This is a genomic window from Microbacterium aerolatum, assembly GCF_007988825.1.
GTDB lineage: Bacteria > Actinomycetota > Actinomycetes > Actinomycetales > Microbacteriaceae > Microbacterium > Microbacterium aerolatum.
Genome location: NZ_BJUW01000012.1, coordinates 1 through 54,206, shown reverse-complemented (window position 1 = coordinate 54,206; position 54,206 = coordinate 1). Strand labels below are relative to the sequence as shown.

Annotated in this window: 60 protein-coding genes, 1 pseudogene and 2 riboswitches (1 of these 63 running past the window's edge); of the genes and pseudogenes, 34 read left to right on the top strand and 27 right to left on the bottom strand. The window is 67.9% G+C overall.

Features of this window, described 5'->3' with window-relative positions; translation table 11 throughout:
• Window positions 1–1,834: the 5' portion of a translational GTPase TypA gene (gene typA, locus MAE01_RS12570; RefSeq protein ID WP_147039905.1), read on the bottom strand. The gene continues 77 nt to the left of window position 1, outside the view; 1,834 of the gene's 1,911 nt are visible here — the first part of the coding sequence; the start codon lies at window positions 1,832–1,834; its stop codon lies off the left edge, out of view.
• 114 nt (window positions 1,835–1,948) lie between these two features.
• Between typA and MAE01_RS12565 the strand changes: the two genes are divergently transcribed.
• Entirely contained in the window at window positions 1,949–2,734 is a 786-nt protein-coding gene (locus MAE01_RS12565) for a CPBP family intramembrane glutamic endopeptidase (protein WP_147039904.1), read from the top strand.
• Window positions 2,735–2,846: 112 nt separating this feature from the next.
• Here the strand turns inward: MAE01_RS12565 and MAE01_RS12560 are convergent, their stop codons facing one another.
• The 8 genes from MAE01_RS12560 to gcvT all read right to left on the bottom strand — a co-directional run bounded on the left by MAE01_RS12560 (window position 2,847) and on the right by gcvT (window position 13,189).
• Window positions 2,847–3,398: a PH domain-containing protein gene (locus MAE01_RS12560; RefSeq protein WP_147039903.1), complete on the bottom strand. Its 552-nt coding sequence runs from the start codon at window positions 3,396–3,398 to the stop codon at window positions 2,847–2,849.
• Window positions 3,398–5,044 carry an ABC transporter ATP-binding protein gene (locus MAE01_RS12555; protein ID WP_147039902.1) on the bottom strand — a complete coding sequence of 549 codons (1,647 nt, stop codon included), beginning with the start codon at window positions 5,042–5,044 and terminating at the stop codon, window positions 3,398–3,400. Before MAE01_RS12555 ends, MAE01_RS12560 begins: the two co-directional genes overlap by 1 nt.
• Window positions 5,041–5,985 carry an ABC transporter permease gene (locus MAE01_RS12550; RefSeq protein ID WP_147039901.1) on the bottom strand — a complete coding sequence of 315 codons (945 nt, stop codon included), beginning with the start codon at window positions 5,983–5,985 and terminating at the stop codon, window positions 5,041–5,043. The genes MAE01_RS12555 and MAE01_RS12550 overlap by 4 nt, the downstream gene beginning before the upstream one ends.
• A complete protein-coding gene (locus MAE01_RS12545; protein ID WP_147039900.1) occupies window positions 5,972–6,904 on the bottom strand; it encodes an ABC transporter permease in 933 nt (310 codons plus the stop codon). The genes MAE01_RS12550 and MAE01_RS12545 overlap by 14 nt, the downstream gene beginning before the upstream one ends.
• Window positions 6,905–6,982: 78 nt before the next feature.
• On the bottom strand, window positions 6,983–8,608 hold the full coding sequence (locus MAE01_RS12540) for a peptide ABC transporter substrate-binding protein (protein ID WP_147039899.1): 1,626 nt from the start codon (window positions 8,606–8,608) through the stop codon (window positions 6,983–6,985).
• Window positions 8,609–8,817: 209 nt separating this feature from the next.
• The gene (gene gcvP, locus MAE01_RS12535) at window positions 8,818–11,646 is read right to left on the bottom strand and encodes an aminomethyl-transferring glycine dehydrogenase (RefSeq protein ID WP_229718124.1); all 2,829 of its coding nucleotides are present in this window, start codon (window positions 11,644–11,646) and stop codon (window positions 8,818–8,820) included.
• A gap of 62 nt (window positions 11,647–11,708) precedes the next feature.
• Window positions 11,709–12,086 (bottom strand): glycine cleavage system protein GcvH, encoded by a 378-nt coding sequence (gene gcvH, locus MAE01_RS12530; RefSeq protein WP_147039897.1) that lies wholly within the window; start codon window positions 12,084–12,086, stop codon window positions 11,709–11,711.
• Window positions 12,083–13,189, bottom strand: coding sequence for a glycine cleavage system aminomethyltransferase GcvT (gcvT, locus tag MAE01_RS12525; RefSeq protein ID WP_147039896.1), 1,107 nt, complete (start codon window positions 13,187–13,189; stop codon window positions 12,083–12,085). Before gcvT ends, gcvH begins: the two co-directional genes overlap by 4 nt.
• A 53-nt stretch (window positions 13,190–13,242) precedes the next feature.
• Window positions 13,243–13,350, bottom strand: a riboswitch (glycine riboswitch).
• Window positions 13,351–13,447, bottom strand: a riboswitch (glycine riboswitch).
• Between the two features lie 143 nt (window positions 13,448–13,590).
• On the opposite strand from gcvT, the gene MAE01_RS12520 reads away from it, so the two are divergent.
• The 7 genes from MAE01_RS12520 to MAE01_RS12485 all read left to right on the top strand — a co-directional run bounded on the left by MAE01_RS12520 (window position 13,591) and on the right by MAE01_RS12485 (window position 21,535).
• The gene (locus MAE01_RS12520; RefSeq protein ID WP_147039895.1) at window positions 13,591–14,259 is read left to right on the top strand and encodes an NUDIX hydrolase; all 669 of its coding nucleotides are present in this window, start codon (window positions 13,591–13,593) and stop codon (window positions 14,257–14,259) included.
• 324 nt (window positions 14,260–14,583) lie between these two features.
• Window positions 14,584–15,876 carry a quinolinate synthase NadA gene (gene nadA / locus MAE01_RS12515; RefSeq protein ID WP_147039894.1) on the top strand — a complete coding sequence of 431 codons (1,293 nt, stop codon included), beginning with the start codon at window positions 14,584–14,586 and terminating at the stop codon, window positions 15,874–15,876.
• Window positions 15,873–17,540 carry an L-aspartate oxidase gene (gene nadB, locus MAE01_RS12510; RefSeq protein WP_229718054.1) on the top strand — a complete coding sequence of 556 codons (1,668 nt, stop codon included), beginning with the start codon at window positions 15,873–15,875 and terminating at the stop codon, window positions 17,538–17,540. The genes nadA and nadB overlap by 4 nt, the downstream gene beginning before the upstream one ends.
• Entirely contained in the window at window positions 17,540–18,394 is an 855-nt protein-coding gene (gene nadC, locus MAE01_RS12500; RefSeq protein ID WP_147039893.1) for a carboxylating nicotinate-nucleotide diphosphorylase, read from the top strand. Before nadB ends, nadC begins: the two co-directional genes overlap by 1 nt.
• Entirely contained in the window at window positions 18,391–19,527 is a 1,137-nt protein-coding gene (locus MAE01_RS12495; protein ID WP_147039892.1) for a cysteine desulfurase family protein, read from the top strand. Before nadC ends, MAE01_RS12495 begins: the two co-directional genes overlap by 4 nt.
• A gap of 267 nt (window positions 19,528–19,794) precedes the next feature.
• Window positions 19,795–20,736, top strand: coding sequence for a glycosyltransferase family 2 protein (locus MAE01_RS12490; protein WP_147039891.1), 942 nt, complete (start codon window positions 19,795–19,797; stop codon window positions 20,734–20,736).
• A gap of 25 nt (window positions 20,737–20,761) precedes the next feature.
• Entirely contained in the window at window positions 20,762–21,535 is a 774-nt protein-coding gene (locus tag MAE01_RS12485) for an SDR family NAD(P)-dependent oxidoreductase (RefSeq protein ID WP_147039890.1), read from the top strand.
• 11 nt (window positions 21,536–21,546) lie between these two features.
• Here MAE01_RS12485 and MAE01_RS12480 read toward each other — a convergent pair whose 3' ends face one another.
• Window positions 21,547–23,604 (bottom strand): ABC transporter ATP-binding protein, encoded by a 2,058-nt coding sequence (locus MAE01_RS12480; RefSeq protein ID WP_147039945.1) that lies wholly within the window; start codon window positions 23,602–23,604, stop codon window positions 21,547–21,549.
• Window positions 23,605–23,825: 221 nt separating this feature from the next.
• Here MAE01_RS12480 and MAE01_RS12475 point away from each other — a divergent pair, with 221 nt between their 5' ends.
• Window positions 23,826–25,235 carry an MDR family MFS transporter gene (locus tag MAE01_RS12475; RefSeq protein WP_147039944.1) on the top strand — a complete coding sequence of 470 codons (1,410 nt, stop codon included), beginning with the start codon at window positions 23,826–23,828 and terminating at the stop codon, window positions 25,233–25,235.
• 26 nt (window positions 25,236–25,261) lie between these two features.
• On the opposite strand, the gene MAE01_RS16015 is transcribed toward MAE01_RS12475, so the two are convergent.
• A complete protein-coding gene (locus MAE01_RS16015) occupies window positions 25,262–25,408 on the bottom strand; it encodes a hypothetical protein (protein WP_186806238.1) in 147 nt (48 codons plus the stop codon).
• A 98-nt stretch (window positions 25,409–25,506) separates the two neighbouring features.
• On the opposite strand from MAE01_RS16015, the gene MAE01_RS12470 reads away from it, so the two are divergent.
• The 3 genes and pseudogenes from MAE01_RS12470 to MAE01_RS16200 all read left to right on the top strand — a co-directional run bounded on the left by MAE01_RS12470 (window position 25,507) and on the right by MAE01_RS16200 (window position 27,092).
• A complete protein-coding gene (locus MAE01_RS12470; protein WP_147039889.1) occupies window positions 25,507–26,007 on the top strand; it encodes a DUF6328 family protein in 501 nt (166 codons plus the stop codon).
• Window positions 26,008–26,057: 50 nt separating this feature from the next.
• Window positions 26,058–26,618 (top strand): annotated as a pseudogene (locus MAE01_RS12465) (1-acyl-sn-glycerol-3-phosphate acyltransferase); the annotation flags it as partial.
• 117 nt (window positions 26,619–26,735) lie between these two features.
• Window positions 26,736–27,092 carry a GNAT family N-acetyltransferase gene (locus tag MAE01_RS16200; RefSeq protein WP_307723768.1) on the top strand — a complete coding sequence of 119 codons (357 nt, stop codon included), beginning with the start codon at window positions 26,736–26,738 and terminating at the stop codon, window positions 27,090–27,092.
• A gap of 67 nt (window positions 27,093–27,159) precedes the next feature.
• On the opposite strand, the gene MAE01_RS12460 is transcribed toward MAE01_RS16200, so the two are convergent.
• Entirely contained in the window at window positions 27,160–27,615 is a 456-nt protein-coding gene (locus MAE01_RS12460; RefSeq protein WP_147039888.1) for an SRPBCC family protein, read from the bottom strand.
• A gap of 221 nt (window positions 27,616–27,836) precedes the next feature.
• Between MAE01_RS12460 and MAE01_RS12455 the strand changes: the two genes are divergently transcribed.
• From MAE01_RS12455 to MAE01_RS12445, 4 genes are all read left to right on the top strand, one after another.
• Window positions 27,837–28,136 (top strand): Fe-S cluster assembly protein HesB, encoded by a 300-nt coding sequence (locus MAE01_RS12455; protein WP_147039887.1) that lies wholly within the window; start codon window positions 27,837–27,839, stop codon window positions 28,134–28,136.
• Between the two features lie 127 nt (window positions 28,137–28,263).
• Entirely contained in the window at window positions 28,264–28,434 is a 171-nt protein-coding gene (locus MAE01_RS16010) for a hypothetical protein (protein ID WP_186806237.1), read from the top strand.
• Window positions 28,435–28,478: 44 nt separating this feature from the next.
• On the top strand, window positions 28,479–29,027 hold the full coding sequence (locus tag MAE01_RS12450) for a type 1 glutamine amidotransferase domain-containing protein (RefSeq protein WP_147039886.1): 549 nt from the start codon (window positions 28,479–28,481) through the stop codon (window positions 29,025–29,027).
• Window positions 29,027–29,416 (top strand): barstar family protein, encoded by a 390-nt coding sequence (locus MAE01_RS12445; protein ID WP_147039885.1) that lies wholly within the window; start codon window positions 29,027–29,029, stop codon window positions 29,414–29,416. Before MAE01_RS12450 ends, MAE01_RS12445 begins: the two co-directional genes overlap by 1 nt.
• 8 nt (window positions 29,417–29,424) lie before the next feature.
• Here the strand turns inward: MAE01_RS12445 and MAE01_RS12440 are convergent, their stop codons facing one another.
• Complete coding sequence (locus MAE01_RS12440) at window positions 29,425–29,997, bottom strand: alpha/beta fold hydrolase (protein ID WP_229718055.1); 573 nt, start codon at window positions 29,995–29,997, stop codon at window positions 29,425–29,427.
• 136 nt (window positions 29,998–30,133) lie between these two features.
• Here MAE01_RS12440 and MAE01_RS12435 point away from each other — a divergent pair, with 136 nt between their 5' ends.
• Together MAE01_RS12435 and arfB are read left to right on the top strand one after the other, a co-directional pair.
• A complete protein-coding gene (locus tag MAE01_RS12435) occupies window positions 30,134–31,030 on the top strand; it encodes a macrolide 2'-phosphotransferase (protein WP_147039883.1) in 897 nt (298 codons plus the stop codon).
• A 21-nt stretch (window positions 31,031–31,051) separates the two neighbouring features.
• Window positions 31,052–31,492, top strand: a complete 441-nt coding sequence (gene arfB, locus MAE01_RS12430) for an alternative ribosome rescue aminoacyl-tRNA hydrolase ArfB (RefSeq protein ID WP_147039882.1) — start codon at window positions 31,052–31,054, stop codon at window positions 31,490–31,492.
• A 26-nt stretch (window positions 31,493–31,518) separates the two neighbouring features.
• Here arfB and MAE01_RS12425 read toward each other — a convergent pair whose 3' ends face one another.
• Both MAE01_RS12425 and MAE01_RS12420 read right to left on the bottom strand, forming a co-directional pair.
• The gene (locus MAE01_RS12425) at window positions 31,519–32,073 is read right to left on the bottom strand and encodes a pyridoxine/pyridoxamine 5'-phosphate oxidase (protein WP_147039881.1); all 555 of its coding nucleotides are present in this window, start codon (window positions 32,071–32,073) and stop codon (window positions 31,519–31,521) included.
• Window positions 32,070–33,089, bottom strand: coding sequence for a helix-turn-helix transcriptional regulator (locus MAE01_RS12420; protein ID WP_147039880.1), 1,020 nt, complete (start codon window positions 33,087–33,089; stop codon window positions 32,070–32,072). The genes MAE01_RS12425 and MAE01_RS12420 overlap by 4 nt, the downstream gene beginning before the upstream one ends.
• Window positions 33,090–33,196: 107 nt before the next feature.
• Here MAE01_RS12420 and MAE01_RS12415 point away from each other — a divergent pair, with 107 nt between their 5' ends.
• Window positions 33,197–33,589 carry a VOC family protein gene (locus tag MAE01_RS12415; protein WP_147039879.1) on the top strand — a complete coding sequence of 131 codons (393 nt, stop codon included), beginning with the start codon at window positions 33,197–33,199 and terminating at the stop codon, window positions 33,587–33,589.
• Here MAE01_RS12415 and MAE01_RS12410 read toward each other — a convergent pair.
• Window positions 33,552–34,529, bottom strand: coding sequence for a DMT family transporter (locus tag MAE01_RS12410; protein WP_186806236.1), 978 nt, complete (start codon window positions 34,527–34,529; stop codon window positions 33,552–33,554). The genes MAE01_RS12415 and MAE01_RS12410 overlap by 38 nt on opposite strands.
• Before the next feature lie 19 nt (window positions 34,530–34,548).
• Between MAE01_RS12410 and MAE01_RS12405 the strand changes: the two genes are divergently transcribed.
• The 3 genes from MAE01_RS12405 (at window position 34,549) to MAE01_RS12395 (ending at window position 36,979) form a co-directional block, all read left to right on the top strand.
• Window positions 34,549–34,923 (top strand): Lrp/AsnC family transcriptional regulator, encoded by a 375-nt coding sequence (locus MAE01_RS12405; RefSeq protein WP_147039877.1) that lies wholly within the window; start codon window positions 34,549–34,551, stop codon window positions 34,921–34,923.
• 25 nt (window positions 34,924–34,948) lie between these two features.
• Window positions 34,949–35,290 (top strand): YciI family protein, encoded by a 342-nt coding sequence (locus tag MAE01_RS12400; protein ID WP_147039876.1) that lies wholly within the window; start codon window positions 34,949–34,951, stop codon window positions 35,288–35,290.
• A gap of 186 nt (window positions 35,291–35,476) precedes the next feature.
• Window positions 35,477–36,979, top strand: a complete 1,503-nt coding sequence (locus tag MAE01_RS12395) for a catalase (RefSeq protein ID WP_147039875.1) — start codon at window positions 35,477–35,479, stop codon at window positions 36,977–36,979.
• A 151-nt stretch (window positions 36,980–37,130) separates the two neighbouring features.
• On the opposite strand, the gene MAE01_RS12390 is transcribed toward MAE01_RS12395, so the two are convergent.
• Complete coding sequence (locus MAE01_RS12390) at window positions 37,131–37,430, bottom strand: HigA family addiction module antitoxin (RefSeq protein ID WP_147039874.1); 300 nt, start codon at window positions 37,428–37,430, stop codon at window positions 37,131–37,133.
• 9 nt (window positions 37,431–37,439) lie between these two features.
• The gene (locus tag MAE01_RS12385; RefSeq protein WP_147039873.1) at window positions 37,440–37,721 is read right to left on the bottom strand and encodes a type II toxin-antitoxin system RelE/ParE family toxin; all 282 of its coding nucleotides are present in this window, start codon (window positions 37,719–37,721) and stop codon (window positions 37,440–37,442) included.
• A gap of 164 nt (window positions 37,722–37,885) precedes the next feature.
• Here MAE01_RS12385 and MAE01_RS12380 point away from each other — a divergent pair, with 164 nt between their 5' ends.
• Complete coding sequence (locus MAE01_RS12380) at window positions 37,886–38,275, top strand: VOC family protein (protein WP_147039872.1); 390 nt, start codon at window positions 37,886–37,888, stop codon at window positions 38,273–38,275.
• A gap of 23 nt (window positions 38,276–38,298) precedes the next feature.
• Here the strand turns inward: MAE01_RS12380 and ychF are convergent, their stop codons facing one another.
• Window positions 38,299–39,372, bottom strand: a complete 1,074-nt coding sequence (ychF, locus tag MAE01_RS12375) for a redox-regulated ATPase YchF (protein WP_147039871.1) — start codon at window positions 39,370–39,372, stop codon at window positions 38,299–38,301.
• Window positions 39,373–39,406: 34 nt separating this feature from the next.
• On the bottom strand, window positions 39,407–40,147 hold the full coding sequence (locus MAE01_RS12370) for a class I SAM-dependent methyltransferase (protein ID WP_147039870.1): 741 nt from the start codon (window positions 40,145–40,147) through the stop codon (window positions 39,407–39,409).
• Between the two features lie 59 nt (window positions 40,148–40,206).
• On the opposite strand from MAE01_RS12370, the gene MAE01_RS12365 reads away from it, so the two are divergent.
• The 3 genes from MAE01_RS12365 to MAE01_RS12355 all read left to right on the top strand — a co-directional run bounded on the left by MAE01_RS12365 (window position 40,207) and on the right by MAE01_RS12355 (window position 42,579).
• Window positions 40,207–40,800 carry a 3'-5' exonuclease gene (locus MAE01_RS12365; protein ID WP_147039869.1) on the top strand — a complete coding sequence of 198 codons (594 nt, stop codon included), beginning with the start codon at window positions 40,207–40,209 and terminating at the stop codon, window positions 40,798–40,800.
• A gap of 35 nt (window positions 40,801–40,835) precedes the next feature.
• Window positions 40,836–41,243, top strand: a complete 408-nt coding sequence (locus tag MAE01_RS12360; protein ID WP_186806235.1) for an ankyrin repeat domain-containing protein — start codon at window positions 40,836–40,838, stop codon at window positions 41,241–41,243.
• A gap of 67 nt (window positions 41,244–41,310) precedes the next feature.
• A complete protein-coding gene (locus MAE01_RS12355; RefSeq protein WP_147039868.1) occupies window positions 41,311–42,579 on the top strand; it encodes a DNA recombination protein RmuC in 1,269 nt (422 codons plus the stop codon).
• Here the strand turns inward: MAE01_RS12355 and MAE01_RS12350 are convergent.
• Both MAE01_RS12350 and glpX read right to left on the bottom strand, forming a co-directional pair.
• A complete protein-coding gene (locus MAE01_RS12350) occupies window positions 42,567–42,860 on the bottom strand; it encodes a hypothetical protein (RefSeq protein WP_147039867.1) in 294 nt (97 codons plus the stop codon). The two genes, MAE01_RS12355 and MAE01_RS12350, sit on opposite strands and share 13 nt — an antisense overlap.
• 120 nt (window positions 42,861–42,980) lie before the next feature.
• On the bottom strand, window positions 42,981–43,967 hold the full coding sequence (gene glpX / locus MAE01_RS12345) for a class II fructose-bisphosphatase (RefSeq protein WP_147039866.1): 987 nt from the start codon (window positions 43,965–43,967) through the stop codon (window positions 42,981–42,983).
• Window positions 43,968–44,153: 186 nt separating this feature from the next.
• Here glpX and fbaA point away from each other — a divergent pair, with 186 nt between their 5' ends.
• Complete coding sequence (fbaA, locus tag MAE01_RS12340; RefSeq protein ID WP_147039865.1) at window positions 44,154–45,182, top strand: class II fructose-bisphosphate aldolase; 1,029 nt, start codon at window positions 44,154–44,156, stop codon at window positions 45,180–45,182.
• Window positions 45,183–45,255: 73 nt separating this feature from the next.
• Here fbaA and MAE01_RS12335 read toward each other — a convergent pair whose 3' ends face one another.
• From MAE01_RS12335 to MAE01_RS12325, 3 genes are all read right to left on the bottom strand, one after another.
• Complete coding sequence (locus tag MAE01_RS12335) at window positions 45,256–45,762, bottom strand: COG4315 family predicted lipoprotein (RefSeq protein WP_147039864.1); 507 nt, start codon at window positions 45,760–45,762, stop codon at window positions 45,256–45,258.
• Window positions 45,763–45,851: 89 nt separating this feature from the next.
• A complete protein-coding gene (locus MAE01_RS12330; RefSeq protein ID WP_147039863.1) occupies window positions 45,852–46,529 on the bottom strand; it encodes a zf-HC2 domain-containing protein in 678 nt (225 codons plus the stop codon).
• Window positions 46,526–47,032 (bottom strand): sigma-70 family RNA polymerase sigma factor, encoded by a 507-nt coding sequence (locus MAE01_RS12325; RefSeq protein WP_147039862.1) that lies wholly within the window; start codon window positions 47,030–47,032, stop codon window positions 46,526–46,528. The genes MAE01_RS12330 and MAE01_RS12325 overlap by 4 nt, the downstream gene beginning before the upstream one ends.
• A 96-nt stretch (window positions 47,033–47,128) precedes the next feature.
• Here MAE01_RS12325 and MAE01_RS12320 point away from each other — a divergent pair, with 96 nt between their 5' ends.
• Window positions 47,129–47,653, top strand: a complete 525-nt coding sequence (locus MAE01_RS12320; protein ID WP_147039861.1) for a DUF2231 domain-containing protein — start codon at window positions 47,129–47,131, stop codon at window positions 47,651–47,653.
• A gap of 6 nt (window positions 47,654–47,659) precedes the next feature.
• Here MAE01_RS12320 and MAE01_RS12315 read toward each other — a convergent pair whose 3' ends face one another.
• Window positions 47,660–48,202 (bottom strand): DUF6264 family protein, encoded by a 543-nt coding sequence (locus tag MAE01_RS12315; protein ID WP_147039860.1) that lies wholly within the window; start codon window positions 48,200–48,202, stop codon window positions 47,660–47,662.
• Window positions 48,199–49,272, bottom strand: coding sequence for a 4-hydroxy-3-methylbut-2-enyl diphosphate reductase (locus tag MAE01_RS12310; protein ID WP_186806234.1), 1,074 nt, complete (start codon window positions 49,270–49,272; stop codon window positions 48,199–48,201). The genes MAE01_RS12315 and MAE01_RS12310 overlap by 4 nt, the downstream gene beginning before the upstream one ends.
• 74 nt (window positions 49,273–49,346) lie before the next feature.
• Between MAE01_RS12310 and xseA the strand changes: the two genes are divergently transcribed.
• The 6 genes from xseA to MAE01_RS12280 form a co-directional block, all read left to right on the top strand.
• The gene (xseA, locus tag MAE01_RS12305) at window positions 49,347–50,624 is read left to right on the top strand and encodes an exodeoxyribonuclease VII large subunit (protein WP_147039859.1); all 1,278 of its coding nucleotides are present in this window, start codon (window positions 49,347–49,349) and stop codon (window positions 50,622–50,624) included.
• A gap of 121 nt (window positions 50,625–50,745) precedes the next feature.
• Complete coding sequence (locus MAE01_RS12300) at window positions 50,746–50,985, top strand: exodeoxyribonuclease VII small subunit (protein WP_147039942.1); 240 nt, start codon at window positions 50,746–50,748, stop codon at window positions 50,983–50,985.
• On the top strand, window positions 50,982–51,623 hold the full coding sequence (locus MAE01_RS12295; RefSeq protein WP_229718057.1) for a DUF4245 family protein: 642 nt from the start codon (window positions 50,982–50,984) through the stop codon (window positions 51,621–51,623). Before MAE01_RS12300 ends, MAE01_RS12295 begins: the two co-directional genes overlap by 4 nt.
• Window positions 51,620–52,294 (top strand): carbonic anhydrase, encoded by a 675-nt coding sequence (locus MAE01_RS12290; RefSeq protein ID WP_147039857.1) that lies wholly within the window; start codon window positions 51,620–51,622, stop codon window positions 52,292–52,294. The genes MAE01_RS12295 and MAE01_RS12290 overlap by 4 nt, the downstream gene beginning before the upstream one ends.
• Window positions 52,291–53,685 (top strand): class II fumarate hydratase, encoded by a 1,395-nt coding sequence (locus tag MAE01_RS12285; protein WP_147039856.1) that lies wholly within the window; start codon window positions 52,291–52,293, stop codon window positions 53,683–53,685. Before MAE01_RS12290 ends, MAE01_RS12285 begins: the two co-directional genes overlap by 4 nt.
• 247 nt (window positions 53,686–53,932) lie before the next feature.
• Window positions 53,933–54,206 (top strand): type IV toxin-antitoxin system AbiEi family antitoxin domain-containing protein (locus tag MAE01_RS12280; protein ID WP_147039855.1); only part of this gene is annotated, 274 nt, incomplete at its 3' end.

Here is a 54,206-nt window from a genome sequence, read left to right as displayed (position 1 = left end):
TGCGCACGACTTCAGGCGTCACCTCGACGCATTCGTCATCACGAGCGAACTCGAGGCTCTCCTCGAGGGTGAGCTGGCGCGGCGGCGTCATCGACTCGAAGGAGTCCGAGCTCGCCGCACGCATGTTCGTGAGCTTCTTCTCCTTGGTGATGTTCACGTCCATGTCGTCGGCACGAGAGTTCTCGCCGATGACCATGCCTTCGTAGACCTCCTGCGTCGGCTGCACGAAGAACGACATGCGCTCCTGCAGCGCGATCATCGCGAACGGAGTGACGACCCCCGAGCGGTCCGCCACGATCGAGCCGTTCTGGCGGGTGGTGATGTGACCGGCCCAGGCGTCGTAGCCGTGCGAGATCGCGTTGGCGATTCCGGTGCCGCGCGTCGTGGTCATGAACTCGCTGCGGAACCCGATGAGGCCGCGCGAGGGGACGATGAACTCCATGCGCACCCAGCCGGTGCCGTGGTTGATCATGTTGTCCATGCGCCCCTTGCGGTTCGCCAGGAGCTGTGTGATGGCGCCGAGGTGCTCTTCCGGAGTGTCGATCGTCAGGTGCTCGAACGGCTCGTGAACCTTGCCGTCGACCTTCTTCGTGACCACCTGGGGCTTGCCGACCGTGAGCTCGAAGCCCTCACGGCGCATGTTCTCGACGAGGATGGCGAGAGCGAGCTCACCACGGCCCTGGACCTCCCAGGCGTCCGGGCGTCCGATGTCGACGACCTTGAGCGAGACGTTTCCGATGAGCTCGCGGTCGAGGCGGTCCTTCACCATGCGTGCGGTGAGCTTGTGTCCCTTGACCTTGCCCATCAGCGGCGACGTGTTGGTGCCGATCGTCATCGAGATGGCGGGGTCGTCGACGTGGATCTGCGGCAGCGGGCGCACGTCGTCGGGGTCGGCGATCGTCTCGCCGATCGTGATGTCCTCGAAGCCGGCGATCGCGACGATGTCGCCGGGTGCTGCGGACTCGGCCGGGTAGCGCTCCAGCGCTCGGGTCTTCAGCAGCTCGGTGATCCGGGCGTTGCTGGTGGTGCCGTCTGCACGGACCCAGGCGACGGTCTGGCCCTTCTTCAGCGTGCCGTTGAAGACGCGCAGCAGCGCGAGGCGACCGAGGAACGGGCTGGAGTCGAGGTTCGTGACCCAGGCCTGAAGCGGAGCCTCGTCATCGTAGGACGGCGCCGGGATGTGCTCGAGGATCGCCTCGAACAGCGGCTCGAGGTCGTCGTTGTCGGGCAGTGAGCCGTTCTCGGGACGGTTGCGGCTGGCCGCTCCCGCCCGGCCGGAGGCGTAGACGACGGGCACGTCGAGGAGGGCGTCGACATCGAGGTCGGGCACGTCGTCGACGAGGTCGGATGCGAGTCCGAGCAGGAGGTCCTGCGCCTCGGCCTCGACCTCGACGATACGCGCGTCGGGGCGGTCGGTCTTGTTGACCAGCAGGATGACGGGCAGCTTGGCCTCGAGTGCCTTGCGCAGCACGAAGCGGGTCTGCGGCAGCGGTCCCTCGGAGGAGTCGACGAGCAGCACGACGCCGTCGACCATCGACAGGCCGCGCTCGACCTCGCCGCCGAAGTCGGCGTGGCCGGGGGTGTCGATCACATTGATCGTGACCGGGACGTCGGTGTGGGCGCCGTTGTACGTGATCGCGGTGTTCTTCGCGAGGATCGTGATGCCCTTTTCGCGCTCGAGATCGTTCGAGTCCATGGCGCGTTCATCGACGTGCGCGTGCTCGCCGAACGACCCCGTCTGACGGAGCATGGCGTCGACGAGAGTGGTCTTGCCGTGGTCGACGTGCGCGACGATAGCGACATTGCGGAGGTCAGAGCGGAGGGCGTGCGCCATGCAGGTTTCCTAAAAGGGATGTTGGGATGAGCCGGGATGCCGACGGTACAGGATATCGCACGCACGCTGCCCAGCCGCCGAGCAGGTATATGAACGCTCCCGTAACATCGGGCTGTGACCCTTCGACGAGCTCAGGGACCGACGGTTTCCTCCACCTCCGCACCGTCCCGCGGGCGGATCTGGTGGGAGATCGCGATCGTGCTCGCTCTGGGGCTCGGTGAATCGGCGATCTACTCGATCGTCCAGCTCGCCTACCGGCTGACCGACGTCACGCCTCTCGCCGATCAGACGACGACCCTCAACCCGTCGCGCAGCGACCGCGAGGTGTTCGATCTCATCTATCAGGTGCTCGGGATCGGCTTCTCGATCGTGCCGGTGCTGCTGGTCTGCTTCCTGCTGTGGCAGAACGCCCGCCCGCACCTGGGCCGGCTCGGGCTGGACGGCACGCGCGTCGGCCGGGACGTCGGCCACGGCATCCTGCTCGTCCTCGCCATCGGCATCCCTGGGCTCGCGCTCTACGTCGGCGGCCGGATGCTGGGGCTCTTCGTCGCCGTCGATCCCGGTGGACTCGATGCGCACTGGTGGACGGTGCCGATCCTGCTTCTCTCGGCCGCACGCGCCTCGATCATGGAGGAGTTCGTCGTCCTCGGCTATCTGTTCTTCCGACTGCGCCAGCTCGGCTGGGGAATGTGGCCGATCATCATCGCGACCTCCGTGCTGCGCGCGAGCTACCACCTGTACCAGGGACCGGGCGCGTTCATCGGCAACCTCGCGATGGGACTGCTGTTCGGCTGGCTGTTCGCCCGCGGCGGGCGCTTGCTGCCCTTCCTGGTGGCGCACTTCCTCATCGACGCCGCGGCCTTCGTGGGGTACCCGCTGGTCGCCCCGCTTCTCCCCTAGCGCCCTCCCCTGACTCCGAGATTGCATTCCGCGGCTGAGATCGCGCGCAATTCCGGCGGTTTCGGCCGCGGAATGCAATCTCGCAGGGTTGGTTGGCGGGGCGGGGCCGGGGTCAGAGCGTGAGGAGGATCGCGGTGGCGGCCCATACGGCGAGCACGCCGAGAGCCGCGAGCGACGCCCAGTCCCAGGACCTGGTCACGACGGCATCCGGGGCGGACTCCGCCTCCAGACGCAGACGCTGCAGTTTCGCGATGCCGTCCGCAGCGTCACCGTTGCCGTCCTCGCGGGTCCGGTCGGGGCCGATCCGGCGCGGCCGGGAGCGGCCGGGGCCGCCGAAGCAGCGCACGACGCGCCCGTCATCGAGGGCCAACTCGATCTGCCAGCGCATCGTGATGCGCTTCACCCGCGACCATGGCACCCAGGTGCGACGCAGCAGGTTCTGCACCTGCACGCCGGTGACATCGGCGCGGATGTCCGAGGCGATGCCCACGACGTAGACCGCCCACAGCACGAGCAGCGGCCAGGGCGCCAGCAACAGCATGTTGCCGACGCCCGAGCGCACCGCCGCCTCGATCAGCAGCGCGACCGTGCCGATGGCGCAGATGACCAGCAGCCCCGCCGCCCCGGTGATCCGGAAGATCCGCGGCGGCCGGGCTCCTGCCATCAGCCGACGCCGCCCGTCGGCAGCGACGCTCCGGGGATCGCCTCCAGCAGTCGCCGGGTGTACTCCTCCTGCGGGTTGCTGAAGATGTCGTCCACCGTGCCCTGCTCGACGATCCGGCCCTTCTCCATCACGCACACGAGATCCGCGGCGACGCGGACGACCGCGAGGTCGTGCGTGATGAACAGGTACGTCAGGCCGAGGTCGCGCTGCAGGTCGGCGAGCAGGTTGAGGATCTGATCCTGAACCAGCACGTCGAGGGCGGAGACCGCCTCGTCCAGCACCACGATGTCGGGCTTCAGCGCGAGAGCGCGCGCGATCGCGACACGCTGACGCTGTCCGCCGGACAGCTCGTTCGGGTACCGCCACGCGAGCTCCTGCGGCAGCGCCACCTGCTCGAGCAGCTCGAGCGAGCGCTTGTGCTGCTCGTCCTTGCTGCCGATGCCGTGCACGTGCAGCGGCTCCGAGATGAGGCTGCCGATGCTGCGCAGCGGGTCGAGCGAACCGTACGGGTCCTGGAACACCGGCTGCATGCGCCGACGCAGCTTGAACACGTCCGCGCGCGACATCGTGCTGGTCGGCATCCCGTCGATGAGGATCTCACCGTCGGTGGGCTTCTCCAGCTGCAGCAGCATCTTCGCGACGGTCGACTTGCCCGAACCGGACTCGCCGACCAGCGCCAGAGTCTTGCCGCGCGGGATCGTGAACGAGACGTCGTCGACCGCGCGGAACTGCTCGTGACGGAGCCCTCCGGTGCGGATCGAGAAGTCCTTCACGAGCTCGCGCACCTCGACCACCGCAGGTGCCGTCTCCGCCGGCGTCTCGCCGGCTGCTGCCGTGATTCCGATGCGCTTGGAAGCCAGGCTCGGGGCGGCCGCGACGAGACGCTGCGTGTACGGATGCCGGGGATTGGTGAGGATCTCGGCACTGGCTCCCGCCTCGACGATCTCGCCCTGGTTCATCACCAGGATGCGGTCGGCGCGCTCAGCCGCGAGGCCGAGGTCGTGCGTGATCAGCAGAACCGAGGTGCCCCGCTCGCTGGTCAGCGTCGCGAGGTGATCGAGGATCACGCGCTGCACCGTGACGTCCAGCGCGCTGGTGGGCTCGTCCGCGATCAGCAGCTTCGGATCCGCGGCCAGACCGATTCCAATCAGCGCGCGCTGGCGCATCCCGCCGGAGAACTGGTGCGGGAACTGGTGCATGCGCCGGGCCGCGTCACTGAGACCGGCCTGGACGAGAACCTCGACGGCACGGTCGTGGATCTCCTTGCGCCCCTGCGCGAGCCCATTCGCCCGCACGGCCTCCTTGACCTGGAAGCCGATCGACCAGACCGGGTTGAGGTTCGACATCGGATCCTGCGGCACGTAGCCGATCTCGCGGCCGCGGATCCGCTCCATCTCTCGGCGGCTGGCCTTGGTGAGCTCCTTGCCGCCGAGAGTGATGCTTCCGTCCGTCACGGTTCCGGTTCCGGGGAGCAGGTCGATGATCGCCGCAGCGGTCGTCGACTTTCCCGACCCCGATTCGCCGACGATGGCCAGCGTCTCACCCTCGAGGATGTCGAAGCTCACGCCGTGCAGAACCTCGCGGGACTTCTTGCCGCTGCGGAAGGCGACCTTGAGGTCGCGGATGCTGAGGAGCGGTTCGCTCATCGCTGTGCCCTCGCCTTCGGATCGACGGCGTCGCGCAGAAGCTCGCCGAGAGTGATGAATGCCAGCACGGTGAGCGTGAGCGCCAGTGACGGCCAGAACAGCGCCATCGGCGCCGTGCGGATGCTGGTCTGCGCCTGGCTGATGTCATTGCCCCACGACATGGTGCTGCCGCCGAGCCCGACGCCGAGGAACGACAGCACCGACTCCGCGACGATCGCAGCCGCGAGGCTGAGGGTCGCGACGACGATAACGGGCGCCATTGCGTTCGGCAGGACGTGCGAGATCAGCGTGCGGAACCGCGAGAGGCCGACGGCCTCCGCCCCCATCACGAAGTCCGCCTGTTTGACGCGCAGTACCTCGGCGCGCATGATCCTCGCCGTCGATGCCCAGGCGAACCCGCCGATGGCGAAGGCCAGGACGATCTCGTTGCGCACCGGCATCACCGACATCACGACGATGGCGGCGATGATGTACGGAATGGTGAAGAAGATGTCACCGACGCGCGACAGCAGCGAGTCGAGCCATCCGCCGTAGAAGCCCGCGAAGGCGCCCATGACCATACCGATGATCGTGCTGATGAGCGTGGCGAGCACGCCCACGATGACCGAGGTGCGAGTGCCCCAGATGATGCGCGAGTACACATCGCAGCCCTGGCGGGTGAATCCGAGCGGATGACCGCCCTCGGGTCCGCCGTTGCTGTTCGCGAGCGAGCAGCCGTTGTTCGGGGCCACGTTCGTGAACAGACCCGGCCACAGCGACACGATGACCACGAGCAGCACGAACGCCGTCGAGATCCAGAACAGCGGACGGTGACGCAGGTCGCGCCAGGCATCCAGCCAGAGGTTACTGCGCTTGGCATCGATGCGAACGACGTCGACCGGCACCGAAGTGGTGTCGACGGGGGCGACATAGTGCTCCACGTGCGCGTCAGGACGAGACATAACGGATCCTCGGGTCGAGCAGGCCGTAGAACAGGTCCACGACGATGTTGATGAACACGTAGACGACGACGAACACTGTCACGAACGACACGACGGTGGGGTTCTCACCGCGGATGATCGCCTGATACAAGGTGTTGCCGACGCCGGGAACGTTGAAGATTCCCTCGGTGACGGTCGCACCCACCATCAGGATGCCGAACACGGTACCGAGGTCGGTGACCATCGGGATCAGCGAGTTGCGCAGCACGTGCACGGGGATGACCCGCTCGCGCGGCAGCCCCTTGCTGTAGGCGGTGCGAACCCAGTCCTGATTGAGCGTCTCGATCGTGGAGCTGCGGGTGAGGCGCATGCTCGTCGCGTACACGCTGAACCCGAGCACTATGGCGGGCAGCCAGAGATCACCCCAGTCATTGCGCGCACCGACTGTCGGTCTGAACCAGCCCAGTTGCACGGCGAGGAAGTACTGCGCGAGGAACGCGAGCACGAAGATCGGCACGGCTACGAAGATGAGCGCGATGACGAGCATCGAGTTGTCGAAGATGCCGCCCTTACCGAGTGCCGAGAACAGACCGATGACGATGGCGAGGATGAACGCGATGCCGATCGCCATCACTGCCAGACGCAGGGTGACGGGGAACGTACGGGCCAGGATCTCGATCACGGGCTGACCGGAGAAGCTGATACCGAAGTCGAGCCGGAAGATGCCGGCGATGTAGTAGAAGTACTGCACGATGAACGGCTGATCGAGATGATACTGCTCACGCAGTCGCTCGAGCAGAGCCGGGTTCGGCGTGCGGTCGCCGAAAAGCGCGGCGATCGGATCGCCGGGCATCGCAAAGACCATGAAATAGATCAGCAGGGTGGCGCCGAAAAACACCGGAATCGCCTGCAAGATCCGCTTGAGGATGTAAAGAGCCACCCTCGACCTCCCTTCGGGTAGGGGACGCACAGGGCGACGAGGCGGTGGTCTTCACCACCGCCTCGTCGCCTGTCAGTGTCAGCCGATCTTGGTGATCTGTTCGTACAGCGGCACCGAGTTCCAGCCGAACTCCACGTTCTCGACCGTCTCGCCGAAACCGCCGACGACGTTCGAGTACCACAGCGGCGTCGCCGGGAGGTCCCGCAGCAGCACCTCCTGAGCCTGCTGGAACAGGCCGTTGGCCTCTTCCGCGTCAGTGGCGGAGATGCCCTGCGAGAGCAGCTCGTCGAACTCGGGGTTGGAGTAGTCACCGTCGTTGGAGCCGGCGTTGGTCGCGTAGAGCGGGCCGAGGAAGTTGTACAGGCCCGGGTAGTCGGCCTGCCAGCCGGTGCGGAACGCGGTCTCGATCACGCGGTCGGTGACCTCGCCGCGGAGCTCTGCGAACGTCGGGTACGGTGCGCCCGATGCGTCGATGCCCAGCGTGTTCTTGATCGAGTTCACGGTCGCGTCGACCCAGGCCTGGTGGCCGCCGTCGGCGTTGTAAGCGATCTGGAACTCGCCGCTCCACGGGCTGATCGCGTCAGCCTCTGCCCACAGCTCCTTGGCCTTCTCGGGGTCGTACGCCAGAACCTCGGCGCCCTCGAGCGAGTCGGACCAGCCGTCGATGACCGGCGAGGTGAAGTCGCTGGCCGGGGTACGGGTGCCCTGGAAGATCACGTCGGTGATCTCCTCACGGTTGATCGACATGGACAGGGCCTGACGACGCAGGTTTCCCTCTTCGCCGCCGAAGTGCTCGAGGCGCTCCGGGATCGTGAACGACTGGAAGACGGCTGACGGCTGGTTCACCGCGCGGTCGCCCAGGTCGGACTCGAAGGTCTCGAACGCGGAGTCCGGGATGGCGTCGAGAACATCGAGCTCGCCGGCCTGCAGGTCTGCGTACGCGGCATCCTGCGAGGCATAGAACTTGATGTCCAGGCCGCCGTTCGCGGGAGTGCGCGGGCCGTCGTAGTCGGGGTTCGTGACGAGGTTGATCCCGACATCGTGCTGCCAGGCTCCCTCGCCCTCGAGCATGTAGGGACCGTTGCCGATCGGGCTCTCGCCGAAGGCCGCGATGTCCTCGAAGGCGACGTCAGGCAGCGGGTAGTACGCCGAGTAGCCCAGGCGCTGGGCGAAGTCCGACGCCGGCTTGTTCAGCGCGATCGTGAAGGTGTACTCGTCGACCTCTTCGAGGCCGGAGAGTTCGGAGTCCTCGTCGTAGCTGAAGCCCTCGATGTCCTCGAAGAAGTAGCTGGAGAGCTGCTCGTTCGAGGCGAGTGCACCGTAGTTCCACGCCTTGATGAAGTTGTCTGCGGTGACCTCTTCACCGTCCGTGAAGGTCAGGCCTTCGCGGATCTTCACCGTGAGGTTCTGCGGGTCGTCGACCGTGATCTCCTCGGCGACGTCGTTGAACACCGAGCCGTCTGCGGCGTAGCCGATGAGCCCTGCGAACATGGCGTCGAGGATCTTGCCGCCGCCGACCTCGTTGGTATTGGTCGGGATCAGCGGGTTCTGCGGCTCCGAGCCGTTCACCGAGATGATCGCTGTGGCGTCACCCTCGGTCTCGCCGGTACCGGCGTCGTCGTTACCGCTGGCGCAACCGGCCAGCATGAGTGCGCTGGCCGAGAGCAGGCCCACCCCGGCGAGGGTGATCTTGTTTCGCTTCATTGTTGTGTCCTCCTGTGGACAGGTCCAGGGCGCGTCGGCTTCGGACGCACCGGATACACCAGAGGCTACGTGACGTTACAACGTGGCGACAGCTCCGTTAATGAACCGTTACTGACTCGCCATATTTGCGAAACCGCCGCGAGATCCCGCCGAAACGACGAGGTCCCCTGCTGCAGCGGGCAGCAGGGGACCTCGGAACGGGCAGTCTCCTAGGCGAAAGCCTCGATCGGCGGGCAGGCGCAGACGAGGTTGCGGTCGCCGTAGGCCTGGTCGATCCGGCGCACCGGCGGCCAGTACTTCGTCGCGACCAGCGACTTCACGGGATACGCGGCATCCTCGCGCGTGTACGCGTGGCCCCACTCCCCCGAGATGAGCGAGACGGCCGTGTGCGGGGCGTTCACCAGCGGGTTGTCGTCGTCGGGCCATTCGCCCGACGCGACCCGATCCGCCTCGGCCTTGATCATGACCATCGCCTCGACGAACCGGTCGATCTCGCCCAGGTCCTCCGACTCGGTCGGCTCCACCATCAGCGTCCCGGGAACCGGGAACGACATGGTCGGCGCGTGGAAGCCGTAGTCGATCAGCCGCTTGGCGACGTCGTCGACGGTGATGCCGGTGGCTTCCTTGAGCGGCCGCAGGTCGAGGATGCACTCGTGCGCGACCCGGCCGTTCTCCCCCGCGTACAGCACCGGGTAGTGCTCCCCCAGGCGGGCTGCGATGTAGTTCGCCGACAGGACGGCTGCGGCCGTGGCATCCCGCAGCCCCTCCGCGCCCATCATGCGGACGTACGACCACGAGATCGGCAGGATGCCGGCCGACCCGTACGGCGCAGCCGACACCGGTCCACCGGCGAACTCGAACCCGCCGGCGTGCGTCGCACGCTGCGCGAGCGGGTGCGAGGGCAGATGCTCCGCGAGGTGGGCCTTCGCCGCGACAGGGCCGACGCCAGGCCCGCCGCCGCCGTGCGGGATCGCGAACGTCTTGTGCAGGTTCAGATGCGAGACGTCGCCGCCGAGGTCGCCGAAGCGGGCGAAGCCCAGCAGCGCGTTGAGATTCGCGCCGTCGACGTACACCTGACCGCCGGCCTCGTGCACGGCGGAGGTGATCTCGACGACATCCTGCTCGTACACGCCGTGCGTGGACGGGTAGGTGATCATCAGCGCCGCGATCTCGTCGGCGTGCGCGGCGATCTTCGCCCGCAGGTCGTCGAGGTCGACGTTGCCGAGTTCGTCGCATGCGACGACGACGACCTTCATTCCGGCGAGGACAGCGGATGCCGCGTTGGTGCCGTGCGCGGACGACGGGATCAGGCACACGGTGCGGTGCTCGTCGCCGTTCGCGAGGTGATAGCCGCGGATCGCGAGGAGCCCGGCGAGCTCGCCCTGCGAACCGGCGTTCGGCTGCAGCGAGACCGCGTCGTATCCGGTGACCTCGGCCAGCCAGCCCTCGAGCTGGTCGATCATCTCGAGGTATCCGGCGACGTCGGACTCCGGCGCGAACGGGTGGATCTGCGCGAACTCCGGCCAGGTGATGGATGCCATCTCGGTGGCCGCGTTGAGCTTCATGGTGCACGAGCCCAGCGGGATCATGCCGCGATCGAGCGCGTAGTCACGGTCGGCGAGGCCCTTCAGGTACCGCATCATGGCGGTCTCCGAACGGTGCACGTGGAACACCGGGTGCGTGAGGTACTCGTCCTTACGGATGAGGGATGCCGGAAGGGCACCGTGGGAGCCGCCGCCGAGGAATCCGAACGAACGCTCCTCCTTGCCGCCGAACAGCAGCGCGACGCGGTGCAAGGCGGTGAAATCCGTCGTCTCGTCCACCGAGATGCCGACCGTGCCGTCGTCCGTCAGGCGCAGCAGGATGCCGAACTCGTCGTGCGCGCGGGCGACGATGCCGGCGGCATCCGCTGCGTGCACCTCGACGGTGTCGAAGAACGCCTCGTGCACGACGTCCGCACCCGCCTCCACCAGCCAGTCGCGCAGCATCGACGCGCGCAACGCCACGTTCCGAGCGATGCCCGCGAGCCCGTCCGGGCCGTGATAGACCGCGTACATCGACGCCATGACGGCCAGCAGCACCTGCGCGGTACAGATGTTCGACGTGGCCTTCTCGCGACGGATGTGCTGTTCACGCGTCTGCAGTGACAGTCGGTACGCCGGCTTGCCGTCGGCATCCACCGAGACGCCGACCAGGCGGCCGGGCAGCTGGCGCTCGAGCCCCTGACGCACGGCCATGTAGCCGGCGTGCGGGCCACCGAACGCCATCGGAACGCCGAAGCGCTGAGTCGTGCCCACCGCGACGTCGGCGCCGAGCGAGCCCGGCGAGGCGATCAGGGTGAGCGCGAGCAGGTCGGCGGCGACGACCGCGAGGCCGCCGGCGACGTGGGCTGCGTCGATGACGGCGCTGGGATCCCAGACGAGACCGGATGCCGCGGGGTACTGCACGAACACGCCGAACAGTTCGTCGGGCAGCTGCTCACCGCCGGACAGGTTGCGCTCGACGAGCTCGATGCCCAGCGCCTCCGCGCGGGTGGCGAGCAGCGCCTTGGTCTGCGCGAAGGCGTCGGCATCCACCACGAAGACCGGAGACTTCGACTTCGAGGCGCGGCGCGCCAGCAGCATCCCTTCGGCGACCGCGGTGGACTCGTCGAGCATCGACGCGTTCGCGGTCGTGAGGCCGGTGAGGTCGGCGACCATGGTCTGGAAGTTGATCAGCGCCTCCAGGCGCCCCTGCGAGATCTCCGGCTGGTACGGCGTGTAGGCCGTGTACCAGGACGGATTCTCGAGCACGTTCCGCTGGATCACGCTCGGGGTGATCGTGCCGTAGTAGCCCAGGCCGATCATCGGCGTGTTCACCGTGTTGCGGGACGCGAAGCCGCGCAGCTCGGCGAGCGCCTCAGCCTCGGTGGCGGCATGCGGGATACGCGTATCCGACGTCGGGTCGGTGTAGATGGAGCCCGGAACCGCCTGGCGCATCAGCGTCTCGATTGCACTGATGTCATCGGCGTCGGGGGCGAGCCCGAGCGCCTCGAGCATGATGCGCTGGGTCTCGGCGGTGGTTCCGATGTGGCGATCGGCGAAGGCGGTCACGACGGCGATCAACCCTCCGTCAGCGCGGTGTACGCGTCACGGTCGAGCAGCTCGTCGGCGGCGCCGTCGGCGATCGTCAACTTGATGAGCCAGCCGCCCTCGAAGGGCTCGGCGTTCACGAGCGAAGGGTCGTCCACGACCGCGTCGTTGACCTCGACGACCGTGCCGGCCAGCGGGGCGTAGAGCTCGCCGACCGACTTGGTCGACTCGATCTCTCCGACGACGGAGCCCGCCGTGATCTCGGTGCCGACGGCCGGCAGTTCGACGAAGACGACGTCGCCGAGCTTGTCAGCGGCGTAGTCGGTGATGCCGACAGTCGCGGTGGTGCCGTCGACGGCGAGCCATTCGTGCTCGTCGGTGTACTTGAGAGCGCTGAGATCGGTCATTTCTTCCTCCGGTAGAAAGGCAGGGCGGTCACGGTCGCGGGGATCTTCGTCCCGCGCACATCCAGGTTGACGGTGGTTCCCGCTTCGGCGAATGCGGGGTCGAGGTAGGCCATCGCGATCGGGTGGCCGAGCGTGGGGCTGAGCGCCCCGCTGGTGATCTCGCCGAGCACTGTGCCGTCATCGGCGACGACCCCGTACCCGGCACGGCCGGCGCGCTTGCCCTCGGCGGTGAGCCCCACGAGTACGCGGGCGTCATCGGCGGCAGCCGCGCCGGGCTTGCCGACGAAGTCGTCCTTGTCGGATGCCACGACACGGCCCAGTCCCGCCTGCGCAGGCTTCGTGTCGAGGGAGAGCTCATGGCCGTACAGCGGCATGCCCGCCTCGAGGCGCAGCGTGTCACGGGCGGCGAGACCGGCCGGGACGAGTCCGTGCGGCGTGCCCGCGGCGAGCGCGGCATCCCACAGAGCTGCGGCGTCGTCGCTGCGGACGAGCAGCTCGAACCCGTCTTCGCCGGTGTACCCGGTGCGGGCGATGAGCAGGGGCTGGCCTGAGAAGAGCGCGTCGGTCCAGGCGTAGTACTTCTGCTCCGCCCATGGGGTGCCGACCTGAGTGATGCCGTCGATCGTCGAGACGATCGCCTCGGATGCAGGCCCCTGCACCGCGATCAGCGCATAGGAGTCCGACACGTCCTCGACCGCGACGTCGAATGCACCGACGCGCTGCGGGAGAGCCGCGGCGACGGCATCCCGATTCCCGGCGTTCGAGATGATCAGGAAGCGATCCTCGGCGAGCCGGTACACGATGACGTCGTCGATGATGCCGCCCGTTTCGGCGAGCAGGAGCGAGTACTTCGCCTTGCCGACCGACATCGTCGAGAGGCGCCCGGCGAGCGCATAGTCGAGGTAGGTGGCGGCATCCGCGCCGTCGACGGTGAACTCGGCCATGTGCGAGATGTCGAAGAGACCTGCGGCCTGACGCACGGCGTGGTGCTCGGCGAGGTCGGAGGTGTAGCGCACCGGCATCTGCCAGCCGCCGAAATCCGTGAAGGACGCCCCCAGCGACTCATGTCGCTCTCGGAGCGGGGTGAAGCGTGGCTCGGCCATGGAGTTCTCCCGTGTCGTCGGAAGGATGCCGTACGGAATGCACGGTATCCGAGAACTCCCCCTCTGTCATCGGGCCTGAGAGTTTCGCCCTCGTTCCCGAGCAGAAGTCGGGTTGGTGGGCTTTCACCGTCGGCGGATCGAAGATCGCTTTTCAGAGTGGCCGGAGGCGAGCGGTACTCGGTACCTGAGAGATTGGCGGGGAGTGCTTGCTCCTTCGGTGCCCGGCTGTGTTCGCCGGGGCTCTCCCGCACACCTCGTGCGGCCGTCTTCAGTTATGCGAACACTCTATCGGTCTCGTGGCTCGATCGAGGCGATCGCGCACATGACGGCCACGAGGCTGGCGGCGCGCCTGAACGGGTGACGGCCGGGCTCCGCCTGCGGCTCCTCATAGACTCGATGGCGTGACCTCATCGACCGGTGCCAGTGACGCGATCCGTGTCGCTGTCTCGACCGTCATCTTCTCGCTGCGCACCGGAGCGCACGGAGATCGGCTGATGCTTCCGCTCGTGCGGCGCACGCGCGAACCGCACCTCGACTCCTGGGCGCTGCCCGGCGGATGGCTCGATCCCGCCGAGGATCTGGATGCCGCGGCATCCCGCACCCTCGCAGAGACGACCGCCCTGAAGCCGAGCTATCTGGAGCAGCTGTACACGTTCGGAGACGTCGACCGCTCCCCCACCCGCGTCGTCTCGATCGTCTACTGGGCGCTGCTGCGCTCGGACCTCGTCGATGCGCAGCGTGCGGCAGCGGGCGCCCCCGAGAACGTGGAGTGGTTCGACGTGGATGACATGCCGCCCCTCGCCTTCGACCACAACCAGATCGTGGAGTACGCGCTGTGGCGGCTGCGGAACAAGGTCGGCTACAGCTCGATCGGGGCGGGGCTCCTGCCGGACGAGTTCACGCTCACCGAGCTGCGCGAGGTGTACGAGGCCGTTCTCGGGCGGCGTCTGGATCCGTCGAACTTCCGGCGGCTGCTGGAGGGGTCGGACGAGCTCGTGCCGACCGAATCGTTCCGCACCGGCAAGCACCGTCCTGCGCGGCTCTTCCGCCGCGCCGCTGCCGACGGCTGAGTCGGCTTCGACTCCGTCGCCCGCGGGCGTCGGCACATCCCGCCTTCCCGGCGAGTGTCACTGCTGGTGCGGGTCGTTGAGCGGAGCGGCCGGGAGGCCGCGCAGACGAAACGGGCTGAGTGCAGTCGCGCAGCGACGGAGTCGAAGCCTCGCTCGTCCCGTGGAGGTTTCGACTCGCTCCGCTCGCTCAACCCGTTTCGTCTTCGGCGCTGGCGCGCCTCCGCTCAACGACCCGCGGAGACCCCCGCATTTTGCCCTTATGGTCAGTTCGACATAATCTGGAATCGCACACTAAGTGTCGAGATGACCAGAAGGCGATGCCCGATGCCCACGTCAACCATCAGCAGCACTGATCCCTCCGTCGACCACCTGATCCAGGCGGCGCCCACGGAATCCTGCAGCACCGATCTCGCCGCCGGCCCCTGGACCTTCGACGCCGTTGCCGGCTACGGCCCCGGGTCCTCCATGGGCGACGTCATCCCGACCGGCGCTCCGCGTCAGGGCGAGCTCCCCGCCGAGTACCGCGAGGCGAGCGAAGAGGATCTCGATCGTCGCATCCGCGCAGCGAAGACCACCCTCGGCGATCGCGTCGTCGTACTCGGGCACTTCTATCAGCGCGAGGAGGTCGTGGCGCACGCCGACTACGTGGGCGATTCCTTCCAGCTCGCGAACGCCGCGCTCGAGCATCCTGATGCCGAGGCGATCGTGTTCTGCGGCGTGCACTTCATGGCCGAGACGGCCGATCTGCTCTCGACGCCCGACCAGGCCGTGATCCTGCCGAATCTCGCGGCCGGTTGCTCGATGGCCGACATGGCCGACATCGACCAGGTCGAGGACTGCTGGGAACAGCTCGCCGATGTCCTCGGCCCACTGGATGCCACAGACGACAGCGGTCGCGTACCGGTGATCCCCGTCACGTACATGAACTCGTCCGCCGCGATCAAGGGGTTCGTGGGACGCCACGGCGGCATCGTCTGCACATCGTCGAACGCCGAGACGGTTCTGGAGTGGGCGTTCGAGCGTGGACAGCGTGTGCTGTTCTTCCCCGACCAGCACCTCGGCCGCAACACCGCCAAGGCGATGGGGGTGCCGCTCCACCGGATGCCGATGTGGAATCCGCGTCGTCCGCTCGGCGGGTCGTCGGCGGCACAGCTCGCCGATTCGAAGGTCATCCTGTGGCACGGCTTCTGCTCCGTGCACCGCCGCTTCACCGTCGCGCAGATCGACCAGGCGCGCGCCGAGCATCCCGGCGTGCGCGTCATCGTGCACCCCGAGTGCCCGATGGAGGTCGTGGACGCCGCCGACGAGGCGGGCTCGACCGACTACATCCGCCGCGCGATCGACGGCGCCGCGGAGCCCACCACGTTCGCGATCGGCACCGAGATCAACCTCGTGCGGCGGCTGGCCGCCCAGTACCCGCAGCACGAGATCTTCTGCCTCGACCCGGTCGTCTGCCCCTGCTCGACCATGTACCGCATCCACCCCGGATACCTCGCCTGGGTGCTCGAGGAGCTGGTCGCGGGCCGCGTCGTCAACCGGATCTCGGTGACGGCCGACGTCGCCGACCCCGCGCGCGCGGCGCTGGAGCGGATGCTGGCCGCGAAGCCGCGCGCATGAACATCGTCGTCGTCGGCTCCGGCATCGCCGGGCTCACGGCGGCGCTGCACGCCGCGGATGCCGGGCACCGCACAACTCTGGTGGCCAAGGAGTCCCTCGGCGGCGGATGCACCGCGCTCGCGCAGGGTGGCGTCGCCGGCGTATACGGGCCTGGCGACTCCCCCGCCGCGCATGCCTCCGACACGATGGTCGCCGGCGCGGGACTCTCGGATGCTGGAGCCGTCGAGGTGCTGGTGCGGGACGGCTCCGCCCGGATCGCGGAACTGATCGCCCGCGGCGTCGCGTTCGATCGGGATGCCGATGGACAGCTGCTGCTCGGGCGCGAGGCCGCTCATGCGCACGCGCGCATCGTCCACGCCGGTGGCGACGCGACAGGTGCGGCGATCTCGCGGGCGCTGGTGCAGCGGGTGCACGAAGCGGACGTCGAAGTGATCGAGCACGCGTTGCTGGTCGATCTGCTGGTGGGCGAGGGCGTCGTGCACGGCATCCGGATGCTGCGCGACGATCTGCTCGTCGGCATCCACGCGGATGCCGTGATCCTCGCCACGGGTGGTGCCGGACGGCTTTACGCGCACACGACGAACCCGGACGGCGCGACGGGCGATGGCATCGCTGCGGCGGTCCGGGCGGGCGCCGCGGTCGCGGACCTCGAGTTCGTGCAGTTCCACCCGACCGTGCTGGCCGCTGGGCTCGGAGACGCCTTCCTCATCTCGGAGGCGGTGCGCGGCGAGGGCGCTGCGCTCATCGACGACGAGGGCCGGCGGTTCGTCTTCGACGTCCATCCGGATGGTGAACTCGCCCCGCGTGACGTCGTCGCCCGCGCCGTCGCAAAGAAGGCCGCTCTGCAGGGGGCACCGGTGCGATTGGATGCCACGATGATCGGCGCTGCGCGCCTGGCAGGCCGCTTCCCGACGATCGACCGGGTCACCTGTGAGCACGGTTTGGACTGGGCACGGGAGCCGATTCCGGTGACCCCGGCGGCGCACTATCTGATGGGCGGGGTCGTCACGGATCTCGACGGGCGCACGTCCGTTCCCGGGCTCTTCGCCGCGGGAGAGGTGGCACGCACCGGTGTGCACGGCGCGAACCGTCTCGCGTCGAATTCGCTGCTCGAGGCGGCGGTCTTCGGGGCGCGGGCCGTTGCTGCGGTGGGGAGGGGTGCTGCGGCGGGGAAGGGTGCTGCGGCCGAAGCGAGGCTTCGACTCGCTCCGCTCGCTCACCCCGAAGCAAGGCTTCGACTCGCTCCGCTCGCTCACCCCGTTTCGTCTCCGGCGGCTTCGCTGCCTCCGCTCAACGACCCTCAACTGAGCTCCGCTCGTTCTGATCTCCCAATGACTTCCTTTACCGGGGCGTTGAGCGAGCGGAGCGAGACGAAACGGGGTGAGCGAGCCGCAGGCGAGTCGAAGCCTCCCTTCTCCCGCGAACACCTCCAGCACCTGATGTGGGACCACGTCGGACTCCTCCGCTCCCCCGACGGTCTGGCTGAGGCGCTCGACACCATCCGCACCTGGCGCGAAGCCGCTCCTGCCCCGACCACCCGCGCCGAGCACGAGGACGCCAATCTCCTGCTCGTGGCAGAGGCCACAGCATCCGCCGCCCTCACGCGCCGCGAATCGGTCGGCGCGCACCATCTCGACCACGAACCCGCCCTGATCGGAGCCTGATGCTCACCGCCGCCACCCTCACCCGCATCGTCGCCACCGCTCTCGAAGAGGACGCCCCCTGGGGCGATCTGACGAGCACGACGCTGCTGCCTTCCGACGCCAGGGCGACGGCTGATCTCGCCGCCCGAGAGCCTGGCGTGTTCAGCGGCGGTGACGTGTTCGCCGCGGCGTTCGCCCTGACCGATCCGACGATCACCGTCGATCTGCACGTCGCCGACGGCGATGCGTTCGCATCGGGCGACGTGCTGGCATCCGTGTCGGGATCGGCGCGCAGCATCCTGACCGCCGAGCGCGTGGCGCTGAACTTCACCCAGCGCATGAGCGGTATCGCGACTCTCACGGCTCAGTACGTGCGCGCGATCGAAGGAACAAAGGCCCGCATCGTCGACACCCGCAAGACGACGCCGGGGCTGCGGGCGTTCGAGCGACACGCGGTCGTTTCCGGCGGCGGCACCAACCACCGCTACTCGCTGTCGGATGCCGTGATGGCCAAGGACAACCATCTCGCCGTGCTCCAGCGCGGCGGCGCCGACCTCGCATCGGCCCTGCGCGACGCGCTCCAGGCGCTGCCGCACACCACGCACGTCGTGGTCGAGGTCGATCGGCTCGACCAGATCGAGGCAGTGCTCGCGGGGGGCGCGCACACGGTGCTGCTGGACAACTTCTCGCTGGAGGACCTCCGCGCGGGCGTCGCCCTGATCGGCGATCGGGCCACGGTCGAGGCATCCGGCGGCGTGAATCTCGACACGGTGGGCGCGATCGCCGCCACGGGCGTCGACGTCATCTCGGTCGGCGCGCTCACCCACTCCGCGCGCGCCCTCGATCTCGGTTTGGACCTGCGGATCGACGGATGATCTATCTCGACCATGCGGCGACGTCCCCGGTGCGGCCGGAGGCGCTGGAGGCGATGCGTCCGTATCTCACCGGGATGTTCGGCAATCCGTCGAGCCATCACACCGCCGGAGAGGCTGCGGCGAGCGCGCTGGAGGATGCCCGTCGGCGCGTCGCCCGTCTGCTGGGAATGCGCGCAGGGGACGTCGTCTTCACGGCCGGCGGCACCGAGGCGAACAACCTCGCGGTGAAGGGGATCGTGCTCGCCGCGCTCGCTCAGGGCAGACGCCACCTGATCACGTCGCCGATCGAGCACGAGTCGATCCTGGAGTCCGCCGCATATCTGGAGCGATTCCACGGCGTGGAGGTGACGCGGGTCGCGGTCGATGAGCACGGTCGGGTCTCGCCGGATGCCGTGGCGCAGGCGCTGCGCGACGACACCGCGCTGGTCTCGCTCGGGCACGCCAACAACGAGATCGGCACGGTGCAGGATGCCGCCGCGCTCGCGTCGATCGCACGGGATGCTGGAGTGCCACGGCACCTGGATGCCGTGCAGTCGGCGGGGTGGCTGCCGCTGGCCGGACTCGGCGTCGATGCGATCTCGATCGCGGGACACAAGCTCGGTGCACCGAAGGGCACCGGAGCACTCGCGGTGCGCGGCCGTGTGCCGCTGGAGCCGCTGCTGCACGGCGGAGGACAGGAGCGCGGCCGCCGCTCCGGCACGGAGAACGTCGCGGGTGCGGTGGCACTGGCCACGGCACTCGAGCTGGCGGAGACGGAGCGTTCCTCGCTCGCGGCCCGAATCGGGGCGCTGACCGCGCGGTTCATCGCGGGCGTGCTCGAAGCTGTGCCCTCTGCTGCTCTGACCGGCGATCCGGTGCACCGGCTTCCCGGGACGGCGAGCTTCACGTTCGCGGGGACGAGCGGGGAGGCGGTGCTGCTCGAGCTGGAGCGGCGCGGAGTGATCTCGTCGAGCGGTTCGGCATGTGCGGCGGGGAGCGATGAGCCATCGCACGTGCTGCTGGCGTGCGGAATCGCGCCGGACGTGGCGCAGACGTCGGTGCGCTTCACGTTCGGGCGTGAGCCCTTGTCGGACGAAGCGCCGGAGAGGCTCGCGGCGCTTGTGGCGGATGCTGTCGGGGCTGTGTCGGGATGAGGTTGGGTGGGTCGAAGCTTTCGCGTGGGTGGGTCGTCGAAGCGTTCGCGTGGGCGGCTTCGACTCGCTGCGCTCGCTCAGCCCGTTTCGTCTGCGCCGGCTCCGCCGGCTTCGCTCAACGACCCGCATCTGTTCCGGAATGCCCCGGCCTGTACCCCACCCTTGCGGGTCGTTGAGCGAGCGAAGCGAGACGAAACGCGTTGAATGAGGAGCGCAGCGACGAATCGAAACGGACCTCCCCCTCACCGGCGCCCATAGACTCGGATCGTGCCAGACCCGATCGTCACGCTCATCGTTCCCGGCCGCGACATCGAGTCGTTCGCCCCGGCGGCGATCGCATCGCTGCAGGCGCAGACCGAGCCCCGCTGGCGCGCGATCCTCATCGACGACGGTTCGGTCGACGCCACCGGCGACGTGTTCGCGGGTGCCGCAGCATCCGACTCGCGATTCGAGTTCGTCCGGCATGAGGCATCCCGGGGCCTCGGCGCCGCGCGCAACATCGGCATCGACCGTGTCGACACGGAGTTCCTCGGCTTCCTCGACGGCGACGACGAGCTCACCCCGATCGCCCTCGAGCGTCTCTCCGGAACCCTGGCGGAGACCGGCAGCGACTTCATCGCCGGCGCATACGTCCGAACGCGCCCCCACGGACACGGCTACGCCCCCGGCCGCGTGCAGCCATGGACGTCCGCCGCGACCGACCCCGCTCGTCTGCGCACCGACATCTTCGATCACCCCGCGGCATCCGCGAACATCGTCGCGTGGTCGAAGATCAGCCGCACCGACCTGTGGACCGATCTGCGATTCCCCGAGGGCGTCTCCTATGAGGACCAGATCGTCGCACAGCAGATGTACACCCGCGCACGTTCCTTCGACGTGATCCCCGATGTCGTCGTGCACTGGCGCATCCGTGCCGACGGCACCTCGATCACCCAGAGCAGGGATCAGCTGCCCGTACTTCTCGACTATCTCGCAGCTCTTCGCGGCGGCATCCGCGTGCTGCGCGAGGCCGGGGCGCACGCCGCGGTGACCGCTAGGCTCGATCTCATCCTCGCCATGGACATGGCGCCGCTCCAGGAGATCGCCGCCGTCCACCCCGACCCCGCCTACGCTGCGGAGGTCCAGGCGTTCCTCGACGAACTGCGCGCACTCCCCGAGTTCCGAGACGCCCATCCCGACCCCGATCTGGCCACGGCGCTCAGCTGGTGATGCCCGCGGCCTCGAAAGAGACCCTGTGACCTCCTATCTCGAATCCCTCTTCTCGCTCGACGGCCGCACGGCCATCGTCACCGGCGGCAGCTCGGGCATCGGCCGCGGAATCGCGAGCGCGCTCGCGCGTGCCGGCGCATCCGTCGTCATCGTCGCCCGCGGCCGAGACCGCATCGACGAGACGGTCGCATCGCTCACCGAGGAAGGATGCCGTGCCGCCGGCGTCGTCGGCGACCTCAGCGCCCGCGACGGCATCCGTGCGCTGGCGGAGGACGCCGTCGCCCCGTTCGGCGAACCGGACATCCTGGTCAACTCCGCCGGCATCAACATCCGCCCGCCCTACGCGGAGATCACCGAGGACGACTGGGATGCCACGATGACCGTGAATGCCCTCGCACCGTTCCTGCTCGGGCAGCGGTACGGCGTCGGCATGGCCGAGCGGGGTTACGGCCGCCTCATCCACATCAGCTCGCAGCAGGCGCACCGTGCCTTCGTCGGCAGCGGCATCTACGGAGCGTCGAAGGGCGCCGTCGAATCGCTCATGCGATCAGAAGCCGAGGCGTGGGGTCACCATGGCGTGACCAGCAACACGCTCGTACCAGGGTTCGTGCTCACTCCCCTGAACGCGCGGTTGCAGGAAGACCCGGTCAAGGTGGCAGAGCTCGCCGAACGCACCATGATCGGCCGCAACGGCCTCCCGGAGGACTTCGCCGCCGCATCCGTCTTCCTCGCCGGTGCAGGCTCGGCGTACATCACCGGCCACTCGCTGTTCGTCGACGGCGGCATGTCCGCGCACTGACGCGGTTCGGATCACCCGTCCGCCGGATACACCCGCTGGTCGGCGGACGGCCCGTCGAGCAGCGGCACCGGCGCGGTGAGGGTGTTCACGGCATCCTCCGCGACGGATCCCTCGGGCGCACGATCGGCACGACGGTCGGCGAACGCGGCCGGCTTGCCGCCTCCGATCGCCTGCTCGAGCTCCGTCTCGGTGTCGAGGATCTGGGATGCCGCGACCTGCTGTGCGGCGAGTTCGGCGTAGAGCCCTCCTCGCGCCAGCAGTTCGCTGTGCGTGCCCGATTCGACAATGTGTCCGGCCTCGAGAACATGGATCACATCGGCGCCCATCACGGTCGACAGCCGGTGCGCGATCGACAGGACGGTGCGGCCCTTCGCCGCTTCGTCGAGGGCCTCCTGCACGACGCGCTCCGACACCGTGTCGAGCGCGCTGGTCGCCTCGTCGAGCAGCAGAACCGGCGGGTCCTTCAGCAGTACGCGCGCGATGGCGATGCGCTGCTTCTCGCCGCCGGAGAGACGGTAGCCCCGCTCGCCCACGACGGTGTCGTAGCCACGCTCGAAGCCGGCGATGATGTGGTGGATGTTCGCCGCCTGGCACGCCGCGATCAGTTCCTCCTCGGATGCCTCCGGCTTGGCGTAGAGCAGGTTCTCGCGGATCGTCGCGTGGAACAGATACGTCTCCTGCGACACGATGCCGACGTCGTCGATGATCGACTCCTGGGTCAGCGTGCGGACATCCGCGCCGGCGAACATCACGCTGCCGCCGTGCGCCTCGTACAGCCGCGGCGCCAGGTACAGCACGGTCGTCTTGCCCGCACCGGACGGCCCGACGAACGCGACGTGCTGGCCGGGGTCGGCCGTGAACGAGACGCCCTGCAGCGTCGGGCGTGTGCCGGGCGCTGCATCCGGGTATCGGAAGACGACGTCCCGGAACTCGACGCGTCCGCGCGGGCCCGGTGCACGCGAGACAGGGATGGCGTCCGGCGCATCCTCGATCTCCGGCACCAGGTCGAGGTACTCGAAGATGCGCGCGAACAGCGCGGACGACGTCTGCAGATCTAGCGAGACGCGCATCAGGCCCATCAGCGGCTGCAGCAGCCGCGCCTGCACGGTGGTGAACGCGACGACGGTTCCCGCCGTGATCGCGCCCTCGCCGCCGGCGATGAGATAGCCCGCGACGAGGTAGATCACGGCGGGGACGGATGCCATCAGCACCTGCACCACCGCGAAGAATCCCTGACCGCTCATGGCCCGGCGCACCTGCAGCGCGACCTGGTTGCGGTTCTCGGCCTGGTAGCGCTCGGACTCGGTGCGCTGCCGGTTGAACGCCTTCGACAGCAGCATGCCCGACACGCTCAGGGTCTCCTGCGTGATGGCGGTCAGCTCAGACAGCGACTCCTGCGTCTCCCCCGCGATCCGTGCACGCACCTGTCCGACCTTGCGCTGGACGATGACGAGGAACGGCATCAGCACGACGGCGATCAGGGTGAGGCGCCAGTCGATGATGATCATCGCGACAAGGGACGCGATCACGGTGACGACGTTGCCGAGGATGCTGGTGACCGTGTTGGTCAGCACGCCGGAGACGCCGCCGACGTCGTTCTGCAGGCGCGACTGGATCACCCCGGTCTTGGTGCGGGTGAAGAACCCGAGCTCCATGGCCTGCAGGTGCTCGAACAGCCGGACCCGCAAGTCGCCGGTGACGCTGTTGCCGACGGTCGAGGTCAGCCAGGTCTGAGCGACCCCGAGCACCGCTGAGAAGAGGAACAGCCCGATCATGGCGAGTACCAGACGGATGAGAAGCCCGATCTCGGGGCTGCCGCCATCCGTGGGGAACAGCGCGTCGTCGAAGATGCGCTGCACGATCAGCGGCGGGATGACGGCGATCGCGGCGCCGACAATGACGAGGATACCGGTGAGGATGATGCGGCCGAGATAGGGGCGGAACAGCCCGACGACGCGCTTGCCGAGACCTGCGATCCTCGGAGCCTGCGCGTTCAGCTTCTTCTGCGCCGCTTCGTCGACGCCGCGGAACCCGCCACCGCCCCCGCCGCGTCCGCCCATTCCACCCATGCTCATGCGCTCAGCCTAATCCGCGAGAAATCTCGCCCCGGCGGGAATGTGCCGCAGCCGGGCAGGGTTATTCTGGAACGTCGCGCACGAGCGGATGCCGGGTCTGTCGGTTCCGTCTTCGGCCTTCCGCCACACCCACGCACTGAGGAGACGCTTTGGCCACCACATCAACCGGGTCGGTGCCCACCGTCAAGGCCGCACCGCTCATCGCGCCCTCGGACATGCGCGTCATCTGGCTGCTGCTGGTGGCGGCCTTCGTCGCGATCCTCAACGAGACCACGATGGGAATCGCGATCCCGCACCTGAACACCGACCTCGGCATCCCGCCCGAGCTCGGCCAGTGGCTCACGAGCGCGTTCATGCTGACGATGGCGATCGTCATCCCGACGACCGGCTACCTGCTGCAGCGCTTCACCACGCGCCAGATCTTCATCGCCGCGATGAGCGCGTTCACGCTCGGCACCCTGGTGTGCCTGCTGGCGCCGGGGTTCGCCGTGCTGCTGGTGGGTCGCGTGATCCAGGCTGGCGGCACCGGCATCATGATGCCGCTGCTGATGACGACGATGATGAACGTCGTCCCGCCGCAGTCGCGCGGCCGCATGATGGGCCGCGTGGGCCTCGTCATCTCGCTCGCGCCCGCCATCGGTCCGACGCTCGCGGGCGCCGTGCTCAACGTCGCGAGCTGGCGCGTGCTGTTCGCGATCGTCCTCCCGATCGCGATCATCGCCCTCGCCATGGGCGCCAAGTGGATGACGAACCTCGGCGAGACGACCAGCGCTCCGATCGACGTGCTCTCCATCGTGCTGTCCGCATTCGGCTTCGGCGGCGTCGTCTACGGCCTCAGCCAGTTCGGCGGCGAGGGCGAATCGGGCGGAGCGACGGTCGGTGTGGCGTCACTCGTGATCGGCGGCATCTCTCTCGCCCTGTTCGTCTGGCGGCAGATCGTGCTGCAGCGCGTGGACGACGCACTGCTCGACCTGCGCGTCTTCCGCAGTCGCAACTACACGATCGCGGTGATCGTGATGGCGATCCTCGCTCTGTCGATGTTCGGCACGCTCGTCCTGCTGCCGCAGTACCTGCAGAACGTCGCGGGTCTCGACGCCCTCCAGTCAGGACTCGTCCTGCTGCCCGGCTCCGTGCTGATGGGTCTGCTCGGTCCAGTGATGGGCCGCATCTACGACGCCCGCGGCACGCGCACGCTGCTCATCCCCGGCACGATCATGGTCTCGGCCGCGCTGTTCTTCTACTCGACGGTCGGCGAGCACACCGTATGGTGGCTGCTGGTCATCGCCCAGGCGATCATGTCGGTGGGGCTGGCCATGTCCTTCACGCCGCTGTTCTCGGCGTCGCTCGGATCACTGCGTCGTCACCTGTACTCGCACGGTTCCGCCGCGCTGAACACGATCCAGCAGGTGGGCGGCGCCGCCGGTGTCGCTCTGCTGACGGTGGTGTACTCGTCGATCCTGCACGCCGGTGAGCACGAGGGACTCGAGACGGCTGCAGCCGGCGCTCCGGGCGCACGGATGGCCTTCCTGATCGCCGCGATCATCTCGCTGGGCGCCGTGGCGCTGAGCGCCTTCGTGCGCAAGCCGGCGGATGACGTGGACGCGGAGTTCGTCGGAGGCCACTGACCTCCGAGGCGGATGCCCGGTGTCGCTCAGGCGCCGGGCATCGCGCAGGATCCGCCGCCGCAGCAGCCACCCGCGCTCTCATCGCCCAGCAGGTTGAGGCCTGCGGGTGCCGACAGCTGCGCTTCCTGCGTGGCTTCGGCCTGCACGGCATCCTGAGTCTTCGAAGAAGTCATGCCACTATGCTACGCCGACATCCAGGAGTCGGCTCGGCACGGCATCCCGCGCCGTCAAGGGGCTGGACAGGCTGTCGACGTGACTGAAGACTCGACGCATGCAACGAGATGACCCCTCCGCTGACGTCCTCCGCGAGGACGGCCGTGACGAGACGCCCAATGAGCGCGCCGACCGCAACTGGGACGAGCTCATGCAGGAGCTGCGGGTCATGCAGACGGGCACGCAGGTGCTCTCCGGGTTCCTGCTCGCCGTCGCGTTCCAGCCGCGATTCACCGAGCTCGACCCGCTGCAGGTCGGGCTCTACCTCGTCCTCGTCGGGCTCGCAGCGCTGGCGACGATCCTCGCGCTGGCTCCCGTCGGCATGCATCGTTCGCTGTTCGGACAGCGCCGCAAACCCGACCTCGTGCGGATGGGCTCGATGATGGTCAAGGCCGACCTGGTGGTCGTCGGCGCGCTCAGCGTCGGCGTCACGGCTCTGATCGTCGATTTCACGCTGGATCGCACCTTCGCGATCGTCGTCCTCGCAGTCGGGACGCTCGTGGTCCTCGGACTGTGGCTCGTGCTGCCGCTGGTGGCACGTTCGACGCTGCGCTCATGATGCTCGCGCCCATGCCGGACCGCGCATACCTCCTCACCTACGGTTGAGACATGCTGCGACGACTCATAGCCCGTGCCTTCTGGGCCCTCAGCCGTTGGAAGCTGGTCGGCGAACCCGCCCCCTCCCGCCCGACTGTCTTGATCGGCGCGCCGCACACATCGAACTGGGACTTCGCTCTCATGCTCGCGATCGCGTGGCGGCTGGGCATGGATATCCACTGGCTCGGCAAGAAGAGCCTGTTCGCGGGCTGGCGCGGCCCCATCATGCGCAGACTCGGCGGCCTCCCGGTCGATCGCGCCGATCCGAGCCGCGTCGTGTCCGACGTCGTCGCCCGCGTCCGCGCCGGCGAGACCTTCGGCCTCGTGGTGACGCCCGATGGCACCCGCGGGAACAACGCGTACTGGAAGTCAGGTTTCTATCGCATCGCGCGGGATGCCGGGATGCCCGTCACTCTCGGGTTCGTCGACAGGACGACCATGACGACCGGCCTCGGCCCCACTTTCGATCTCACCGGAGACGTCTCCACCGACATGGACCGGATCCGCGCGTTCTACTCCGACAAGTCCGGGTTCCGGCCCGAGCGTCGCAGCGAGCCGCGTCTGCGCGAGGAGGGTCTGGCACCGCTCTCGTTCACGATCAGGCGGGTCGCCCCGGAAGATGCGGGCGAGATCCTGACCGTGCAGCGCGCGGCCTTCGTCTCCGAGGCGCTCATCTACGGCGGCGTCGACATGCCCCCGCTGACGCAGACTCTCGACCAGCTGAAGGCGGAGATCACCGAGAACGACGGCTGGGTCGCAGTGACGGACGGGAGGCTCGTCGGGGCGCTCCGCGCGGTTCAGGACGGCGAGCTCCTACTGATCGGGCGTATCGCGATCGCACCCGACATGCAGGGCGAGGGCATCGGGCGAGCTCTTCTCCAGGCTGCCGAGGACGGCAGCACCGCCGCGCAGGCCGAGCTGTTCACCGGGAGCCTCAGCGAGGCCAACATCCGGCTCTACGAATCATGCGGTTACGTGCAGGCTCAGCGCGTTCCGCAGGATGACGGCACCGAGCAGGTCTACCTGCGCAAGCAGCTGCGTCCCTGACGGGCGCGCAGCCGCCGAAGCGGCCCGGTGCTGGGGATGTGGGATTCACCGGGCCGCTCGGACATTCTCAGGCTTCGACGTCGCCTCGCCAGGCTCCGGTCTCGGCTCCACGGCTCTCGATGAACTCCTTGAAGTTCTGAAGATCCTTCTTCACGGCGTGCGAGCCCGCTCCCACAACCGCGCCGGCCTTCTCGACGAAGCCCTCGGGCTCCCAGTCGATCTGGACGGTGACGCGCGTGGATGCGTCTGTGAGCTTGTGGAAGGTGACGGCGCCGGCGTGATCCGCCTCACCGCCGGTGCTCGTCCAGGCGACGCGCTCGTCGGGGTGCTGTTCCGTGATCACGGCATCGAACTCCCGATCGGCGCCGGCGACGTTGACCTTCCAGTGCGTGGTGGTGTCATTCACCTGAGTCACGGACACGACCTCGTCGAGGAACTCGGGGAAGCTCTCGAACTGGGTCCACTGGTTGTAGGCCACCCGGACGGGCACCTCGACGTCGATGGTCTCGATGATCTGGGCCATGCTTGTCTCCTGTCTGTCGTCGGCTTGCGCGTCCATTCATCAGCAGCCGGCATCGAACGCACAGGGGGTTGACATCGGGCCGCTCGGTGCGCGAGCCGGCCGCGCCCGACGTGAGAGGTTCCTCACAATCCGGCGCTCGGGTTGAAGACAGCGCCAGAGTGCGGAATCGTGGCCCGGACATGTTCTGACCGGAGCATGTCCGCAAACGGAAGGAGAGCGCTGTGCTCACCCTGACCGAGAATGCAGATGCCGTCGTCACCACGATCGTCGGCCGAGAGGATGCCAGCGCAGACGCGGGGCTTCGCATCCAGACCGCGGAGGGACAGGGACCGAACGGCGAGGCTCGTTTCGCCGTTCACGTCGTGCCCTCCCCCGAACCCGCCGATGTCGTCGTCGAGGGCCCCGGCAGCCGGGTCTTCCTTGAGGATGCCGCCGCTGAGGCGCTCTCCGACAAGGTGCTCGACGCCGGAGTGGACGATCAGGGGGCCGTGAGCTTCACGATCCTGCCGCAGCCGGCCTGATCGAGCAGACGAAAGAGCGGGTGGGATGCTTCGGCATCCCACCCGTTTTGCTGTCATCCGTCAACCCCCTGCGGCACCGAAGGCTGATGGACGCATGATGAGTGGACGCGATTCGAAGGAGGACGACATGTCTGACCCGAAGGACCCACAGGAAGACCAGGCCAGCGAGGTTCCCGTCGAGGAGACCCGCACCGACGAAGAGAGCTTCGAGCCGATCACGCCCGAGGGCGTGCGGACCGGAACCCCGGCCGTTCCCGATCCCAAGGATTCGCAGAACCCGCCGCCGCGTCGTCAGTGACGTTCCCCAGACACCGAACCCATCCCCGCGAAAGGAGAAACATCATGGCAGAACTCGACGGCAAGAAGGTGGCATTCCTGCTCACCGACGGATTCGAGGACAGCGAGCTCACCAGCCCCTGGGGCGCGGTGACGGATGCCGGCGCGAGCGCGCAGTTGATCTCACCGGCTGACCAGAAGGTGACGGGAAAGAACGGTCACGAGCAGAAGGTCGATCAGCCGGTGGCGAGCGCCGACGCGTCTGCGTTCGACGCGCTCGTGCTCCCCGGCGGCGTCGTCAACGCGGATCACCTCCGGATGGATCAGGATGCCGTCGCCTTCGCGAAGGCGTTCTTCGAGGCGCACAAGCCGGTCGCGGTGATCTGCCACGGCGCGTGGATCCTCACCGAGGCCGATCTGGTGCGCGGTCGGAAGCTCACCAGCTATCCGAGCCTGCAGACCGATCTGCGCAACGCGGGAGCCACCTGGGTCGACGAGGAGGTCGTGGTCGATGATGGCCTCGTCTCCAGTCGCACGCCCGACGATCTGCCGGCGTTCAACGCGAAGACGGTCGAGGAGATCGCCGAAGGTCCGCATGCGGGCCAGCATGCCTGATGACCGGATACCGGATCGACGGTGAGGACGTCGGAGGGATCGCCGATCTCTACGAGCAGTTCAATCGCGAGTTCATGCGGGATGAGGACTGGGAGATGGGCGCCAGCCTGGATGCCCTGAACGACGTCCTGCACCGCCTCGACACCGAGTCACGCGATGGAGATCAGGCCGTGGTGGTCTGGCATGACCATGCGCGCAGTCGCGAGGTGCTCGGTTTCGAGGCGACGCAGCGCTGGCTGCTGGACAAGCTCGCCCAGCCGCATGCGTACGACGAGGCCCGCATCATGTCGGACCTGGACGCGCTGCGCGCCGGGACGGGGAAGACGTACTTCGATCTGGTGCTCGAGGTGTTCTCCGATCACCCGCTCATCGATCTTCAGCTGCGCTGAAGGCCGCGTCAGTCCCAGTCGAGGTACTCCTCGATGATGACGGCGGTCTCGATCGGATGGGTGACCGGGAAGAAGTGGTCGGCGCCCTCGAGCGTCTTCACGCTCGCGCGCTCGGGGGCGGTCTCCTGCAGACGCTCGCCGTTGGCGGGAGGCGTGACGGTGTCGTCGGTGCCCTGGACGATCAGGACCGGGATCGCCCGCGCGAGCGGGGTGTCGTCATCCTCGGCGCCGAGCAGCAGCAGACCGTTCGAGCGGTCCGTGTGCGCCGCGGCGAAGGCGCGCGCGACGGTGCCGCCGTAACCGTGTCCGCCGATCCAGGTGTCTTCGAGACCGAGGTCGTCGATCACCGCGAGGACGTCGTCTGCCTGGGCGCGAGCTGCCGCGGCATCCACACCGTCAGCCTGCAGGCCGATCCGCACGACGTGGAAGCCGGCTTCCTCGGCGAGGTAGTGCGCCACGACTCCGAGACCGTCGCTGTCGAGGTCGCGCACGGTGACCAGCACCAGAGAGACGGGGCCCTCTCCCTCGACGATGTACGGCACGGCACGGCCGTCCGGTTCGAAGATGCTCTGCTGCGTCACTGTCTGGCCTTCCGTATCCACCGATTTGCGCGCCGAGCACCAGATGCCCGATGACGCGCACTGCAGCTTCGATCGTACCTGCCGACGTATTGGCGGCACCGGGCGGCGGTGATCGCCGGTGTGGAAGAGTGGCGGCATGACGACCGAAGCTACTGACCGGAAGTCCATCGCAGATCTCGCTGCCTCGCACGGTCTGGATGTCGTACCCGAGTCGATCTCGCTGAACGAACTCGGGCTCGATTTTCGTGTGGCGTTCGCCGAAACGGATGGCGCTGAGAAGTGGGTGCTGCGAATTCCCCGACGCGCGGATGTCGCGCCTCGCGCTGCCGTCGAGGGACGGCTGCTGGATCGCATCCAACCGCATCTCGACGTGGAGATCCCGGACTGGCGAATCCACGCCGCCGACCTGATCGCCTATCCGCTCCTGCCGGGCGAGCCGGGGCTCACCATCGGCGAGGATGGTGAGCCCGCCTGGCACTTCGATGTCGAGTCGGACGCGTTCGCCCATTCGCTCGGCGATCTGCTCGCCCAGTTGCACTCGATCGATCCGGAGGAGGTGTCGACCACCGGCATCGACATCCGCACCGCCGCGGAGACTCGCCAAGGGATCCGCGACGATATCGCTCGGGTCTCGGCCGAGTTCGCGATCGCTGCCGACCTGCTGTCGCGGTGGCGCACATGGCTGGCGGATGACGATTACTGGCCGACGTGGTCGGTGCTGACCCACGGCGAGGTCTACCCCGCTCATCTGCTGCTCACCGACGAGAAGATCGTGGGAGTGCTGGACTGGACCACAGCGGCGATCGGCGATCCGGCGAGAGACTTCGTGTTCCACCGGGCGAGTGTTTCGGATCGGTCGTTCGATGCGACAGTGCGGCGATACGTCGAGCGCGGAGGACGGGTATGGCCGAAGCTTGCGGAGCACTGCACAGAGCTTTATTCCACGTCACCGCTCGCCTACGGCTTGTATGCACTGACGACCGGCGATCCGGCGCACCTCGAGGCTGCGGCAGCGCAGCTCGGTCCGCAATAGCGAACATCGGACACTGGTCAGATGGTTGACGTGCGTGTGCCGCCGGGACCCGGCGCTCCGAGGGGCTTGCGCGTCCCGGATGGAGAACTCGTCGAGCAGTTCAGCCACGCGTCCGGACCCGGCGGGCAGGGCGTCAACACCTCGGATTCCCGAGTGCAGCTGAGCCTGGATCTCGCGACGACCACGGCGCTGGATGACGTCCAGCGCGCACGCGTGCTTGCCAACGTCGCGACGAAGCTCTCCGGAACGGTGCTCACCATCAGTGCCGAGGAGCACAGATCCCAGTTGCGCAATCGGGCTGCCGCGCGGGAACGGCTTGCCGAGACCCTGCGCAACGCGGTGATGCCCGATGCTGTGCGGCGCGCCACCCGTCCCACACGCGGATCCCAGCGTCGACGCCTGGAGAGCAAGCGACGTGTCTCGGAGACGAAACGCAATCGTCGGCCGCCGACAAGCGACTGACGCAGGGGGACGAGTCAGGCGGGCACTCAGTTCTCGATCCGCCAACCGTCGTGGTCGCGGACGTAGACCACGCGTGTGTGTTGGCGATCCGGCGACCCCTGCCAGAACTCGACGCGACTCGGCAGGACTCTCCAAAGCGTCCAGTCGTCCGGATCGACCCCGTTCTGCGCCGACGCACTTCTGGCTCGCAGATCGGCGAGGCTCGCTTCTCGGGATGCCTCGATCACGGCCCCACGCACCCGGACCGAGCGCACTAGCGGCTGCCACCAGAACGTGAGCGCCGCAGACGGGCAGGCACTGAGCTGTCCGCCCTTGGCGCTCGTCCGTGTGCTGGCGAACGCCCAGCCACTCGCGTCCACGTCCTTCAGCACCAGCACGCGTGCATCCGGCATCCCGCTCGCGTCGACTGTCGACAGGGTCATCGCGTGCGGCTCCGCCACCTCGCGATGCTGGGCGGCAGCGAGCCACTCGAGGAAGAGCTCCACCGGGTCCTCGGGCAGGCCCGTGAGACCCAGGGGTGGCGCACTCCCCGTCAGCGACGGCAACGCGCGCAACATGGACTTGGTCGATTGCGGGTTCATGCAGAGCTCCTCGCTCGTGTCGAAGTGCGGTTCCCCGGGTGCGAGCCGTCGTCGCCGGCGGCATGCAGCATCCTGGCCGCTGCCGCTCTCACCAGGTCACGGAGCTCGTCGGGATGATCGATCAGCACCTCGCAGCCTAGCGCCGCGATGACCGGGGGTATCCAGTCGAGGCGCTCGGCATGAACCTCGACCCGATGCCATGGCTGGTCGTCCTCGCCCGTACTGTCCAGTCGTTCGAGTCGCGCAACGCTGCGCGGCAGCTGCGCCCGAATCTGTTCCTCGGAGCCGCGAACACGCAACTGGACCTGCCATCGATACTTCGCACTCGCGAAGAGGTCGAGAAGGCGGCTTTCGAGGTCCAGCTTCTGCGGTGCGGTGAAAGACCCCGGCACCGAACGCGCCGTCCGGATCCGATCGACCCGGAACGTGCGTTCCTCCTGAGCGTCCGTGTCGAACGCGATCAGATACCAGCGCCTCGAGTGCGCGATCAGGCCATAAGGATGGATCGTTCGTCGCGAGGGGATGCCCTTGCCGCTCTGATAGCGGATGTCGAGGACGTGCCCACAGTTCACGGCCTCCGCCAGAGTCAGCATCACAGCAGGATCCGGGGCATCTCCTCCATGCGTGGATGCCGACGTCATAGCGCCGAGCAAGGAATCGATCCTTCTCGCATCCTCTGCCGGCAGCGCTCGTTTGATCTTGGACAGCGCCGTCTCCGCCGCGACTTCCGGCCGGGGTGACGCCGCCTGCGCATGGGAAAGTCCCAGGAATACCGAGACGACTTCCTCATTGCTGAACATCAGCGGGAGTACGCGCTGGCCGGACGCGAGTCGGTAACCGCCGTAGCGTCCGCGCAGCGTTTCGACCGGCACTCCCTGCTCGACCAGACGAGCCACGTCTCTGCGAATAGTCCGTTCGTCCACGCCGAGGCGGGCCGCGAGTTCGGGAACAGTGCGCAGCTGTGCGGACTGCAACAGCTCGAGCAGCTGCAGGGCTCGGGCTGTCGTGTCGGCCATGCCTCAATCATCGCAAACCATACCGGGCAGCTTCTGCCCGGTATCAGTCATAGCGTCATACCCGCGCCCAGCTCTCTGGGCCGCATCCACCCCACGAGGAGAACCCCATGCACTTGGCAGCCACCCGCATCATCACCGACGACGTCGACGCGCTTGTCGCGTTCTACGAAGGAGTCACCGGCATCGCCGCCGAGCGACTGCATCCCCTGTTCGCTGAGCTGCGCACTCCGGCCGGCACGCTGGCCATCGCCAGCTCTGCCACCGTTCCGCTGCTCGGTGAGAATGCGGCTGAAGCTCGCGCGAATCGCAGCGTCATGCTGGATTTCCGCGTCGACGACGTCGATGCGACATACGACGCTCTTCAGGATGTCGTCGACGAGTTCGTCAATGCGCCGACGGATATGCCGTGGGGGAATCGTTCGCTTCTCGTCAGGGACCCCGATGGCAATCTGGTCAACCTCTTCACACCGGTCGCCGAGGGGGCCCGGGTCCTGAACTGATCGTTCGCTCCCCCGGGGTGCGCTGTCGCGGGCGCCTGCGCCCGCGGCGGGCATCGACGGCAGTGACGGCGACGAGGCCCGCGATCATCAGCGAACACCCGATCAGCGCAGAGACAGTGATTCTCTCCTGCAGGACGACGAAGCCGAGCACGGCCGCCAACAGCGGCTCGGCAAGACTCAGCGTTCCCGCCAGCGGCGCGGTCGTCAGCCGCAGTCCGTACACGAACAGCGCGTGTGCCTGGGCAGTGCCGGCGAGGCCCGTCCATCCGATCAGCATCAGCGCGTCAGCATCCATCAGGTGCGCGGGATGCAGCACGATGATCGGCGACAGAAGGATGCCGGCGAGGATCAGTGTGAAGCTCGTGGCGGGGAGTGCGGGAACTCCCGTCGAGAGGAATCGCTTCGCGGCGACCGTGTAGACGCCGTAGCAGACGCCGGATACCAGGGCGATGCCGACGCCTGTCGCCTCCGCACCGACTGCACCCGCAGCATCCCACGGGTCGAGCAGAACGGCGCAGCCGACGACCGCGGTCGCCGTGCTGATCACCCAGCCGAGCGTCATGCGGTCACGGGTCCACCACCGGGCGCAGATGCCTGTCGCCACCGGGGCGACTCCCAATGCGATCACCGTGCCGAGTCCCGCACCCAGCTGATCCACTGCGTGCATGAAGGTCACCTGGTAGACGCCGGTGGCCAGCGCGGCCAGCAGAACCCAACCGATGACGTCTGAGCGCAGAACCCGCCACCACGCCGCCGGCCGTGGACAGAAGAGTGCCAGCGCCGCCCCGCCGACCAGCAACCGAGCAACCCCCAGCGAACCAGGATCGACCTCGGACGCGGCGAGCACCTGGGCCGGACCCACGGTGCCCCACAGCAACGCGGCACCGAGCACCGCTGCCGGGCCGATCGCGCGAGAGAGATTGGAGCGTCGTTCATCCAACAAGACCTCGCTCGACCGCATGAAGGCGCTGCGCGAGCGCGGCGTCATCACCGGAGCGCGCCTCGAGCTCGGCCTCGCGGAGATCGGCCGGCCGGTCCAGGCGCTCGTGGCTGTGCGTGTCCGCCCTCCCACGCGCGACCGCATCGAGGGTTTCCGGGAGTGGGCAGCGGCGCTGCCCGAGGTGCTCGGCGTCTTCGTCACCAGCGGCAGCGAGGACTTCCTCATCCACGTCGCCGTCCCCGACAACGAACACCTCTATGCCTTCGTCATCGACCAGCTCACCGAAAGGCCAGAGGTCGCCGACGTGCGCACCTCGATCGTCTACGAGCACATACGGGCGGCAACCGTCATGCCGGTGGGCGTAGTGTCTGCACCAGCGCATCTCTCGCGTTGACCAATCTCGTTCGATGAGGAGCGACATGGCGCAGTACATCGTCTACTTCAACCAGACGTGGGTCGGGGATCATCCCGAGGAGTGGTTCGCCTCGCGTGGCCCCCTCGCGCACGCCGTCGTCGAGGAGATCAAAGCTGCAGGAGCCTACGTCTTCGCCGCCGGAGTCGACGAAGACATGACTGGCGCGTTCAGCGCGGATGCGACCAGCGGCACCGTTGTCGTCACCGACGGCCCGATACCGGCGAACGAGGCACGCATCGGCGGACTCACGATCATCGACGTCGCCGACGACGAGGCCGCGAAGGTGTGGGGCGGAAAGATCGCGGAGGCTTGCGGCTGGCCGCAGGAGATTCGCCGGGTCTACTGATATCTCGGCGCAGTCTCCGACCTCTGCAGGCTCAGACGCCAGACCAGGCGGCCTGCGCCGATCGCCCAGCATCGGCGTCAACCCCTTCACTTCTGAACCGGTCCGGGCTTGACTAGGGCATGAGCCACTCGGCGACCGTCGAGCTCCATGCACAACGGTTCCGATCCGGAGGAGAAGGAGGACGAGATGGAGAAGAAGACTCCCAACGCCACGGGATCCACCACCCAGGCGGGCATCCCGGCCGTCAGCGACCGAAACTCGCTCACCGTCGGCAATGACGGTCCGGTCGTGTTGCACGATCATCACCTGATCGAGACCATGCAGCACTTCAACCGGATGAACGTTCCCGAGCGGCGTCCACACGCGAAGGGCGCTGGCGCATTCGGCACGTTCGAGGTCACCGAGGACGTCTCGCGGTATACCAAGGCCGACTTCCTTCAGCCGGGGAGGAGGACCGAGATGCTGGCGCGCTTCTCCACGGTGGCCGGAGAGCTGGGCTCCCCCGACACCTGGCGCGACGTGCGGGGCTTCGCGCTGAAGTTCTACACGGAAGAGGGCAACTTCGACATGGTGGGCAACAACACCCCGATCTTCTTCGTGCGCGATCCGATGAAGTTCGCCCACTTCATCCGTTCGCAGAAGCGACTGCCCGACAGCGGACTGCGCGACGGCACCATGCAGTGGGACTTCTGGACGAACAATCCCGAGTCCGCCCACCAGGTGACCTACCTGATGGGCGAGCGAGGGCTGCCGAAGACCTGGCGGCACATGAACGGCTACAGCTCGCACACCTACTCGCTGGTCAATGCCGCCGGCGAACGGTTCTGGGTCAAGTGGCACTTCCAGACGAACCAGGGCATGGAGCACCTCACGAACGAGGAGGCCGAGCGACTGGCCGGGGCGAACGCCGACTTCCACCGTCAGGATCTCTTCGAGGCCATCGCGCGGGGCGAGCATCCGTCCTGGGATCTGTACTTCCAGATCATGCCGTACGACGAGGCCAAGGAGTACCGGTTCAACCCCTTCGACCTGACGAAGGTGTGGTCGAAAAAGGACTACCCGCGTATCAAGGTGGGCACGATGACCTTGAACCGCAACCCCGAGAACTTCTTCGCGCAGATCGAGCAGGCGAGCTTCTCGCCGGCGAACATGGTCCCCGGCACGGGGAACTCGCCGGACAAGATGCTGCTGGGCCGCACGTTCTCATATCAGGATGCCCAGCGGTACCGCGTCGGCACCAACTTCCAGCAGCTGCCGGTCAACCGCCCCATCAACGAGGTGCACACCTACAACTTCGAGGGCAACATGTGGCACGATCACACCGGTGCTCGCTCCGTGTACGCCCCGAACTCATTCGGTGACTCGTGGTCGGATGAGGACGGCCCGGTGGAGGACGGGTGGGAGGCCGACGGCGCGCTCACCAGGCACGCCTACAACCTGCATGCGGAAGACGATGACTTCGGCCAGCCGGGAACCCTCGTGCGCGAGGTGTTCGACGACGCCCAGCGCGACGAGTTCGTGAAGACCGTTGCCGGTGCGCTGGACGGCGTCGCCGAGCCCGTGCTCTCGAACGCCTTCCAGTACTGGAAGAACGTCGACCCGGTCATCGGGCAGCGCATCGAGGACGCAGTGAAAGCCGACGCCGATGGTGCGGCCGTGCCCGGTATGGGTGTCGACGCAGACGACTGAGGCCTGCCGCCACGATCGGCGTCGCCGTCGCTCACCAAGCACGACCACGCAGGTCAACCGTGCCCGTCGACCAAGCGGCAATCTCGTCCTCGACGGGCAAGATCAGCAAAGGCTGCCCGGGCGAGTCTTCGATCGATTGACCCGACCGTCGTCACGCAACTTTCAGCGGCTTGATCGCAGCAATCTGCTCGGACACACGATCCTCGGCGAGCTCCAGCTCGTACTGCGTCTGAAGGTTGAGCCAGAACTGCGGAGAGATCCCGAAGTAACGACCCAATCGAAGAGCGGTGTCCGCCGTGATGGCACGCTTGCCGTGCACGATCTCGTTGATCCGCCGCGGCGACACGCCGATCGACACGGCGAGCTTGTTCTGCGTGATGCCGAAGCCCTCGATGAAGTCCTCCAACAGAACCTCGCCCGGATGGATCGGCGGGTAGAGCTTCTCAGACATGATCCCTCCTCAGTGGTAGTCAACGATCTCGACATCTTCGGGCCCAGCATCAGTCCAGTGGAAACAGATCCGCCACTGGTCATTGATCCGGATGCTGTGCTGACCAGCCCGATCACCTTTGAGCGCTTCCAGCCGGTTGCCCGGCGGCACTCGTAGAGCATCGAGCGTCGGCGCAGCATCCAGCAGATGCAACTTCCGATTCGCTGTCTTGTGGATACGCGGATCGAATCTCTTCGCCGGTTCGCGACGCCACACGTGCTCGGTGTCGCGGTCGGCGAACGATCTGATCACGTGACCAGTTTATAACGTAACGCGTCAATAACGCTAGACGTTAAACCGGAACTCCACCACGTCGCCGCGCATTCCAATCTCTGCCCACGCGCCACGCAGCCGCCGTGTCCCCACCAGATGCGCTGCTCGTTGTCATCAGGAAGGAGTGAAACCAGAATTGACGGATGGACCTCTTCCGGACTCCTCAGGTCGTTCTGTTCACACGCGACATCAACCGCGCTGTCTCGTTCTACCGCGCACTCGGCTTCGACGAGGCATTCCGCACACCACCTGCAGGCACGCCCATCCATGTCGACCTCGTCCTCGACGGGTACCGCCTCGGTCTCGCCACCGAGACCAGCATCCGTGAAGACCACGGCCTCGACCCGATCGCAGATGGCCAGCGCGCGGCAGTGATCCTGTGGACTGACGACGCCGCCTCAGGCTACGAGCGGCTCATCGATCTCGGCGCAACGCCGATAAAGACGCCAGAGCCATGGCTCGATCGCCTACTCATCGCATGGGTCGAGGACCCAGACGGCCACCTGGTGCAGGTTGTCCAAGCCTTCAGGTGACGCGAGGTTGAACCGGAACGCGACTATACCTTGAACCGGAACTCCACCACGTCGCCGTCCTGCATGACGTAGTCCTTGCCCTCGAGCCGCGCCTTGCCCTTGGCACGGGCCTCGACGACGGAGCCGGTCGCGACCAGATCGTCGAACGAGATGACCTCAGCCTTGATGAAGCCCTTCTCGAAGTCGGTGTGGATGACGCCGGCCGCCTGCGGCGCCTTGGCACCACGAGGGATCGTCCAGGCACGCGACTCCTTCGGTCCCGCCGTCAGGTAGGTCTGCAGGCCGAGGGTGTCGAAGCCGATACGGGCGAGCTGGTCGAGGCCCGACTCGTCCTGGCCGGTGGATGCCAGCAGCTCGGCCGCATCCTCGGGGTCCAGGTCGATGAGCTCGGACTCGATCTTCGCGTCGAGGAAGATCGCCTTCGCCGGCGCGACGAGAGCTTCGAGCTCTGCCTTGCGCGCCGCATCCGTCAGCACGCCCTCATCGACGTTGAACACGAAGATGACGGGCTTCGAGGTGAGCAGGCCGAGCTCCTTGATCGGCGCGAGGTCGATGCCGCTCACCGAGAGCAGGATGCCACGCTCCAGTGCGTCCTTCGCAGCGTTCGCGGCGTCGAGCACCGACGGGTCGAGCTTCTTGCCGCGCACTTCCTTCTCGAACCGCGGGATCGCCTTCTCGACGGTCTGCAGGTCGGCGAGCATGAGCTCGGCGTTGATCGTCTCGAGGTCGCCCTGCGGGTTGATCGCACCATCCACGTGCACGACGTCGTCATCGGCGAAGCCGCGAACGACCTGGGCGATGGCGTCGGCCTCACGGATGTTCGCGAGGAACTGGTTGCCCAGCCCCTCCCCCTCGCTCGCGCCGCGCACGATGCCGGCGATGTCGACGAACGACACCGTCGCCGGCAGGATGCGCTCGCTGCCGAAGATCTCGGCGAGCTTGTTCAGGCGCGAGTCGGGCAGGTTGACGACACCGACGTTCGGCTCGATCGTCGCGAACGGATAGTTCGCCGCGAGCACGTCGTTCTTGGTCAGTGCGTTGAAGAGGGTGGACTTGCCGACGTTGGGCAGGCCGACGATGCCGATAGTGAGAGCCACGGGGTAAGAGTCTACCGGCGCGCGCTCGCGCCCCTCACGCCCGCACTGCGCGGAACGCCCGCGTCACGTACGGCAGGTCGATGGTCGCGTCACCTTCCAGGCCGAGCTCGTCGAACAGTGCGTCCATATCGTCGTGGATGCTGCGCCGTTCGGCGTCGGATGCTGTGATGAGGTGACTGCGCGAATCGGCGATCCGGTGCAGTTGCGCTCGCGTGATCGGCCGGACCCACCGCCACTCCTCCTGCTCGAGCGCACCGAACGGCTCGGCTACGGCCGGGCCGTTCTCGTCCAGCATGATCTCAGCGGCGCTGGAGTGCATGATCGCGGTCAGTCTGCGCACCCAGTCGGTTCCGCTGTCGCGGGTGTTCCAGATCAGGCCGAGTGTGCCGCCGGAGCGGACGACCCGTCCGACCTCTGACGAACCCACGACGGGATCGACCCAGTGCCACGCCTGGCCGAGCACGACGGCATCCAAGCTCGCATCCGGGACGGGAAGCCGTTCGGCAGTGCCTAGGAACGTCGGCACTCCTGGGACGGCGGCACGCAACGCTTCGAGCATCAGAGGATCGGGATCGATCGCGATCACCTCGGCATCCGGAGCGTCGGCGAGCACTCGCGTCAGCTTGCCGGTGCCCGCTCCGACATCCGCGATCCGATGGGATCTGTGCGGCAGCTTCTCCAGCATCCAGGCGACCGCCTCGAACGGATAGTCGGGCCTCGCCGCCTCGTAGTCTCCGGCCGCTGCACCGAAAGAAGTCGCCCGTCCGTCGCTCATGTCGCCAGCCTACGGCGAGCCTGCCGCGCCCGGACAGGACACCGGGTGAAGGTGAAGAGGTGCCACTGGATTTCACCGCCATCGACTTCGAAACCGCGAACTCCAGCCCGGCATCCGCCTGTTCCGTCGGACTCGTCCGAGTGCGCGACGGCCAGGTCGTCGCCACAGCCGGGTGGCTGATCCGCCCTCCGGCAGGGCACGACGAGTTCCAGGAGTGGAACATCAAGATCCACGGCATCCGACCGCAGGATGTCGCGAACGCAGCGACCTGGCCCGAGCAGTTCGATCGCCTCTGCGGCTTCGCCGGCGCTGACGTGCTCGTAGCGCACAACGCCGGCTTCGACCTGAAGGTGCTGCGCACGGCATCCCAGGTCACCGAACTCGACTGCCCGCCGTACCGCTCGCTGTGCAGCCTGCAGGTCGCCCGCAAGGTGTACGACCTGGACTCGTACCGGCTCCCGATCGCCGCTGCCGCCGCCGGATTCGCGGAGTTCTCACACCACGACGCGCTGGCCGACGCTCGCGCCTGCGCCCAGATCGTCATCGATTCCGCGCGGCGAACCGGGAGTGCCGACGTCGACGCTCTCGCCAGCGGCCTCAGCCTGCGCGTGACGGAGCCGCCCGTCGCCGTCGTCCACGAGCAGGCCGCCTGAGTGCATTCCCGCGCTTGACGCGAGACAATGACGGCATGACGAATCCATCCGGCGATTCCCCGGTCAGCCTCGAGGTCATCGAGGGCACCTTCGATCTCGCACGTCAGGGACGCACAGGCCCGCTGGGCGAGATGATCGACGCGGGCGTGCCGATCGATCTGCGCAATCCGCGCGGCGACACCCTGCTGATCGTCTCGACCTACGCCGAGCAGGAGCACACGGCCGCGGACCTCATCCGCCGAGGTGCCGAGCTGGATGCCGTCAACGGCAACGGCCAGACGGCGATCTCGTGCGCGGTGTTCCGCAAGAACGAGACTCTGCTGCGGATGCTGCTGGATGCCGGCGCCGATCAGAACGCCGGCGGCCTCTCGGCCACCGCGATCGCCGACCAGTTCGGGTTGGCCGACATGCGCACGATCCTCGACGAGTACGCCGCACGCTGAGCCTTGCTCCGTTGCCTTCGCGGGGCGCCGCGACGGCGATGTCGGATGCCCTCGGCATCATGGCGGTATGGATGCTCAGCTGATCGTTGTCCTCATCGTCGCCGCTCTCGCGGTCGGCGCGGCCGTGGGCTGGTTCGCGAACGCCTCGCGCACCTCGGCCGCGCAATCGCACACCGCGACCGACCTGGCGCGCGCACAGGCGGAGCTGGCGGCCGCCCGCGAGGACCGCGACCGGGAGTACGACCTCTATCGGGATGCCGTGGAGCACGCCCGCACCGAACAGCGCGCCGAGGCGGAACGGGTGCAACAGCAGAACGCCGTGCTGACAGCGCTCGCGCCCGTTCGGGAGTCGCTGCAGCAGATGCAGAGCAAGGTAGCCTCCCTCGAGCAGGAGCGGCACGCGCAGTTCGGGTCGCTCGCGGAGCAGCTCCGGCGCGCGCAGGAGTCGGACGAGGCACTGCGCGCCACCACCGAGTCGCTGGCGGGCGCCCTGCGCTCGACATCCACCCGCGGAGTCTGGGGCGAGACGCAGCTGCGGCGCGTCGTCGAGGCCGCAGGGCTCACGCGGCACGTCGACTTCGACCTGCAGTCGACCATCTCCTCCGATCGCGGTCAGGGGCGACCGGACATGGTGGTCCGGCTGCCCGGCGGGACCTCCATCGCGGTCGACGCCAAGGTGCCCCTCGACGCGTACCTCGAGGCCAGCGCCCTGGTCGGCGATGCCGGCGAGGCGCAGCGCCGGCAGCTCATGCAGAAGCACGTCAAAGCGGTGCGCGCACACATCGACGCTCTCGCGAAGAAGGCGTACTGGTCAGGGCTGGATGCCAGCCCCGAGTTCGTGATCTGCTTCCTGCCGAGCGAGTCGCTGCTGGCCGCGGCGATCGATGAAGACCCGGCCTTGCTCGACTACGCGTTCGGCAAGCGCGTCGCGCTGGCGTCGCCCGTGAACCTGTGGGCGGTGCTGAAGACGGTTGCGTACACGTGGACGCAGCAGGAGGTCTCGGCAGAGGCGCGCACGCTGCTCGCGCTCGGCACGCAGCTGTTCGATCGACTCGGCACTCTCGCCGGTCATGCCGACGATCTGCGCCGTGCACTGGAACGCACCGTCGACAGCTACAACCGCTTCGCCGGATCGCTGGAGAGCCGCGTGCTCGTCACGGCCCGCCAGTTCCCCGGTATCGACGCCTCGTCTCTGGACGGGCCGCCGGTGATCACGAGTCCGGCACGAAAGTTCACGGCACCCGAGCTGACGGACGGCGAATCCGTCTCCGAGCTCGAAGCAGACCTCGGTGCTGTGCGGCACCGGCTGGGCGACGAGGAACGTCAGGCGCTGTAGGGCACCCAGCTGAGCAGGGCGATCACGAGCCCGGATGTCACGACGAAGGCGCCGATCATCCACCACGCGCTCAGTTCATGCCCTTCCGCGCGACGCACGCGGAAGAGGACGTCGGTGCGCCGTGCAGGGTCCATGTTCGGCGGTGCAGCGGTGGCTGCGGCGGCTGCCGCCGCGCGGGCCGCTTCATCTTCGGGGCTGACCCGAAGGATGCGCCCGGTATTGGTGGTGACCATCTTCACCGGAGCGGACTTGTCGCCGCTTCCCGCCTGTCCCGTGGACATGTCTCACCCTCCTGAGGCCGCCGGGAATGGGCTCTCGGTGGCGTCTTCCATTCTGCCAGCAAAGGCTGGCAGCGTCAGGAGAGCCACCCTCGGGGAAGCACCGGGTGTGTAACGATCCCGTCAGAGCCACTTCGAGACGAGGTGCTCTGAGGAGATACGACGCAACGTGCCGGACGCACCGCGCAGCACCACCGATTCGGTGTACACGTAGTTGCCCTCGCGTCGCACGCCCGCGACGAGCTGGCCGTCCGTGACGCCGGTGGCGACGAACAGCGTGTTGTCGCCCTGCACGAGATCCTCGGCCTCGTACACGTGATCCATCTTGAGGCCGGCGTCGATGCCGCGCTGGCGCTCGTCGTCGTCGCGGGGCCACAGACGGCCCTGGATGTGCCCGCCCAGCGCCTTGATCGCACACGCCGTCACGATGCCCTCCGGGCTGCCGCCCACGCCGACGCACATGTCGGTGCGCGCGCCGTGCCGAGCGGCGTTGATGCCGCCTGCGACGTCGCCGTCGCTCATCAGACGCGTGCCGGCACCTGCTTCGCGGATCTCCTCGATGAGCTTCTCGTGACGCGGGCGGTTCAGCACCGACACGACGATCTCGTCGATGGGCTTGTCCAGCGCCTTCGACAGCAGCCGGATGTTCTCGCCGATGGGCAGGCGGATGTCGACGACGCCGACGCCGGCGGGGCCCGTGACGAGCTTGTCCATGTAGAAGACGGTCGACGCGTCGAGCATCGTGCCGCGATCAGAGACCGCGATCACCGACAGAGCGTTCTGCCGGCCCGCAGCGGTGAGTGAGGTGCCGTCGATCGGGTCCACGGCGATGTCGCACTCGGGGCCACGGCCGGAGCCGACGACCTCGCCGTTGAACAGCATCGGGGCGTTGTCCTTCTCGCCCTCGCCGATGACGACACGGCCCTGGAAGTTCACGGTGCCGAGGAACGCACGCATGGCGTCGACGGCCGCGCCGTCGGCGGCCTCCTTGTCGCCGCGGCCGATGAACGGCACCGCCCGGATCGACGCGGCCTCGGTCGCGCGCACCAGTTCCAGTGCAAGGTTTCGATCGGGACGCAGCGGGCTCATATCGGCCGTCAGACTCACCATGGGGCAAGCCTAACGAGCGACGTGGCGAGACAACGGGCACTTTCGCCTCTGCAGGCGTGAAGAAATCGAACTTCTTAACAATGGCGAAGGCCGTCGCCTCGTGGCGAGGACAGCGGCCCCGGCATCCTCTCATCGCCGGGGATAGAGTGAGCACTGTCCCGGTTTCATCTATCGCAGGAGTTTTTCATGCCCGTCGCCACTCCGGAACAGTACGCAGAGATGCTCGATCGCGCGAAGGCCGGAGGCTTCGCGTATCCCGCATTCAACGTCTCGAGCTCGCAGACCATCAACTCCGTCCTCCAGGGCCTGACCGAGGCCGGTTCCGACGGCATCATCCAGGTGACCACGGGCGGTGCCGACTACTTCGCCGGCCACACGGTCAAGGCCCGCGCGACCGGCGCCCTCGCCTTCGCCCGCTACGCCACCGAGGTCGCCAAGAACTACCCCGTGACCGTGGCACTGCACACCGACCACTGCCCCAAGGACGCCCTTGCCGGCTTCGTCGAGCCGCTGATCGCGGCCTCGGAGGAAGAGGTCAAGGCCGGCCGCAACCCGATCTTCCAGTCGCACATGTGGGACGGCTCGGCCGTTCCCCTGGCGGAGAACATCGAGATCGCCAAGGACCTCCTCCCCCGCATGAAGAACATCAACGCCATCCTCGAGGTCGAGATCGGCGTCGTCGGCGGCGAAGAGGATGGCGTGGCGCACGAGGGTTCGAACGACGCTCTCTACACGACCTTCGCGGACGTCGACCAGGCCGTTCAGGCGCTCGGCCTGGGTGAGCAGGGCCGCTACATCGCCGCCCTCACCTTCGGCAACGTGCACGGCGTCTACAAGCCGGGCGGCGTCAAGCTGCGCCCCGAACTGCTCGGCGAGATCCAGGAGCAGGTCGCCGCGAAGTACAACCTCGGTGCGAAGCCGCTCGATCTCGTCTTCCACGGCGGCTCCGGCTCGACCGACGAGGAGATCGCCCTCGCGGTCGCCAACGGCGTCATCAAGATGAACATCGACACCGACACGCAGTACGCCTACACGCGTGCGATCGCCGACTACATGTTCAAGAACTACGACGGCGTCATGAAGGTTGACGGCGAGGTCGGCAACAAGAAGCAGTACGACCCGCGCGCCTGGGGCAAGGTCGCCGAGTCGGCGATGGCTGCCCGCGTCGTCGAGTCGACCCGCCAGCTCGGCTCGTACGGCCAGTCCAAGAGCTGACACCTCGGTTTCACAGACGATGCCCGGCCGCTGCGCGGCCGGGCATCGTCGTATCTGCGGATCAACGTCTCACTCAGCCGCCGATCTTCTCGCCCGCGGCATCCACGACCCACCAGACATCCTGAACGGCCTGTCCGTTCACATCGCCAGCCGCGGAATCCCCGGCGAACAGGTACAGCGGCCAGCCGTTGAGCGTGACCTGCATCTGACCGTCCGCGGTCTCGATCGTTCCCAGCTCGCCGGTGATGCCGTCGCCGACCGGCGCATCGCCGGACGCGATGATGGGCGGCCAGTTCTGCAGGCATGCGCCGATGCACGCGCTCGTGTCCGTACCCTGGGTGTCGTTGTCGAACATGTAGGCCGTCATGCCGCTGCCGGTGACGACCACTTCGCCCAGCGACGTCTCGGCGAGCCCCAGATCGGATGCCGATGTCCCCGGTTCCGGCGTCACGCTTTCGGACGTGCCGGGCCCGTAGCCGGTATCTCCCGAACCGGCCTCACCCGAGCCGGCGCCTCCTCCGCCGCAGCCGGCGAGCAGCAGCACCGCGGCGAGCGCTCCGATCGCGAATGTCCTGCGCATGTTCCGTCCTCCATCCCGGCGCGCCCGTGTGGTGCGCTGAGTGTGACACGAGACGCAGACCGCGCGGGTTCACCCCACCCCGGTCGCGCTCACCCGATTTCGCGACGGAGGAGCACCTCGCCGGTGTCAGTGCGGATCTCGACCGCCCGGATCTCATCCAGCGGCAGCGCAGTACCAGCCGAGAGCCGTGCGGTACGGCCGGGCTCGGCGCTCCATGTGGACAGCTCGGTGGTGGCGCCATCGACACCGACAACAGCGAGTACGTAGGCCCATCCGGCATCCGGAGCGTCGGCGGCGTAGTCGCACGCCATGTCGATACGCGTCCCCCATGCGACCGATGTCAACGCCACTGTCGCACTGACCGGCGCGTCGATCACCTGCTCCAGCGCGACCTCCATGGTCGGACGCGGAGCCCCCGCGACGATGCTGACGGGGACCACCACCGCGAGCGCCGCAGCCACGCCGACCGCGGCCCAGGTCACCCGGCGGCGGCGACGGCGGCGAGCGCGGGCGATCTCGGTCAGTTTCCGGCCCGCATCAGTCGTTGCCTCCGCGGCATCTGCTTCGCCCGGCGCGTCGATCGCGTTCGCCTGCTCGGTGCTCAGTCTCGACAGAAGCCCAGCGGCCGGTACGAGTTCGGCGACGTCGTCCCGACAGACAGGACAGATCTCGAGGTGTGCCTCGTATTCCGCGCGGTCGGGAGCAGACAGCGCTCCCAGCGCATACGCGGCATCCCATGTGGCGAATCGATCGTGCGCGGCGTTCACCTGGTGACCCCTCTCTCCTGCAGCGCAAGCCTCAGCGCCCGCAGGCCGTAGTGCATTCGCGACTTCACCGTTCCTCCGGGGATGCCGAGGTCATCGGCGATCTCCTCGACACTGCGTCCTCGGTAATACGCGGCGACGATCACCGCCCGGTGCTCGACGCTGATGGCGGCGAGCGCGTCCTCGATGAGCATCGCGTCGAACAGGCGATCGGTCTCGTCGCCGCTGGCCCGCTCGGGAACCTCGGCGACCGGATGCTCGTGCCGCCGGCGCGCGCTGCGCGCCTCGTCGATCACGATGTGCCGCGCGACCGTGATCACCCAGGCGCGTGTGGTCGCCGGATCCTGCGCGAGGATGCGCGGCGTGCGCCACGCTCGCAGCAGGGTCTCCTGCACGACATCATCCGCCGACGCGGCGCTGCCGGTCAGGCGCACCACGTAACGCCGGATCGGCCCCGCGTGCACGTCGTACAGCGCGGCGAGCCGTTCTTCCTCGTCATCGGTCACGTTCACGCCTCCATCGGAGACACGAGATCCCGCCGCCCCGGGTTCACAGCGACGTTCCACAGTGAACCGAAGCGTCTCCTGGATCGTTCATTCAGTATGGACCTCAGTGCCGCCGCAGCGCTCCTCCAGATCGCCGGTCTGCCCCTGCATCCGCTTCTCGTGCATGTGACCGTCGTGCTCACGCCGCTCACGGCACTCGCCCTCGGTGTCAGCGCCGTATGGCCGGCGGCCCGCCGTCGGCTCGGCCTCGCGCTGCCGCTCGCATCGGTGCTCGTCGCCCTGCTCGTCCCGGTCACCGTCCTCGCCGGTGAGGCACTGGCCCACGTCGTCGGACGCACCGCGTCCGTGCAGCGTCACGAAGAGCTGGGTCTCGTGCTGGTGCCGTGGGCGGTCTCCATGGTGCCGGCATCCCTGCTCGTCTGGGGCTCGGATCGACTGCAGCGCACGGCACGACGGTCGCGTGACGCCGTCGACGCGCACCGCCTCGCGGGCAACCGGCGGATGCTGCTCACCGCCTGGGCGATCGGCTTCCTGGGCGTCGCGTGCGCGGCGGGCACGCTGATCGTGGTGGTACTCACCGGCGATGCCGGCGCCCGCGCGGTGTGGGAGGGCGTAGTGTGAGCCGGATCAGCGTCCGGTGGCCCCATCCAGGTAGGCGATGAACGCCGGGTCCCCCATCATCGGGATGGTGATGCAGACGGATGCAACGATCATGGTCGCCGCGGCTCCCGCCAGCGGCAACCACCACGTGACCTTGCCGGTGCGCAGACGTCGCATCGAAAGCCAGGCGGTCACCACCCAGCCGATGACCAGGACGATCGCCGCGACGGTGCCCCAGACCTTCGCCTGGGCGAAGTTGGAGAACTCACCCTCGACCCCCAGGATCCGCATGCTCTCGTTCATCACGGTCGGCAGATCCAGGTACGACATCCCGCTCATGAAGACATTCACGACGCCGTACGCCAGAAGCGCGATCGTGATGATGCGATCCCACGGGCGCCCTGCCGGCTTCTGCGCGGTCGCTGCCGGTGCCGATGTGGCCGGTGCCGATGTGGCCGGTGCCGATGTGGCGACGGGCGCCTCGGCTACGGCATCCAACGGCGGCAGCCCCGCGAGGCGTCGCTGCTCCTCAGGAGTCGCGTACTCGCCGTACTGAGGGCGGTCGGTCATGACGATGCGGCCCCGGAGCGTCCTCCGAGGGCACGCGCATCGCGCTGCCCGGACTTGTCCTGGCGCAGCTCCTTGGGGAGCGAGAACATGAGGTCCTCTTCCGCGGTGCGGACCTCTTCGACGTCGGCGTACCCGGCGGAGCTGAGCGCCTCGAGAACTTCGCGGACGAGGACCTCCGGCACGGATGCCCCGCTGGTCACACCGACCGTCTCGACGCCGTCGAGCCACTCCTGCTTGATCTCTTCGGCGTAGTCGACCCGGTAGGCGGCCTTCGCGCCGTACTCGAGGGCGACCTCGACCAGGCGCACGGAGTTCGACGAGTTCGACGATCCGACCACGATCACCAGGTCCGCATCCTTGGCGACCTTCTTGATCGCCACCTGACGGTTCTGCGTCGCATAGCAGATGTCGTCGGACGGCGGGTTGTGCAGCTCAGGGAAGCGGGTGCGCAGCCGGTTCACGGTCTCCATGGTCTCGTCGACCGACAGCGTGGTCTGCGAGAGCCAGACGACCTTCGACGGATCCTGCACCTGCACAGTGTCGGCTTCGTCGGGCGAGTTCACGATGGTGACCCGCTCGGGCGCGTGGCCGGCGGTGCCCTCGACCTCTTCGTGTCCCTCGTGCCCGATGAGCAAGATCTCGAAGTCATCGCGCGCGAATCGGACGGCCTCGCGGTGCACCTTGGTCACCAGCGGGCACGTGGCGTCGATGGCGTGCAGTCCGCGATCGGATGCCGCGTTCACCACGGCCGGCGAGACACCGTGCGCGCTGAAGACGACGTGCGCGCCCTCGGGAACCTCATCGACCTCTTCTACGAAGATCGCGCCCTGCTCCTCGAGCTCGGTGACGACGTGGATGTTGTGCACGATCTGCTTGCGCACGTAGACCGGGGCGCCGTAGCGCTCGAGGGCCTTCTCGACGGCGACGACCGCACGGTCGACACCCGCGCAGTAGCCGCGGGGAGCGGCGAGCAGAACGCGCTTGTGTCCGTCGACCGGGATATCCTGAAGCCGCGTCGCCCGCGATCGTGGGATGCGGGGAACGGGAAGATGTACGGTGGCCTGGCTCACCCTTCGATCCTACCTTCGGGCACCGATGAGGGGCCTGGGCGCCTGTTCAGGCACGACACCGACGAAAGGACCCGATGACGGTCTTCGAGGCATCGCTCGCCGATGGCGCGACCCCGCCGGCGGATGCCGTCGCTCCCCGCGATTCGACAGCGGATGCTCCCACCTCCGTTGCACGCCTCAACGGCACGATCCGGGACTTCGTCGCCCGCTGGAACACGGTCTGGGTCGAAGGCGAGATCACGTCGTGGAACGTCCGCGGCGGCAATGTGTTCGGGCGTCTGAAGGACACCCAGTCCGACGCGCAGATCTCGATCCGCGTCTGGTCGAGCGTGCGCGGACGCATCCCCGCCGACCTCAGCGTCGGCGACCACGTCGTCGCCGCCGTCAAGGCCGACTACTTCGTCAAGGCGGGCGACTTCAGCTTCACGGTGTCGAGCATGAAGCACGTCGGCCTGGGCGATCAGCTCGAGCGTCTCGAGAAGCTGCGCGCGCAGCTGCGCCAGGAGGGCCTGTTCGACCCTGCACGCAAGAAGCAGCTGCCGTTCCTGCCGCACGTGATCGGGCTCATCACCGGCGAGCGATCGGATGCCGAGAAGGACGTGCACCGAAACGCAGAGCTGCGCTGGCCGCAGGTGCGATTCCGCACCCGGTACGCCGCCGTGCAGGGCGACCGCTGCGTGCCGGAGACCCTGGCCGCTCTCGCGGCCCTGGATGCCGACCCCGAGGTCGACGTCATCATCATCGCCCGAGGAGGCGGTGATCCGCAGACCCTGCTCGGGTTCAGCGATGAGCGCCTGGTGCGGGCGGTGGCCGCGGCATCCACCCCGATCGTCTCCGCGATCGGGCATGAGAACGACCATCCGCTCCTCGACGACGTCGCCGACCTGCGCGCGTCGACGCCGACGGATGCCGCCAAGCGCGTCGTCCCCGATGTCGGAGAGCAGCGCGCGCAGATCGCCCAGCTACGAGCTCGGGCCACCTCGCGCCTGACGCAGCGCATCACGCACGACATCGCGCAGCTCGAGCAGCTGCGATCCCGGCCCGTGCTGCGCTCCCCCGACCCGATCATCGCCGAACGCGCGCAGGAGCTCTGGCTGCTGCAGGCCCGCGCACGCGACACCATCGGCCGTCAGCTCGATGCGGCGAGCCGGCACACCTCTGAGCTGCGGGCATCGCTGCGGGCGCTGTCGCCCGCGGCGACCCTGGCACGCGGCTACGCCATCGCCCACCTCGAGGGCGGCGTGATCCTCCGCGATGCGGCCGATGCCCCGGCCGGCAGCGCACTGACCATCACCGTCGACCGCGGGTCGCTGGCCGCGCGGTCCGAAGGCGAGATCGCAGAGGCGGGCTGACGCGCGACGTGCCGTGCGCCGCGAGAATTGCCTTGCGCGCCGAGACTGCCGCTGACAGCGCGATTCTCATCGCGCAAGGCAATTCTCGCGGTCGTAAGGGGCGTCCATGCGGCGTCGTAGGATGGAAGGCGTGACTGCGCCGAACGACACCCCTGTGGAGACTCTGTCGTTCGAGGCCGCTCGCGACGAACTCGTCCGCGTGGTCGCCGAACTCGAACAGGGCGCACCGACCCTCGAGCACTCACTCGCCCTTTGGGAGCGCGGTGAGGCTCTCGCCGCTCGTTGCGAGGAATGGCTGCTGGGGGCGAAACGTCGCCTCGAGGCCACTCGTGCCACGGCATCCGACGAGGAAGAATCGTGAGCAAGCAGCCCCCCATCGTCGCCGAGCTCGGGCGTCCGGAGACTCCTGAGGAGACCGCGGCGCGCAAGGCCGAGTTCAGCAAGACCTACCGGGCCGGCCAGTCGTTCCGCAACCTCATCGCCGCACTCATCATCACCCTCGCGGTGGTGGCGGTCGTCATCTTCGGCGTCCCTCGGGGCGAACCGGCATCCGAACCCCAGATCGACCTGCCCGGCATCGCCGCCGATGTCGAGTCGACCATGGAGAGCCCCGTCGTCATCCCCGAACTCGGCGACTTCTGGCGGGTCAACGCCGCCGAGCTGCAGGGCGGCGCGACCACGGTCTGGAACATCACACTCGCGCCGGCCGATGAGGACGAGCGCGGGTTCATCCGCATCGCCCAGGCGTTCGACGCCGACGCCTCCTGGGCGCCGCAGCTGCTGGACGGCACCGCCTCGACAGACACCACCCGCATCGGCGGACTCGACTGGGACGTCTACGCGCTCGGCGGCAGGACCGAGAACAACGTCAGCCACGCGATCGGCACCCAGGCCGGCGACGACTACATCCTGCTGTACGGCTCGCGCTCCGCGGATTCGACCGCGAAGCTCGCCGAGTCCCTCATCCCACAGATCCGCACCATCTCGGAGGCAGAATGACAGCGCTCACCCCCACCGCCGCATGGGAGTCGATGCTGGACGGCAACCGCCGTTTCGTCGCGGGTGAGCCGCGGCATCCGAATCAGGATGTCGAGCGCCGCCATGACCTCGCTGACCACCAGAACCCGGTCGCGACGCTGTTCGGATGCTCCGACTCGCGTCTGGCCGCAGAGATCATCTTCGACCTCGGCCTCGGCGACCTCTTCGTGGTGCGCAACGCCGGACAGGTCATCGGCGAGTCGATCGTGGGCAGCCTGGAGTACGCCGTCGAGATCCTGAAGGTGCCGCTGATCGTCGTCCTCGCGCACGACGAGTGCGGTGCCGTGCGCGCCGCGATCGACGGCACCGCGATCGACGCCGACCCGCTGCCGCCGCACATCTGGAAGCTGATCGCCCCGATCATCCCCGCCGCCCGCAAGGTGCTGGCCGCGAACGGCGGATCCTCGCCCTCGGACATCGACTCCGAGCAGGTCGGCCGCGAGCACCTGCGCAACACCGTCGCGAACCTGCTGCAGTCGTCCGAGCTGATCAGCGAGGCCGTCGCCCAGGGGCGCCTCGGCATCGTCGGCGCCAACTACCGTCTTTCCGAGGGCACGGCCGTGCCCGTCATCGCCGTAGGAATCGACACGGGGCTCGAAGATGTCCCCGCAACCCAGGAGGGATCGAAGTGACCGACACCGAGTACCGCATCGAGCACGACACCATGGGCGAGGTCCGGGTGCCCGTGAACGCTCTGTACGGCGCGCAGACGCAGCGCGCCGTCGAGAACTTCCCGATCTCGGGCAAGGGCCTGGAGTCGGCGCAGATCGCCGCGCTCGCGCGCATCAAGAAGGCTGCCGCCCTCGCGAACAAGGAGCTCGGCACGCTCGACGGCGCGATCGCGGATTCCATCGCGGCCGCAGCCGACCAGGTCGCGTCGGGCGCCCACGACGGCGAGTTCCCCGTCGACACCTACCAGACCGGCTCGGGCACCTCGTCGAACATGAACATGAACGAGGTTCTGGCGTCTCTCGCGACCGGCATCCTCGGCTCGGCTGTTCACCCGAACGACCACGTCAACGCCTCGCAGTCGTCGAACGACGTGTTCCCGACGTCGGTGCACATCGCCGTCACGCAGGCGCTGATCGACACGCTCATCCCATCGCTCGACCACCTCGCCGTCGCCCTCGAGGCGAAGGCGGAGCTGTGGAAGGACGCCGTCAAGTCCGGTCGCACGCACCTCATGGATGCCACGCCCGTCACCCTCGGCCAGGAGTTCGGCGGCTACGCCCGCCAGGTGCGTCTGGGCATCGAGCGTGTGCAGTCGGCGCTCCCCCGCGTGGCCGAGGTCCCGCTCGGCGGCACCGCCGTCGGCACCGGCATCAACACCCCGCTCGGCTTCCCGCAGAAGGTCATCGCGCTGCTCGCCGCCGAGACCGAGCTGCCGATCACCGAGGCCAAGGACCACTTCGAGGCGCAGGCCAACCGCGACGGCCTCGTCGAGACGTCGGGCGCGCTGCGCACGATCGCCGTCTCGCTGACGAAGATCAACAACGACCTGCGCTGGATGGGCTCGGGCCCGAACACGGGGCTGGGCGAACTGCACATCCCCGACCTGCAGCCCGGCTCGTCCATCATGCCGGGCAAGGTCAACCCGGTCGTCCCGGAGGCTGTCCTCATGGTCTGCGCCCGGGTGATCGGCAACGACGCGACCGTGGCCTGGGCCGGAGCATCCGGTTCGTTCGAGCTGAACGTGGCGATCCCTGTCATGGGCACAGCGCTGCTGGAGTCGATCCGCCTGCTGGCGAACGCCTCGCGCGTGCTCGCAGACAAGACCGTCGACGGCCTCGAGGCAAACACCGAGCGCGCGGCGGCATTCGCCGGCATGAGTCCGTCGATCGTCACGCCGCTGAACAAGGTCATCGGCTACGAGGCAGCGGCCAAGATCGCCAAGCACTCGGTCGCCAAGGGCATCACCGTCCGCGACGCCGTGATCGACCTCGGCTACGTCGAGCGCGGTGAGATCACGCTGGAAGTACTGGACCAGAAGCTCGACCTGCTGTCCATGACGCACCCGGGCTGAGCCCGGCCGGCCTCCCCCGCGACACTTCGGCACAGCCGCACGACCCGGGTACGCCTGCACGATCGATTCAACGAATCCGTCGTGCATTCGTACCCGGGTCGTGCACGTGTACCGGGCCTGTGCTCGGACGCAGGCTGAAGTCTTCGCGGGTGCGGACTCGTTCTGCACAATCCGGAGTTTGCGCCGGTTATCCCCATTCGAGCTGAGCTGAGCCCGAAGCCGCAACGGATCGATGCACAGTCGAGTCATGCTCGATCCGGTCATGATCATCTCTCGCCTCGGCGGTGTCGCCCGCGGTGCGACGCTGCAGAAGCACGGCATCTCCCGAAAGCGCCTTGCCCGAGAAGTCGTCGCCGGGTCGATCGACAGAGTTCGCGCCGGCGTCTTCGCTCTGCCGCAGACGGATGCTGCGGTGCGCACTGCTGCAGCACACGGAGGCGCCTTGACCTGCGGATCCGCGCTGACCCCGCACAAGATCTGGGTGCTCACGGACGACAGCATCCATGTGTGGCTGGGAGAGA

What these genes read in the sequence shown, in the direction of transcription:
- MAE01_RS12335 (WP_147039864.1), bottom strand. Translation starts at nt 45,762, where the DNA reads ATGCGCAGGACATTCGCGATCGGAGCGCTCGCCGCGGTGCTGCTGCTC.
- MAE01_RS12390 (WP_147039874.1), bottom strand. Translation starts at nt 37,430, where the DNA reads ATGTCTGAGAAGCTCTACCCGCCGATCCATCCGGGCGAGGTTCTGTTG.
- nadA (WP_147039894.1), top strand. Translation starts at nt 14,584, where the DNA reads ATGCCCACGTCAACCATCAGCAGCACTGATCCCTCCGTCGACCACCTG.
- MAE01_RS12405 (WP_147039877.1), top strand. Translation starts at nt 34,549, where the DNA reads ATGAAGGCGCTGCGCGAGCGCGGCGTCATCACCGGAGCGCGCCTCGAG.
- MAE01_RS12300 (WP_147039942.1), top strand. Translation starts at nt 50,746, where the DNA reads ATGGAAGGCGTGACTGCGCCGAACGACACCCCTGTGGAGACTCTGTCG.
- MAE01_RS16200 (WP_307723768.1), top strand. Translation starts at nt 26,736, where the DNA reads ATGCCCCCGCTGACGCAGACTCTCGACCAGCTGAAGGCGGAGATCACC.
- MAE01_RS12320 (WP_147039861.1), top strand. Translation starts at nt 47,129, where the DNA reads ATGGACCTCAGTGCCGCCGCAGCGCTCCTCCAGATCGCCGGTCTGCCC.
- MAE01_RS12470 (WP_147039889.1), top strand. Translation starts at nt 25,507, where the DNA reads ATGCAACGAGATGACCCCTCCGCTGACGTCCTCCGCGAGGACGGCCGT.
- gcvH (WP_147039897.1), bottom strand. Translation starts at nt 12,086, where the DNA reads ATGACCGATCTCAGCGCTCTCAAGTACACCGACGAGCACGAATGGCTC.
- MAE01_RS12415 (WP_147039879.1), top strand. Translation starts at nt 33,197, where the DNA reads ATGCACTTGGCAGCCACCCGCATCATCACCGACGACGTCGACGCGCTT.
- MAE01_RS12480 (WP_147039945.1), bottom strand. Translation starts at nt 23,604, where the DNA reads ATGGGTGGAATGGGCGGACGCGGCGGGGGCGGTGGCGGGTTCCGCGGC.
- MAE01_RS12360 (WP_186806235.1), top strand. Translation starts at nt 40,836, where the DNA reads ATGACGAATCCATCCGGCGATTCCCCGGTCAGCCTCGAGGTCATCGAG.
- MAE01_RS12400 (WP_147039876.1), top strand. Translation starts at nt 34,949, where the DNA reads ATGGCGCAGTACATCGTCTACTTCAACCAGACGTGGGTCGGGGATCAT.
- MAE01_RS12350 (WP_147039867.1), bottom strand. Translation starts at nt 42,860, where the DNA reads ATGTCCACGGGACAGGCGGGAAGCGGCGACAAGTCCGCTCCGGTGAAG.
- MAE01_RS12550 (WP_147039901.1), bottom strand. Translation starts at nt 5,985, where the DNA reads ATGTCTCGTCCTGACGCGCACGTGGAGCACTATGTCGCCCCCGTCGAC.
- MAE01_RS12380 (WP_147039872.1), top strand. Translation starts at nt 37,886, where the DNA reads ATGGACCTCTTCCGGACTCCTCAGGTCGTTCTGTTCACACGCGACATC.
- MAE01_RS12420 (WP_147039880.1), bottom strand. Translation starts at nt 33,089, where the DNA reads ATGGCCGACACGACAGCCCGAGCCCTGCAGCTGCTCGAGCTGTTGCAG.
- gcvP (WP_229718124.1), bottom strand. Translation starts at nt 11,646, where the DNA reads ATGCTCGAGGCGCTCGGGCTCGCCCCCGACGCCGATGACATCAGTGCA.
- MAE01_RS12445 (WP_147039885.1), top strand. Translation starts at nt 29,027, where the DNA reads ATGACCGGATACCGGATCGACGGTGAGGACGTCGGAGGGATCGCCGAT.
- MAE01_RS12355 (WP_147039868.1), top strand. Translation starts at nt 41,311, where the DNA reads ATGGATGCTCAGCTGATCGTTGTCCTCATCGTCGCCGCTCTCGCGGTC.
- MAE01_RS12555 (WP_147039902.1), bottom strand. Translation starts at nt 5,044, where the DNA reads ATGAGCGAACCGCTCCTCAGCATCCGCGACCTCAAGGTCGCCTTCCGC.
- fbaA (WP_147039865.1), top strand. Translation starts at nt 44,154, where the DNA reads ATGCCCGTCGCCACTCCGGAACAGTACGCAGAGATGCTCGATCGCGCG.
- MAE01_RS16015 (WP_186806238.1), bottom strand. Translation starts at nt 25,408, where the DNA reads ATGACTTCTTCGAAGACTCAGGATGCCGTGCAGGCCGAAGCCACGCAG.
- nadC (WP_147039893.1), top strand. Translation starts at nt 17,540, where the DNA reads ATGCTCACCGCCGCCACCCTCACCCGCATCGTCGCCACCGCTCTCGAA.
- MAE01_RS12315 (WP_147039860.1), bottom strand. Translation starts at nt 48,202, where the DNA reads ATGACCGACCGCCCTCAGTACGGCGAGTACGCGACTCCTGAGGAGCAG.
- arfB (WP_147039882.1), top strand. Translation starts at nt 31,052, where the DNA reads ATGGTTGACGTGCGTGTGCCGCCGGGACCCGGCGCTCCGAGGGGCTTG.
- MAE01_RS12370 (WP_147039870.1), bottom strand. Translation starts at nt 40,147, where the DNA reads ATGAGCGACGGACGGGCGACTTCTTTCGGTGCAGCGGCCGGAGACTAC.
- MAE01_RS12290 (WP_147039857.1), top strand. Translation starts at nt 51,620, where the DNA reads ATGACAGCGCTCACCCCCACCGCCGCATGGGAGTCGATGCTGGACGGC.
- nadB (WP_229718054.1), top strand. Translation starts at nt 15,873, where the DNA reads ATGAACATCGTCGTCGTCGGCTCCGGCATCGCCGGGCTCACGGCGGCG.
- MAE01_RS12560 (WP_147039903.1), bottom strand. Translation starts at nt 3,398, where the DNA reads ATGGCAGGAGCCCGGCCGCCGCGGATCTTCCGGATCACCGGGGCGGCG.
- MAE01_RS12495 (WP_147039892.1), top strand. Translation starts at nt 18,391, where the DNA reads ATGATCTATCTCGACCATGCGGCGACGTCCCCGGTGCGGCCGGAGGCG.
- MAE01_RS12450 (WP_147039886.1), top strand. Translation starts at nt 28,479, where the DNA reads ATGGCAGAACTCGACGGCAAGAAGGTGGCATTCCTGCTCACCGACGGA.
- glpX (WP_147039866.1), bottom strand. Translation starts at nt 43,967, where the DNA reads ATGGTGAGTCTGACGGCCGATATGAGCCCGCTGCGTCCCGATCGAAAC.
- MAE01_RS12435 (WP_147039883.1), top strand. Translation starts at nt 30,134, where the DNA reads ATGACGACCGAAGCTACTGACCGGAAGTCCATCGCAGATCTCGCTGCC.
- MAE01_RS12395 (WP_147039875.1), top strand. Translation starts at nt 35,477, where the DNA reads ATGGAGAAGAAGACTCCCAACGCCACGGGATCCACCACCCAGGCGGGC.
- MAE01_RS12540 (WP_147039899.1), bottom strand. Translation starts at nt 8,608, where the DNA reads ATGAAGCGAAACAAGATCACCCTCGCCGGGGTGGGCCTGCTCTCGGCC.
- MAE01_RS16010 (WP_186806237.1), top strand. Translation starts at nt 28,264, where the DNA reads ATGTCTGACCCGAAGGACCCACAGGAAGACCAGGCCAGCGAGGTTCCC.
- gcvT (WP_147039896.1), bottom strand. Translation starts at nt 13,189, where the DNA reads ATGGCCGAGCCACGCTTCACCCCGCTCCGAGAGCGACATGAGTCGCTG.
- MAE01_RS12460 (WP_147039888.1), bottom strand. Translation starts at nt 27,615, where the DNA reads ATGGCCCAGATCATCGAGACCATCGACGTCGAGGTGCCCGTCCGGGTG.
- xseA (WP_147039859.1), top strand. Translation starts at nt 49,347, where the DNA reads ATGACGGTCTTCGAGGCATCGCTCGCCGATGGCGCGACCCCGCCGGCG.
- MAE01_RS12425 (WP_147039881.1), bottom strand. Translation starts at nt 32,073, where the DNA reads ATGAACCCGCAATCGACCAAGTCCATGTTGCGCGCGTTGCCGTCGCTG.
- MAE01_RS12475 (WP_147039944.1), top strand. Translation starts at nt 23,826, where the DNA reads ATGCGCGTCATCTGGCTGCTGCTGGTGGCGGCCTTCGTCGCGATCCTC.